Annotated in this window: 56 protein-coding genes (2 of these 56 only partly in view); 32 read left to right on the top strand and 24 right to left on the bottom strand. The window is 66.4% G+C overall.

Annotated elements, in window-relative coordinates:
* The 11 genes from Cocul_RS10500 to Cocul_RS10450 all read right to left on the bottom strand — a co-directional run.
* Positions 1 to 108: the start of a monovalent cation/H+ antiporter complex subunit F gene (locus Cocul_RS10500; protein WP_055123240.1), read on the bottom strand. 168 nt of this gene lie to the left of the window's left edge; only the first 108 of its 276 coding nucleotides appear in the window; the start codon lies at positions 106 to 108; the stop codon falls past the left edge of the window.
* Positions 109 to 112: 4 nt separating this feature from the next.
* Positions 113 to 622 carry a Na+/H+ antiporter subunit E gene (locus tag Cocul_RS10495; RefSeq protein ID WP_055123239.1) on the bottom strand — a complete coding sequence of 170 codons (510 nt, stop codon included), beginning with the start codon at positions 620 to 622 and terminating at the stop codon, positions 113 to 115.
* Positions 622 to 2364, bottom strand: coding sequence for a Na+/H+ antiporter subunit D (locus tag Cocul_RS10490; RefSeq protein ID WP_055123238.1), 1743 nt, complete (start codon positions 2362 to 2364; stop codon positions 622 to 624). Before Cocul_RS10490 ends, Cocul_RS10495 begins: the two co-directional genes overlap by 1 nt.
* A complete protein-coding gene (locus Cocul_RS10485; RefSeq protein WP_055123237.1) occupies positions 2357 to 2848 on the bottom strand; it encodes a Na(+)/H(+) antiporter subunit C in 492 nt (163 codons plus the stop codon). Before Cocul_RS10485 ends, Cocul_RS10490 begins: the two co-directional genes overlap by 8 nt.
* A 2-nt stretch (positions 2849 to 2850) precedes the next feature.
* Positions 2851 to 5790: a Na+/H+ antiporter subunit A gene (locus tag Cocul_RS10480; protein WP_055123236.1), complete on the bottom strand. Its 2940-nt coding sequence runs from the start codon at positions 5788 to 5790 to the stop codon at positions 2851 to 2853.
* A 255-nt stretch (positions 5791 to 6045) separates the two neighbouring features.
* Complete coding sequence (locus Cocul_RS10475; RefSeq protein WP_055123235.1) at positions 6046 to 6972, bottom strand: ABC transporter substrate-binding protein; 927 nt, start codon at positions 6970 to 6972, stop codon at positions 6046 to 6048.
* Positions 6969 to 7643 (bottom strand): ABC transporter permease, encoded by a 675-nt coding sequence (locus Cocul_RS10470; protein WP_055123234.1) that lies wholly within the window; start codon positions 7641 to 7643, stop codon positions 6969 to 6971. Before Cocul_RS10470 ends, Cocul_RS10475 begins: the two co-directional genes overlap by 4 nt.
* On the bottom strand, positions 7640 to 8290 hold the full coding sequence (locus Cocul_RS10465) for an ABC transporter permease (protein ID WP_055123233.1): 651 nt from the start codon (positions 8288 to 8290) through the stop codon (positions 7640 to 7642). The genes Cocul_RS10470 and Cocul_RS10465 overlap by 4 nt, the downstream gene beginning before the upstream one ends.
* Complete coding sequence (locus Cocul_RS10460; protein ID WP_055123232.1) at positions 8287 to 9099, bottom strand: ABC transporter ATP-binding protein; 813 nt, start codon at positions 9097 to 9099, stop codon at positions 8287 to 8289. Before Cocul_RS10460 ends, Cocul_RS10465 begins: the two co-directional genes overlap by 4 nt.
* Positions 9100 to 9141: 42 nt before the next feature.
* A complete protein-coding gene (locus Cocul_RS10455; protein WP_055123231.1) occupies positions 9142 to 9630 on the bottom strand; it encodes a hypothetical protein in 489 nt (162 codons plus the stop codon).
* Between the two features lie 207 nt (positions 9631 to 9837).
* Entirely contained in the window at positions 9838 to 11193 is a 1356-nt protein-coding gene (locus tag Cocul_RS10450) for a dipeptidase (RefSeq protein ID WP_055123230.1), read from the bottom strand.
* Between the two features lie 183 nt (positions 11194 to 11376).
* Between Cocul_RS10450 and groL the strand changes: the two genes are divergently transcribed.
* The 3 genes from groL to Cocul_RS10435 all read left to right on the top strand — a co-directional run bounded on the left by groL (position 11377) and on the right by Cocul_RS10435 (position 14990).
* Positions 11377 to 13020 carry a chaperonin GroEL gene (groL, locus tag Cocul_RS10445; protein WP_018117939.1) on the top strand — a complete coding sequence of 548 codons (1644 nt, stop codon included), beginning with the start codon at positions 11377 to 11379 and terminating at the stop codon, positions 13018 to 13020.
* A 163-nt stretch (positions 13021 to 13183) separates the two neighbouring features.
* Complete coding sequence (gene ppk2 / locus Cocul_RS10440; RefSeq protein ID WP_055123229.1) at positions 13184 to 14083, top strand: polyphosphate kinase 2; 900 nt, start codon at positions 13184 to 13186, stop codon at positions 14081 to 14083.
* Between the two features lie 469 nt (positions 14084 to 14552).
* Positions 14553 to 14990: a CAP domain-containing protein gene (locus Cocul_RS10435; RefSeq protein ID WP_055123228.1), complete on the top strand. Its 438-nt coding sequence runs from the start codon at positions 14553 to 14555 to the stop codon at positions 14988 to 14990.
* Between the two features lie 91 nt (positions 14991 to 15081).
* Here the strand turns inward: Cocul_RS10435 and Cocul_RS10430 are convergent, their stop codons facing one another.
* The 4 genes from Cocul_RS10430 to Cocul_RS10415 are packed head-to-tail and all read right to left on the bottom strand — an operon-like array spanning position 15082 to position 17600.
* Entirely contained in the window at positions 15082 to 16302 is a 1221-nt protein-coding gene (locus Cocul_RS10430) for a hypothetical protein (protein ID WP_055123227.1), read from the bottom strand.
* Positions 16303 to 16329: 27 nt separating this feature from the next.
* Positions 16330 to 16785, bottom strand: a complete 456-nt coding sequence (locus Cocul_RS10425; RefSeq protein WP_055123226.1) for a MarR family winged helix-turn-helix transcriptional regulator — start codon at positions 16783 to 16785, stop codon at positions 16330 to 16332.
* A 42-nt stretch (positions 16786 to 16827) separates the two neighbouring features.
* On the bottom strand, positions 16828 to 17124 hold the full coding sequence (locus Cocul_RS10420; protein WP_055123225.1) for a rhodanese-like domain-containing protein: 297 nt from the start codon (positions 17122 to 17124) through the stop codon (positions 16828 to 16830).
* Positions 17124 to 17600: an inorganic diphosphatase gene (locus Cocul_RS10415; protein ID WP_055123224.1), complete on the bottom strand. Its 477-nt coding sequence runs from the start codon at positions 17598 to 17600 to the stop codon at positions 17124 to 17126. Before Cocul_RS10415 ends, Cocul_RS10420 begins: the two co-directional genes overlap by 1 nt.
* A gap of 96 nt (positions 17601 to 17696) precedes the next feature.
* On the opposite strand from Cocul_RS10415, the gene dacB reads away from it, so the two are divergent.
* The 13 genes from dacB to lysS all read left to right on the top strand — a co-directional run bounded on the left by dacB (position 17697) and on the right by lysS (position 30187).
* Complete coding sequence (gene dacB / locus Cocul_RS10410; protein ID WP_055123223.1) at positions 17697 to 18980, top strand: D-alanyl-D-alanine carboxypeptidase/D-alanyl-D-alanine endopeptidase; 1284 nt, start codon at positions 17697 to 17699, stop codon at positions 18978 to 18980.
* A gap of 7 nt (positions 18981 to 18987) precedes the next feature.
* Entirely contained in the window at positions 18988 to 19965 is a 978-nt protein-coding gene (gene tilS, locus Cocul_RS10405) for a tRNA lysidine(34) synthetase TilS (RefSeq protein WP_069723627.1), read from the top strand.
* Positions 19955 to 20545 (top strand): hypoxanthine phosphoribosyltransferase, encoded by a 591-nt coding sequence (gene hpt / locus Cocul_RS10400; RefSeq protein WP_055123222.1) that lies wholly within the window; start codon positions 19955 to 19957, stop codon positions 20543 to 20545. Before tilS ends, hpt begins: the two co-directional genes overlap by 11 nt.
* A gap of 241 nt (positions 20546 to 20786) precedes the next feature.
* Positions 20787 to 23117 carry an ATP-dependent zinc metalloprotease FtsH gene (gene ftsH / locus Cocul_RS10395; RefSeq protein ID WP_055123221.1) on the top strand — a complete coding sequence of 777 codons (2331 nt, stop codon included), beginning with the start codon at positions 20787 to 20789 and terminating at the stop codon, positions 23115 to 23117.
* Positions 23098 to 23685: a GTP cyclohydrolase I FolE gene (gene folE / locus Cocul_RS10390; protein WP_069723626.1), complete on the top strand. Its 588-nt coding sequence runs from the start codon at positions 23098 to 23100 to the stop codon at positions 23683 to 23685. The genes ftsH and folE overlap by 20 nt, the downstream gene beginning before the upstream one ends.
* Positions 23686 to 23693: 8 nt before the next feature.
* Positions 23694 to 24608: a dihydropteroate synthase gene (folP, locus tag Cocul_RS10385; RefSeq protein ID WP_055123219.1), complete on the top strand. Its 915-nt coding sequence runs from the start codon at positions 23694 to 23696 to the stop codon at positions 24606 to 24608.
* Complete coding sequence (gene folB / locus Cocul_RS10380; RefSeq protein WP_055123218.1) at positions 24598 to 24990, top strand: dihydroneopterin aldolase; 393 nt, start codon at positions 24598 to 24600, stop codon at positions 24988 to 24990. Before folP ends, folB begins: the two co-directional genes overlap by 11 nt.
* The gene (folK, locus tag Cocul_RS10375) at positions 24987 to 25517 is read left to right on the top strand and encodes a 2-amino-4-hydroxy-6-hydroxymethyldihydropteridine diphosphokinase (protein WP_055123217.1); all 531 of its coding nucleotides are present in this window, start codon (positions 24987 to 24989) and stop codon (positions 25515 to 25517) included. The genes folB and folK overlap by 4 nt, the downstream gene beginning before the upstream one ends.
* Complete coding sequence (locus tag Cocul_RS10370; RefSeq protein ID WP_055123216.1) at positions 25514 to 25981, top strand: DUF3180 domain-containing protein; 468 nt, start codon at positions 25514 to 25516, stop codon at positions 25979 to 25981. The genes folK and Cocul_RS10370 overlap by 4 nt, the downstream gene beginning before the upstream one ends.
* A gap of 10 nt (positions 25982 to 25991) precedes the next feature.
* Positions 25992 to 26987: a DUF6779 domain-containing protein gene (locus Cocul_RS10365; protein WP_055123215.1), complete on the top strand. Its 996-nt coding sequence runs from the start codon at positions 25992 to 25994 to the stop codon at positions 26985 to 26987.
* A complete protein-coding gene (locus tag Cocul_RS10360; RefSeq protein WP_150114462.1) occupies positions 26984 to 27721 on the top strand; it encodes a 6PGD fold domain-containing protein in 738 nt (245 codons plus the stop codon). The genes Cocul_RS10365 and Cocul_RS10360 overlap by 4 nt, the downstream gene beginning before the upstream one ends.
* Complete coding sequence (locus tag Cocul_RS10355; RefSeq protein WP_055123213.1) at positions 27718 to 28623, top strand: pantoate--beta-alanine ligase; 906 nt, start codon at positions 27718 to 27720, stop codon at positions 28621 to 28623. Before Cocul_RS10360 ends, Cocul_RS10355 begins: the two co-directional genes overlap by 4 nt.
* A complete protein-coding gene (gene lysS / locus Cocul_RS10350; RefSeq protein WP_211257127.1) occupies positions 28610 to 30187 on the top strand; it encodes a lysine--tRNA ligase in 1578 nt (525 codons plus the stop codon). Before Cocul_RS10355 ends, lysS begins: the two co-directional genes overlap by 14 nt.
* Positions 30188 to 30268: 81 nt before the next feature.
* Here the strand turns inward: lysS and Cocul_RS10345 are convergent, their stop codons facing one another.
* Complete coding sequence (locus Cocul_RS10345; protein WP_055123211.1) at positions 30269 to 31318, bottom strand: ABC transporter permease; 1050 nt, start codon at positions 31316 to 31318, stop codon at positions 30269 to 30271.
* 99 nt (positions 31319 to 31417) lie between these two features.
* Here Cocul_RS10345 and Cocul_RS10340 point away from each other — a divergent pair, with 99 nt between their 5' ends.
* The 5 genes from Cocul_RS10340 to Cocul_RS12020 all read left to right on the top strand — a co-directional run bounded on the left by Cocul_RS10340 (position 31418) and on the right by Cocul_RS12020 (position 38500).
* The gene (locus tag Cocul_RS10340) at positions 31418 to 31993 is read left to right on the top strand and encodes a TetR/AcrR family transcriptional regulator (protein ID WP_055123210.1); all 576 of its coding nucleotides are present in this window, start codon (positions 31418 to 31420) and stop codon (positions 31991 to 31993) included.
* Between the two features lie 39 nt (positions 31994 to 32032).
* Positions 32033 to 33511, top strand: coding sequence for an MDR family MFS transporter (locus tag Cocul_RS10335; protein ID WP_055123209.1), 1479 nt, complete (start codon positions 32033 to 32035; stop codon positions 33509 to 33511).
* A gap of 295 nt (positions 33512 to 33806) precedes the next feature.
* The gene (locus tag Cocul_RS10330) at positions 33807 to 36419 is read left to right on the top strand and encodes an ATP-dependent Clp protease ATP-binding subunit (protein ID WP_055123208.1); all 2613 of its coding nucleotides are present in this window, start codon (positions 33807 to 33809) and stop codon (positions 36417 to 36419) included.
* Between the two features lie 33 nt (positions 36420 to 36452).
* On the top strand, positions 36453 to 38084 hold the full coding sequence (locus tag Cocul_RS10325; protein WP_055123207.1) for an ABC-ATPase domain-containing protein: 1632 nt from the start codon (positions 36453 to 36455) through the stop codon (positions 38082 to 38084).
* 242 nt (positions 38085 to 38326) lie between these two features.
* Positions 38327 to 38500, top strand: a complete 174-nt coding sequence (locus tag Cocul_RS12020; RefSeq protein ID WP_082422292.1) for a DUF4236 domain-containing protein — start codon at positions 38327 to 38329, stop codon at positions 38498 to 38500.
* A 106-nt stretch (positions 38501 to 38606) separates the two neighbouring features.
* Here Cocul_RS12020 and Cocul_RS10320 read toward each other — a convergent pair whose 3' ends face one another.
* On the bottom strand, positions 38607 to 39995 hold the full coding sequence (locus tag Cocul_RS10320) for an ATP-binding protein (RefSeq protein ID WP_055123206.1): 1389 nt from the start codon (positions 39993 to 39995) through the stop codon (positions 38607 to 38609).
* Between the two features lie 113 nt (positions 39996 to 40108).
* The gene (locus Cocul_RS10315; RefSeq protein WP_211257126.1) at positions 40109 to 40975 is read right to left on the bottom strand and encodes an HhH-GPD family protein; all 867 of its coding nucleotides are present in this window, start codon (positions 40973 to 40975) and stop codon (positions 40109 to 40111) included.
* A 56-nt stretch (positions 40976 to 41031) separates the two neighbouring features.
* Between Cocul_RS10315 and Cocul_RS10310 the strand changes: the two genes are divergently transcribed.
* Genes Cocul_RS10310 through Cocul_RS10300 form a run of 3 tightly spaced genes read left to right on the top strand, consistent with a single transcriptional unit; the run spans position 41032 to position 43157 of the window.
* Complete coding sequence (locus Cocul_RS10310) at positions 41032 to 41652, top strand: carbonic anhydrase (protein ID WP_055123204.1); 621 nt, start codon at positions 41032 to 41034, stop codon at positions 41650 to 41652.
* Positions 41653 to 41656: 4 nt separating this feature from the next.
* The gene (locus Cocul_RS10305; RefSeq protein ID WP_055123203.1) at positions 41657 to 42394 is read left to right on the top strand and encodes a YoaK family protein; all 738 of its coding nucleotides are present in this window, start codon (positions 41657 to 41659) and stop codon (positions 42392 to 42394) included.
* A 52-nt stretch (positions 42395 to 42446) separates the two neighbouring features.
* The gene (locus tag Cocul_RS10300; RefSeq protein ID WP_069723625.1) at positions 42447 to 43157 is read left to right on the top strand and encodes a DUF7974 family protein; all 711 of its coding nucleotides are present in this window, start codon (positions 42447 to 42449) and stop codon (positions 43155 to 43157) included.
* Between the two features lie 3 nt (positions 43158 to 43160).
* Here Cocul_RS10300 and radA read toward each other — a convergent pair whose 3' ends face one another.
* Together radA and Cocul_RS10290 are read right to left on the bottom strand one after the other, a co-directional pair.
* A complete protein-coding gene (gene radA / locus Cocul_RS10295) occupies positions 43161 to 44612 on the bottom strand; it encodes a DNA repair protein RadA (protein ID WP_055123202.1) in 1452 nt (483 codons plus the stop codon).
* A gap of 97 nt (positions 44613 to 44709) precedes the next feature.
* Entirely contained in the window at positions 44710 to 45306 is a 597-nt protein-coding gene (locus Cocul_RS10290) for a hypothetical protein (protein ID WP_055123201.1), read from the bottom strand.
* Between the two features lie 249 nt (positions 45307 to 45555).
* On the opposite strand from Cocul_RS10290, the gene Cocul_RS10285 reads away from it, so the two are divergent.
* From Cocul_RS10285 to rlmB, 8 genes are all read left to right on the top strand, one after another.
* Positions 45556 to 46149 carry a CarD family transcriptional regulator gene (locus tag Cocul_RS10285; RefSeq protein ID WP_055123200.1) on the top strand — a complete coding sequence of 198 codons (594 nt, stop codon included), beginning with the start codon at positions 45556 to 45558 and terminating at the stop codon, positions 46147 to 46149.
* On the top strand, positions 46133 to 46954 hold the full coding sequence (gene ispD, locus Cocul_RS10280) for a 2-C-methyl-D-erythritol 4-phosphate cytidylyltransferase (RefSeq protein WP_055123199.1): 822 nt from the start codon (positions 46133 to 46135) through the stop codon (positions 46952 to 46954). The genes Cocul_RS10285 and ispD overlap by 17 nt, the downstream gene beginning before the upstream one ends.
* On the top strand, positions 46954 to 47427 hold the full coding sequence (gene ispF, locus Cocul_RS10275) for a 2-C-methyl-D-erythritol 2,4-cyclodiphosphate synthase (protein ID WP_082422318.1): 474 nt from the start codon (positions 46954 to 46956) through the stop codon (positions 47425 to 47427). The genes ispD and ispF overlap by 1 nt, the downstream gene beginning before the upstream one ends.
* A 472-nt stretch (positions 47428 to 47899) precedes the next feature.
* Positions 47900 to 48682 (top strand): FadR/GntR family transcriptional regulator, encoded by a 783-nt coding sequence (locus Cocul_RS10270; RefSeq protein ID WP_245622221.1) that lies wholly within the window; start codon positions 47900 to 47902, stop codon positions 48680 to 48682.
* 21 nt (positions 48683 to 48703) lie between these two features.
* Positions 48704 to 49855 (top strand): N-acetylglucosamine-6-phosphate deacetylase, encoded by a 1152-nt coding sequence (locus tag Cocul_RS10265; protein WP_055123197.1) that lies wholly within the window; start codon positions 48704 to 48706, stop codon positions 49853 to 49855.
* Positions 49856 to 49951: 96 nt separating this feature from the next.
* Complete coding sequence (gene nagB / locus Cocul_RS10260; protein ID WP_055123196.1) at positions 49952 to 50728, top strand: glucosamine-6-phosphate deaminase; 777 nt, start codon at positions 49952 to 49954, stop codon at positions 50726 to 50728.
* A 25-nt stretch (positions 50729 to 50753) separates the two neighbouring features.
* Positions 50754 to 52142, top strand: a complete 1389-nt coding sequence (gene cysS, locus Cocul_RS10255) for a cysteine--tRNA ligase (protein ID WP_055123195.1) — start codon at positions 50754 to 50756, stop codon at positions 52140 to 52142.
* Between the two features lie 42 nt (positions 52143 to 52184).
* A complete protein-coding gene (rlmB, locus tag Cocul_RS10250; RefSeq protein ID WP_055123194.1) occupies positions 52185 to 53135 on the top strand; it encodes a 23S rRNA (guanosine(2251)-2'-O)-methyltransferase RlmB in 951 nt (316 codons plus the stop codon).
* Between the two features lie 161 nt (positions 53136 to 53296).
* Here rlmB and Cocul_RS10245 read toward each other — a convergent pair whose 3' ends face one another.
* From Cocul_RS10245 to Cocul_RS10230, 4 genes are all read right to left on the bottom strand, one after another.
* The gene (locus Cocul_RS10245) at positions 53297 to 54103 is read right to left on the bottom strand and encodes a CE1 family esterase (RefSeq protein ID WP_055123193.1); all 807 of its coding nucleotides are present in this window, start codon (positions 54101 to 54103) and stop codon (positions 53297 to 53299) included.
* Between the two features lie 11 nt (positions 54104 to 54114).
* A complete protein-coding gene (locus Cocul_RS10240; protein WP_055123192.1) occupies positions 54115 to 54963 on the bottom strand; it encodes a metal ABC transporter permease in 849 nt (282 codons plus the stop codon).
* Positions 54964 to 55671, bottom strand: coding sequence for a metal ABC transporter ATP-binding protein (locus Cocul_RS10235; RefSeq protein WP_055123191.1), 708 nt, complete (start codon positions 55669 to 55671; stop codon positions 54964 to 54966). It lies immediately after the preceding gene.
* A 70-nt stretch (positions 55672 to 55741) separates the two neighbouring features.
* A protein-coding gene (locus Cocul_RS10230) for a metal ABC transporter solute-binding protein, Zn/Mn family (protein ID WP_055123190.1) crosses the window boundary here: on the bottom strand, positions 55742 to 56153 show its 3' end. 464 nt of this gene lie beyond the right edge of the window; the window shows 412 of its 876 coding nt (coding positions 465–876); the start codon falls outside the window, past its right edge; the stop codon is at positions 55742 to 55744.

The following is a 56153-nucleotide window of genomic DNA, read 5'->3' as shown; positions in this document are numbered from 1 at the left end:
GTCGAGGGAATTGGGGCCGGCAAGAATACGCCAACTGGTCAGCAGGAACGAGGCGCAAAAGAGCGCCGCCGCTACCATGAGAATGGCCTGGTAAATGGTGGAATCCACGGGCTTATCTCCCCTCAAAAATGTCGATCATGCTTTGCTCCAGGGCGCGGATCTTGCGTAGTTCCCGCTCGATGGCCTCCGGGGTGGGGGCGTCCACCAGGTGTACCGTCCACATGCGGTTGGCGATGTCGATGTCGGTGATGCAGCCGCCGGGCTGAAGGTTGTACAAGATGGTGGCCAGGGTGAGAATCAACTCGCTATTCACGCGCATGGGTGCCTTCACGATGGCTGTTTTAGGCAGCGTCTGTGGACGCAGCGCGAGGGAGGCCACCTTGAAGCTTGCGGTGAACAGTTCCTTGAGCCAGTGGCTCAGAAAAACAAATAGCGCCTTCCATTCCACCGTGAGGTGGGCGATGGGCAGCCGGGGCAGCGGCAGGGTAAAGATCACGCCGAGGCCCACCAGGAGCCCCGCCGCCACGTTGGCCCAGGTGACCTCCCCCATGAGACCGCACCACAAGAGCGCGATCCACAGCAGGGTGAGGGGACGCATTCTGTTTCGTGCACCTTGGTACATTAGCGTTCCTCCTCGGAGGTGGGGGTGGTGGGGCGGGACGTCGTGCTCGGGGAGGAGGTGGAGGAGATGCGGCTTTCGTAGCTATCCTCCCCCTCGTCAAGCCGGACGGAGGGATCAAGGGTGCGGGTGGGGTCATCGGCGTGGGGGCCGAGCACCGCCGAGCGGTAAATGCTCACGTCTGAGGCGGATTCCGCCGCGCGCTGCGCCACCCCCACCAGCGGCCCGGCAAAGACGGTGAGCCCCAGGGAGGCCACCACCAACAGAGCGGTGGAGCCCACCATGCCCACGGGGATGCGGCCCACGTCATCGCGCTCGGTCATCTCCACCTCATCGGTGACGTCCGCCAGCGGGGCCGGGCGGGCCATAGCCAGGTGACCCTCGGGGGCGTCCTTGCGGTCGCGCCAGAAGCCCTTGGACCACACGATCACCATCACGTACAGGGTGAGCAGGGAGGTGGCCACCGCGCCGCCGATGAGCAACCAGGCCATGGCGTCGCCGCGTTCCGCGCCCGCCTGCATGAGCATGACCTTGCCGATGAACCCGGAAAACGGCGGGATACCGCCAAGGTTGATCGCCGGAATGAAATACAGGATGGCGATCAAAGGGGTGGTGTAGAGCAGGGAACCCAGGCGACGCAGCGAGGAGGTGCCCGCCTGGCGCTCGATGAGCCCCACCACGAGGAAGAGCGCGGTTTGCACCAGAATGTGATGCACGGCGTAAAAGATCGCCCCGGAAAGGCCGTGGGCGGTGCCCAGGGCCAGGCCAAAGATCATGTATCCGATGTGGCTGACCAGCGTAAAGGAGAGCAGGCGCTTAATATCGCTTTGCGCCATGGCGCCTAAAATACCCACGAACATGGTGGCCAGGGCCACGAAGAGCAGCATGGTATTGAGCGAGCCGTCGGTAAAGATCACCGTCTGGGCGCGGATGATGGAGTACACGCCCACCTTGGTGAGCAGGCCCGCGAACACGGCGGTGACCAGGGAGGGAGCCGTGGGGTAGGAATCCGGCAGCCAGGCATCAAGGGGGAACACCGCGGCCTTGATGCCAAAGGCCACCAGCAGCACCGCGAAGATCGCCGTGCGGGTACCCGAGGGCACGTCCTCCATGCGCATGCCGATCTGCGCCATGTTCAGCGTGCCCACGGAGGCGTACACCATCGCCAGGCCGAAGAGGAAGATCATGGAGGAGACCATGGAGACCATCACGTAGCCCACTCCCGCGCGCACGCGGGGGGCCGAGCTACCCAGGGTGAGTAGCACGTAGGAGGCCACCAGGAACACCTCGAAGCCCACGTAGAGATTGAAGAGGTCCCCGGCTAGGAAGGAGATGTTCACGCCCATGGAGAGCAGGAGGTAGGTGGGCACAAAGACGGCCACGGGGTCATCTTCGCCGCCGTCGCGCACGCCCTGGGCGATGGCGTACCATATCACCGCAAAGAGCACCAGGCCGGACACACTCAGCATGAGCGTGGACAGCCGATCGGCCACCAGCGTGATCCCCACCGGGGAATCCCAGCCGCCGATCTGGAGGGTCTGGGTGCCCTCTTGGTCAATCACCACCAGCATGAGCGCGGAGACGATGATGGTGCTCAGCAGGGCGAAGGAAGCCACGAAACGCTGCTGAATATTCATAAAGCGCGCTAGCACTAAGGCGAATGCTGCCGCCACCGCCGGGGCCAGGATCGGCACCGGGATCAGGTACGGCATGGCCGGGGCGAGGGAGGAGGCAAGGTCAGTCATTTTCCTCCCCCTTGACCGGAGACTCGAAGGAACGCGGGCCGAAGCTATCGCCGTCGGAGGTCATGCGCCCCGTGGCGGGGTCGTCGGAGGCATCGTGATCGGGGGCCGCCGAGGCCACGGTGGGGCGGGCCACGATGGCGGCGTCCTCGCTATCGTCCTCGATCACGTCCGCCGCGCGGTAGCGGTACTGGCGGTAGGCGAGGGTAAGAATGAAGGCCACCATCGCCATGGAGATCACGATGGCGGTGAGGATCATGGCCTGGGCCAGGGGATCGGCGATGTCCTCGCCGTGGATATCGGATTCCCGGCCCATGATGGGCGGGGAACCGGCCGAGCCTCCGGCCTGGAGGATCAGCAGGTTGGCCCCGTTACCGATGAGCATGAGGCCGAGCATCATCTTGGTCATGGCGCGATCAAGCACCAGGTACACCCCGGCGGAGATCAGCGTGCCTGCGGCAATGAGCAGGACGAGATTAGCAACCATTCTCAGCGATTCTCCTTTCCGGCAGTAGTTGCTTGACGACGCCGCTGCGCCTCGCGCGCCATCGAGCGGGCGCGGTCGCGGGCGCGCTGGCGGCGCGCGGCCTCGTCCTGGTCGATCTGTCCGCCCAGCGAGGTCAAGATGTGCATGATGAGGCCGATCACGATGAGGTACACGCCGGCGTCGAAGAGCAACGCGGACGGCAGGTGTATCTCCCCGATCAACGGCAGAGCGAAGTCCCAGACCTCCGTGGTCAGCGGCGGGCGGCCCAGGAACATAGGCCAGATGGCCGCGAGGGCGGAGAGGAAGAGGCCGGAGCCCAGGAGACGCCCGGCGTCGATAGGCAGGGCCTCCTCCAGCTCCGCACGGCCCCCGGCGAGGTAGCGCAGGCTCAGCGCCAGGGCGGCCACGAGCCCCCCGGCGAAGCCGCCACCGGGGGCGTTATGCCCGGCGAAGAAGAAATACATGGAGAGCACGATCATCGAGGGGAAGGAAACCCGCGTGATCACGTCCACCATCAGGGAACGGTTCTGGGCCTTCTCCGAGTCAATCTCCGCAGACAGCCAGCGCCGCCCCACGGCGCTAAGGGTGGGCCGCCGCGAGGCGCGGGAGAACGAGCGCGTGCCATAGATCAGGGAGGCCACGCCGGTGGCCGCGATGACCAGCACGGAAATCTCGCCCAGAGTGTCCCAGGCGCGAATGTCCACCAGCAGCACGTTCACCGCGTTCGCGCCGTGCCCGATCTCGTAAGCCAGATCGGGAATGTACTCGGCTATCGACGCCTCCTGCCGGGCGTTGATGGCAAAAAGCGCGATGACGGTGACAGAAAGGCCCACGGCGATGGACAGCCACGCGCGGTTGCGATTGCCCTTGGGGGTACCCCGCCACTCCGTGACGGTGGGCAACTTGCGTAGCACCAGCATGAACACCACCATCACGATGGTCTCCACCAGGACCTGCGTGAGCGCGAGGTCCGGTGCCCCGTGCAGGGCAAAGATCATGGCCAGGCTGTAGCCGGTGACCCCCACCATGATGACCCCGGAGAGTCGGTTATGAGTGAGCGTGGCCCCAATCGCCATGGCCACGATGATGAGCGCCAGCACCGCCTGCCACGGGTTCCCCCACAGCTCCATGCGAATATCGTTGCGCTCGCCCGCGATGAGGGCCGCCAGCGGAAGCAGCGTGAGCACCGCGAAGATGATCCCCAGGTTCACCATCAAGGAACCGCGTTGGGTGGAGGCCGTGAGCCGCAGGGACGCCCGGCGGAAGAACATCAGCACGGAATCATAGGCGACATCGGCGCTGCCCAAGGCAGGCTCCTCCGCCTGAAGGTAACGCAAAAGGTGACGCTGCCAGAACAGCAGGGCACCGGAGGCCACGATCACCGTGGAGAGCAGCAGCGGGACGCTCAGGCCGTGCCACAGCGCCAGATGCGCCACGTATTCGCCCGGCGCAACCGGGAAGGTCGCGTCCAGATAGGCATCAATGAAGCCGCCGATCAGCGGCGGATACACGCCCAGGGCGATAGTCAGCGCCATCAAGATGGTGGGAGCCAGATACAACTTGGGGCCGATGGCGTGCATGGTGGCCACCGGCTGCGAGACGCCGCCCCCCGTCGGGTGCTCCTGCGGCTTGGTGGCAAAGGCCCCGTACAGGAAGAAGCAGCTATACGTCATGGTGAGGATCGAGCCCAGCACCATGCCCACCAGCATGAGTCGCCCGGGCATGCCCACCAGCAGCTCCTCGTGCAAGATCGCCTCCAGGGCGGCCTCCTTGGCCACAAAGCCAAACAGCGGCGGGATGCCGGCCATAGAGGCCGCCGCCAGCGCCGCCACGCCGAAGATGTACGGCTGCTTGCGCCACAGACCGGAAAGCTCCTGCGTATTACGGGTGCCCGTGGTGTGGTCAATCGCGCCCACCACCATGAACAGGGTGGCCTTGAAGAGCGAGTGCGCGCAGGTCAACGCCAGCCCGGCCATCGTGGCCTCCCGGGAACCCACGGAGATGACCGCCATGAGGAACCCCAACTGAGACACCGTGCCGTAGGCCAGGATCAGCTTCAGGTCTTTTTGCCGCAGCGCCATCCACCCGGACATCAACATGGTGAAGATCCCCACCGGGATAATCACTAAATGCCAGGTTTGCACCACGTGCATATCCGGGGCCAGGCGCGCCACCAGATAAATGCCCGCCTTGACCATCGCCGCCGAGTGCAGGTATGCCGAGACCGGAGTGGGGGCGGCCATTGCCCCGGGCAGCCAGAAGTGCGTGGGCGCGATGGCAGACTTGGACAGGGCACCCGCCAGGATCAAGATGATGGCGACGGTGATGTGCGGCACCGCAGTGAGGTCGGGAACGCTGCCGAGATCGGAGAAGTACCACACCCCGCTCGCCTGGCCCAGCAGAATGAACCCCACCAGCATGGTCAGCCCACCCAGGGTGGTCACCATGAGGGCCTGGCCCGCGGCCCGCCGCGAGGAGGCCCGCTCCCCGTAATATCCCACCAGGAGGAAGGAGAGCACCGAGGTAATCTCCCAGAAGATGTACATCAGCAGGAAACTATCCGAGGTGACCAGCCCAAACATGGCCATGGAGAAGGCCACCATCTGCGCGCCAAACATGGACAGGCGGCGCGGGTTGGAATCAAAATACCCCCAGCAATACAGCAGCACCAGGGCGCCCACGCCCAGGATGATGAGGCTGAAAATACCGGCCAGGCCATCCAGCCGGAACACCAGGTTCATGTTCAGGGTGGACAGCCAACCGGTATGCGAGACAATCTCCTCACCCCGGCCCAGGGGGCCGGAGAGGAACTGTTGCAGCACCCACACGAAGCCAGCCAGGGGCGCAAGGGCGAGCAGCCCGAAGGCGGGACGGCCCAGGTATCTGATGAGCACGGGGGCTACCACCGCAGCGGCGGTGAGGACACCCAATAGGATCAACACGTGGTGGTCGCTCTCCTTTGTGAATAGAGCGGTCAGGACAAGCGGGCAGCCTCCCCTACGCCTTAACGGCACTGCCTGCGTAAACGCAAAGTCCAGTCCACGTCAATCCCCTCGAATACTGACGCGCGAGTGCGGTGAGGTAACCACGATCCAGTTTCCAGTGGCGTCTATGGGTGCGGCCAACAATAAAGAGTGTACCTATGAATACCCCGCAGCGGTAGCGAGTGGACTGCACTACATAACGTCGCGCAGCGGCTACTCGACGCCCCGGGACACCGACGGGTGTTCACCGAGCCACTCCCGCGCGATCCGCTCCGTGCGTTGCTGCTCCTGCACGCTCCGGGCGTTCAAGGCGATGAGGTCCGCGGTGGTGAGCGCGGCGCTCACGGAGTTGAGGACGCGCCGGGCGGATTCGTCGAGCCCTTCGTGGGCCACGGGCACGACGTGGGAGGGTAGGAGGAGGCCCAGGGGATCCTCCAGGGTAACTAGACCATTGGCCTCGATGGCGGGGTCCGCGCTGTAGATATTGGCCACCTGCACATCGCCGTCTTTCAGCGCCTTGAGGGTGAGGGGGCCGCCCGAGTCCTCGATGGGCGTAAAACGCACGTCCACCCCGTATTTTTCCGCCAGGCCCCGCGGGCCATAGGGGCGTGATTCCGCCTCGGAGGGGGCGCCGTAGCGCAGCGGGCCGGGCACCTGGGCGAGGTCATCCATGCCGGTGAGCCCCCACTCCTGGGCGAACTCGCGGGTCACGGTATAAGAATCCTGATCCGTGGCGGAGGACTGGTCCAGGACGATCACCCCCGCCGGTGCCCGCTGGCGCAGCTCCTCGTAGACCTCGGTGGAACCACCCGAGGGGGCTTCCGGCGCCCAGTATTGCAATAGATTGCCGGTATACTCCGGAATCAGGCTGATGCTGCCGGCCTCGATCTCCGGGAGATACACCTCGCGCTGCCCGATGCGGAACTGCCGATCCACCGTGAACCCCGCCTGCTCTAAGGCCTGAGCGTAGATCTCCGCGAGGATTTCGTTGGAGTAATAGTCCTGCGAGCCCACGACGATCGCGGAGGAAGCCGCGCCGGGGGAGGCAAGGGGATCCTCGCGCGTGCATCCGGTGAATCCCACGGCGAGGCCGAGGAACAGCGCGGTGATCGTGACTCGGGTCGAGGCATGGCGGATCATAGGTGGGCCTCCGTGGTAGGTAGGCGGCGCTGGGCACGCCGCTGAAGCGTGCCCAGAAGGAGATCGAGGGCGAGGGCCAGGACGATCACCAGCAGGGAGGCACCCAGCATGAGGGAATAATCCCTGGATTTCAATCCAGAGAAGAGGAAGCGCCCCAGGCCATAATCGGCGGTATAGGCCGCCAACGTGGCGGTGGATACCACCTGGAGAGTGGCGGAGCGAACCCCGCCGATGATGGTGGGAAGCGCCAGCGGCACCTCCACGCGGCTTATCACCTGAAGCGGAGACATGCCTATGGCTCGCGCGGAGGAAGCAACCGCAGGGTCAAGGGCCTGCACCCCCGAGTAGGCCCCGGCCAGGAGGGAGGGAATGGCCAGGATTACCAGGGCCAGGAACGGCGCCTGCACCCCGATGCCCAACCACAGCCCGAAGAGGGTGAGCACGCCCAGGGTGGGCACCGCCCGGGCGGCCCCGGTGAGTGCCCCGATCGTTCCGGCTCCTCGGCGGAGATGCCCGATGAGCACGCCCAGGGGGAGGGCGAGGAGCCCGGCGGTTGCCACCACGAGAAGGGTCAGCCAGAGGTGTTCCGCAAGACGGGTCATAATGCCTCCCTGGCCCGTCCACGCGCTAGCGCTGCCGAGCCAAGAAAAGGCCTCGTGGAGATACGTCATGCGAATACCTCCGCGCGCTGGTGCCGCCAGGGGGTGAGAAAACGGCCGAGGAGTTGCAGGGCGGCGTCGATAAGCAGGGCGAGGATCACCGTGGCGAGCACGCCGACGAGTACCTCCGCCGTGATGCTGCGCTGGAAGCCGTCCGTGATGAGGGTGCCCAGGCTGGGGATCCCCACGAGCGCCCCGATGGTCACCAGCCCGACGGTGGAGGAGGAGACCACCCGCAGCCCGGCGAGGATCACGGGCACGGCGAGAGGAATGTCTACCTGCCAGAAAAGGGACCGGCGGGAATAACCCGTGGCGATGGCCCCCTCGCGCACGCGGGCGTCCACGGAGGCGAAGGCGTCCGCCACGGAGCGCACGAGGAGGGCCACGCCGTACACCGTGAGCGCCAGGATCATCGTGACCGGCGAGCGCAGCGGAATCCCTACGACGAGCGGAATGACGATGAGCAGCGGGAGGGCCGGAATGGTGTACAACAAGGCGGCGGCATTGAGCAGCGGGCGGCCCAGGCGCGGTGAGGTAAAGGCCAGGCGGCCGAGGGGCAGGGCTATCAATAAGGAGAGGAAAAGGGGAGGCACACACAGCGCGAGGTGCGTGCCGGCGAGATCGAGGACGTCGATCCAGTTATTGCTCAGCCAGGTCATGCCTCAAGGACTCCCACGGGAATGCCCTGGGGATCGGTGACCACGCGGGAGCCTTCGACGTCGTGCACCGTGAGGCGGGTGTTGCTGGCGGCGGTGCCCAGGAACCTGCGCACGAAGTCCGAGCCGGGCCGGGCCAGAATCTCCGCGGGGCTGCCCTGCCGGACAATGCGGCCGGGTTTATCCAGGATCACCACGGTATTGCTCAGCCGCAGGGCCTCATCCATATCGTGCGTGACCAGGAGGATGGTCTTGTTCAGATCCGCCTGAAGGCGCAGCAGTTGTTCTTGGAGTTCCCGGCGCACGATGGGATCCACGGCCCCGAAGGGCTCGTCCATGAGCACGATGGCGGGATCCGCGGCGAGCGCGCGGGCCACTCCCACGCGCTGCTGTTGGCCGCCCGAGAGCTGATGCGGGTAGCGCCGGGATAAGGAGGGATCGAGCCCCATCTTCTCCATGAGCTCCTCCGCGCGGAGCCTGGCCTGGGGGCGGGGCACGCCGGTCAAGCGGGGAACCGCGGCGATATTATCCACCACCGTTTTATGGGGCAGCAGCCCGCCGGATTGCAGCACGTAACCGATGCCTCTGCGCAGTTGCACCGCGGGGCGCGAGCGGACGTCAGCACCGGAGACGAGAACCCGCCCGGCGGTGGGCTCGGCCATGCGATTGACCATGCGCAGCAGCGTGGTTTTCCCGGAACCGGAGGAACCCACGAGGGAGACGATGTGCCCGGTGGGGACGTGGAGGGAAAAGTCCTCCACCGCGAGGGAACCATCGGGATACCTCTTGCTTACCCGCTCAAACGTAATCATGGCGCCCTCCTCCGGCAGCGTTAAGGCATGAGACTACCAGTCCTATTCATGCAACCGGGCCGCGGCGCAGCCAAGGGCTTGGGCTAGCGACTGCTGCGCCGTGGCTCCCAGCCCCATGGCCCAGGCTGTGCGGCTGCCGTGGTGGCCCAGGATGAAGGTGGCGGTGGCCTCGAAGAGGGAGTGCTGGTGAAAACGCAGGATCTCCACCGGGCGGCCCTGCTCGGACAGGAACGCGGAGCAGGCGCTCGCCACGCCGGAGGCGATGAGGCTGTGGCGGGAGCGCCGCGGCGGCTGGGTTTTGGAGCGGTGGGTGACGTCGAGGGCGTAGCGGAACTCCCGGTAGGTGAGGCGCTCCTCCGAGAGGCCGGTGATGTGAAGCTCGGCCTCCGGGCTGTAGGTGGCGCGAAAGAGGTTCCAGCTCATTCCGGTGGCTTCCTCGCGCAGGCCGCGCGGCAGCGGGCGGAGTTGATAGCGCTGGTGGAAGGGATCACCAAGGAGGGTGGGCTGGGGGAGGGGAGAGGTGGTGTGCATCGAAGATCGGTCCTAATCCTGTGGGAGATGAGATAGGGGGTGGACCGACTCTCTTCAAGGTGCGGGTGGTTGTCACGACTACTCCCCCAGGTGCGGGGGTCAGTCCCTATCCCGCACTGGGGTACGTAGCCTTGGCTACTCGCTGAAGAGAGGCGACGATGCGAATCATGTGGGGCAGCTTACATCAGGGTGGAAGCATCGGCAAAGTTACTGTCCGTAGCGCAGCAGGAAGAGGGCTTCTGCTATGGCCACGTGCTCGATCTCCGTGGGGTCCACGGACTCATCGGCGGAATGAATGAGGCACTGCGGCTCCTCCACGCCAAACAACGCGATCTCCGCGCCGGGGTGGGCCTGGTGCAACTTGGTGGTCAGGGGAATGGAACCGCCCGAGCCCAGGGTGGCGGAGTGCTCGGTTCCGTAGGCCTCGGCCAGGCACTCGCGCAGCAGGCTCAGCGCCGGTGCCTGGACGTCGGTGGCGAAGCCGTCGTTGACGTCGTCGATCTCCACCTCGATCTGCGCGCCCCAGGGCGCGTGCTTGCGCAGGTGCTCGGCCACGGCCTCGGCGGTCTTGGCGGCGGGCATACCGGCGGGTACGCGCAGGTTGAGCTTTGCCTGGGCCACCGGGGCCACGGCGTTGACGGCCTCGCTCACGGGGGTGGAGGTCAGGCCCGTGATGCTGATGGCGGGGCGGGCCCAGAGGAAGTCCGCGGGGGCGTCGTTATTGCTGCCGGCCAGCCGCACGCCGTCGAGCACGCCAGCGTCCTTGCGGAAGTCCTCGGGGGAGTACGGTTCGCCCTCCCAGCGCGCGGAGGTGTCCACGCCTTCGATGACGGTGCGGCCCTCGACGTCGCGAAGCGAATCGAGGGTGCGCACGAGGGCGAAGGCGGCGTCGGGCGCGGCCCCGCCGAAGAGGCCCGAGTGGACGGGGGCCTCCAGGGTGCGCACGGTGACGGTGAGCTGGGCCCCGCCGCGCAGCGAGGTGGTCAGCGTGGGGGTACCCACGGCGGCATTGCCGGTATCGGCGATCATGATGGCGTCGGCCGCGAAGAGCTCGGGGCGTTCCTCGATGAGGGTATCCAGCCCCTCACCGCCCTTTTCCTCGGAGCCCTCCACCACCACGGTGAGGCCCACCTGCGTGCCGCCGCTGGCGGCCACGGCGCGCAGGGCCGCCAGGTGCATGACGAGGTTGCCCTTGCAGTCCGCCGCGCCGCGTCCGTACCAGCGTCCCGCGCGCTCGGTGAGGGTGCAGGGCTCGCTCGTCCAGGCGGCGGGATCGCCCGCGGGGACCACGTCGTGATGGCAGTACAGCAGCACGGTGGGCTGGCCCTCGGCGGGGGCGCGGGTGCCGATGAGCGCGGTGGAGCCGTCGGCGGTGGTGATGGATTCCACCTCTAGTCCGGCCTCGGTGAGGGCCTGGTGGACCCATCGGGCGGCCCCGGCGGCCTGGTCGGACAGGGAGGGATCGCCGTGGACGGAATGATAGGAAACGATCTCGCTGAGCTGCTGAAAGATGGTGGCGCGGTCATTCATAACCGCCTCGCGGACTGCGTGCGTATCAATCATGGAATCCAGCCTAACGCCCTTGCACTCGCGGGGGCAGACTGCTAAAACGGGATCTAGCACTTCGCGGCAGCGAGTGCCAGAAAATGAAGAGCGCATACCTGGGTGAGGGTGGAGCACACTGGCCACCCATGCCGTCGCGGGTGCCCTGGGCTGCGCTGACTAATTTATTAAGGAGTACGTCACATGTCCAAGATCATCGCTTTCGATGAAGAGGCTCGCCGCGGGCTGGAAAAGGGCCTGAACACGCTTGCCGACGCCGTGAAGGTCACCCTTGGCCCCAAGGGCCGCAACGTGGTGCTGGAGAAGTCTTGGGGCGCCCCGACGATCACCAACGACGGCGTGTCCATCGCCCGGGAGATCGAGCTGGAGGATCCTTACGAGAAGATCGGTGCCGAACTGGTCAAGGAAGTGGCCAAGAAGACCGATGACGTAGCGGGCGATGGCACCACCACCGCCACCGTCCTGGCGCAGGCCCTGGTCAAGGAGGGCCTGCGCAACGTGGCTGCGGGCTCGAACCCGATGGGCATTAAGCGCGGCATCGAAAAGGCCGTGGGGGCCGTCACGGAGAAGCTGCTCGCCGGCGCCAAGGAAGTAGAGACCGAGGAGCAGATCGCCGCCACCGCCGGCATCTCCGCCGCGGACCCGGAGATTGGCAAGCAGATCGCCAAGGCCATGTACGCCGTGGGCAACGGCCAGGTGAACAAGGACTCCGTGATTACCGTGGAGGAGTCCAATACCTTCGGCGTGGACCTGGAGGTCACCGAGGGCATGCGCTTTGATAAGGGCTATATCTCCGGCTACTTTGCCACCGACATGGAGCGCCAGGAGGCCGTGCTGGAGGACCCCTACATCCTGCTGGTTTCCTCCAAGATCTCCAACATCAAGGACCTGCTCCCGCTGCTGGAGAAGGTCATGCAGTCCGGCAAGCCGCTGCTGATCGTGGCCGAGGACGTGGAGGGCGAGGCCCTGTCCACCCTCGTGGTGAACAAGATTCGCGGCACCTTCAAGTCCGTGGCCGTGAAGGCACCGGGCTTTGGCGACCGCCGCAAGGCGCAGCTCCAGGACATCGCCATCCTCACCGGCGGCCAGGTCATCTCCGAGGAGGTGGGCCTCTCCCTGGAGACCGCCGACCTGCCGCTGCTGGGCACCGCCCGCAAGGTCGTGGTGACCAAGGACGAGACCACCATCGTGCAGGGGGCCGGTTCCTCCGAGCAGATCGAGGGCCGCGTGAAGCAGATCCGCGCCGAGATCGAGAACTCCGATTCCGACTATGACCGCGAGAAGCTTCAGGAGCGCCTGGCCAAGCTCGCCGGCGGTGTGGCCGTGCTCAAGGTGGGCGCCGCCACCGAGGTGGAACTCAAGGAGCGCAAGCACCGCATCGAGGACGCCGTGCGTAACGCCAAGGCCGCCGTGGACGAGGGCATCGTGGCCGGTGGCGGCGTGGCGCTGCTTCAGGCCGCCCACGTGCTCGACGGCGATCTTGACCTCTCCGGTGACGAGGCCACCGGCGTGAAGATCGTCCGCGAGGCACTGTCCGCCCCGCTGAAGCAGATCGCCTTCAACGCCGGCCTGGAGCCGGGCGTGGTGGCCGATAAGGTGGCCGGCCTGCCCGCGGGCGAGGGGCTTAACGCCGCGACCGGCGAGTACATCGACCTCATGGCCGCCGGTATCAACGACCCGGTGAAGGTGACCCGCTCTGCGCTGCAAAACGCGGCCTCCATCGCCGCTCTCTTCCTCACCACGGAGGCTGTGGTGGCGGATAAGCCGCAGCCGGCTTCCGCCGCGGCACCGGGTGCTGATGAGATGGCGGGCATGGGCGGCTTCTAAGCTCTTATCCGCTCATCGCACAGTTTGTTGCGGGGCCGGGGCGCGTGGGTATGCGTGCCTCGGCCCCGCGCTGCGTGTGATGACGGGGGAAGCGTGGGGTTGGGGCTATCGGGGGTGAATATTCATCTGAGCACAATGGTCTGGTACGGGTAAAATGAAAACTATGGCTGAGCGTACTGAGGATGACCTGCCCGTCATCGACCTGGCAAAGACCGAAGGCTACGTGGTGGATGATTCCGATGAGGATGATCCGGCACTGATCCGCCCCGATGGCACCCCCGTGGAGACCTGGCGCGAGAATTACCCCTACGACGAGCGCATGACGCGCGAGGACTATGACCACATCAAGCGCTCCCTCCAGATCGAGCTGCTGAAGTGGCAGAACTGGACGAAGGAAACGGGACAGCGCCACCTCATTCTCTTTGAAGGCCGCGACGCCGCCGGTAAGGGCGGCACCATCAAGCGCTTCAACGAGCACCTTAATCCGCGCGGTGCCCGCACCGTGGCCCTGGAGAAGCCGAGCCCCAGGGAATCGACCTCCTGGTATTTCCAGCGGTATATCCAGCACTTCCCGGCGGCAGGAGAGATAGTTTTCTTTGATCGCTCGTGGTACAACCGCTCCGGCGTGGAGCGAGTGATGGGCTTTTGCACCGAGTCGCAGCACGCGGAGTTCCTGCGCGAGGTGCCCATGCTGGAGAACATGCTGCTGGGCTCGGGCATCTCCTTGACTAAGTTCTGGTTCTCGGTGAGCAAGAAAGAGCAGCGCACCCGCTTTGCCATCCGGCAGGTGGACCCGGTGCGGCAGTGGAAGCTCTCCCCGATGGATCTGGCCTCCCTGGATAAGTGGGACGATTACACCAGGGCAAAGGAGGAGCAGTTCCGCTACACGGACACGGATGAGTCCCCGTGGATCACCATTAAGTCCAATGACAAGAAGCGCGCCCGCATCAACGCCATGCGGTACGTGTTGAGCAAGTTTGACTACACGGACAAGGACTATGAGCTGGTGGGGCAGCCCGACCCGAAGATCGTGATGCGGGGGCGCGATCAGATCGGTGACTAGCGGTTAGGGGCTTGGGCGGGGCGCGGAGTTCTGGTGAAAGGTTTTCACAGGAACTCCGCGATTTATTTTTAGGTAGAAGTAGAACATCGGACGTCATAGGGCATCGCCGCTGGTGAGCGATTTAAACAGGAAAATCCGTTTTTTAAAGGTCTATACCGGGATGGCCTGGAAAAGTGTGATGCAAATCATAAAAGTGCACCTTCGGACACTCTTTTGTTAATGAACCTTGATGCTTTTGGGAGGTTTGGCGGGTATGAGGAGTGTCACGAACCGCATTTTCGTCCGTATCGGGCGAGGTATCGTCCTTTCGGAGCATGGGGGAGGGCGGATTGCTATAGGGGTTTCCTATCCAAGATATTAGGTACCGTCTAGACAATTAAAGGTTCAGGTGGTGCCGGGTGGTGCCCCGGGTGGGGTTCCGCTAATCTCAGTCCCGAACTAATTGAGGGGACATAGGAAGGCATACATCATGGCTCCCAAGATTGTGGGTAAGAAGGCAATGGCAACGGGAACCGCCCTGGCTTCCCTCCTCATTGCCTTTTCCGCACAGACTGCTTACGCGCACGACTGCTCCGACGAGCACGTTATTAACATCGTGAAGCTCACCAACGAGGAGCGCGCGGCCAAGGGGCTGAAGTCCCTGGAGTGCGATGAAGAACTCACCCGTGAGTCCCACGAGTGGGCCGAGCACATGAGCAAGACCGGCGAGTTCGAGCACGCCGAGGGCGATTTCGCGGAGAACATCGCGTGGAACACCCGCAAGGCGAGCGCCGATGCCATCGTGCAGAACTGGGTGAAGTCCCCCGGCCACCGCGCCAATATCCTTGACTCCGGTGCCTCCATCATCGGCGTGGGCTGGAGCTACAGCGAGGAGAACGGCTCCTACACCGTGCAGCGCTTCTCCTAAGAAAGAACCAAAGCAAAGGGGCCTCCCGGTTATATCGGGAGGCCCCTTATTGTGTGGCTTCGCGCCGGGCTATGGCCGATTAGCGGGCCGATTAGCGCCGCCGGTGCCGAGGAGCCTCGCGGCGTACTGCGCTCAGGCACCACACGGCGGAGCACAGTGCGGCCACCACGATGAGGACATTGCGCAAGCTGGCGATGAGAACCACGCCAGTATGGGCTGGTGCGGCGAGGAACTCATCGAAGAACACCGGGTACACCAGGCTGGTGAGCACCGCGGCCCCGAGGAGGCAGGCAGCACACCAGCGCAGGGAGCGCGCGGAACCGCCGAGGGGAGCGGCATCGAGGGCAAGGATCACGGCGAGGAGCGGGCCCACCCAGAGCAGGTACTGCGGGGAAAAGACCTTGGCGCTCAGCAGGATCATCATGACGGTAAAAAGCCACAGCGCGCGGGTGGCCTCCGCGGAGTACTCGGCGGAGCGTAGGAACCGCCAGGCGGTGAAGCCCACGATCCCCAGCGCGGCCATCGCCATGAGCGCGGTGGAGGCATGCAGGCCCAGGGCAACGCCGGGGCCGAAGACCTCGTAGCTTTGCGACGCCGCGTAATGGATGCTCCACCGCTCGGAGTCGGTGAGGCGCAGCCAGAGGAAGGGCGTGGCGGTAATCGCCTCGGATTGTAGTCCTCGCTTGTCCTGGTAGGTGAGTGGGGACAAAACCCGCCACCAGCCCTGGGTGAGGGCGCTGGCGGCAGTCACCAGCGCGAGGGTTGCCCCAAACCACGCCAGCCGCGCCCAGGTGCCCGCGGAGCGCCAGTATCCCACCAGGCCAGCGGCCAAGGCCACGGGCCAGAGTTTCAAGGCGGTGGCCACCGCCACGAGGCCGGAGGAAAGACGCGGCGAGCGTCTCAGGGAAAGCGCGGCCGCCGCTACAGCGAGGCCGGGCAGAAGATCCAGGCGGCGGGTGAAGAGCGGGGCGAGGGCCAGGGCGAAGAGCAGCCAAAATCCCAGCGCCCACCAGGCGCGGCGGCGGGCTAATGCGTAGCACAGGAGCGCGTCCAGGCTGAGGAGCACCAGCATGAGACCCACGGCGAAGGCCTGCTCCTCCCCGCTCACCAGGCGATAGAGCAGGCGCAGCGGCGCGATGGAGGCGTCCGGGTACTCGCTCATGGCGCGCTCGCCGCGTGCCTCCGCCTCGATCCCCCGGAAGTAATAGGCCACGTCACCGCGAGGGACGGGCTGATGAACCGCATAGAGCAGGAGGAGCGCGCGGCTGCTCCACCACGCTAGGGCTGCGCGAAGAAAAGGGGAGGAAAGCACGGGGTGATCTTAACGGATCGCCACCCTTTACTCTTCTTCCACCGCGATGATGGATTTGGCCAGCTTGCGCAGGTGCTTGAGCTGCTTGGAGGTGGATTCATCCAGGGCGGCGTCCTCGCCCTGGGCCACCAGATCCGCCATGGAGGCCCGCGCCTTGCGCCCCTTCTTGGTGATCGCCACGATCTGGCGGCGGCGATCCTTAGGATCGCGTTCGCGGGCGGCCCAGCCGCGATTCTCCAGGGAATCCACCAGGCGCACCATGTCCGAGGCGTCGATCATCAGCATGCTGGAAAGATAGGACTGGCTGGCGGCGTCCCCGGAATCGAGGCAGGTAAGCACCCAGTATTCGCGCAGGGTGGCCTGGGTTTCTCCCAGGCGGCTTTCCACCTCATCGCGCGTGCGCCGCCGCAGCCGCTCCAACTGGAAGGACGGTGATTGCAGCAGCGCGGTGGGAATGGCGGAGTGATCCGTTTTGGAGGACATGCCACCATCATACGCAGGCCGCTGCGGCGGCAAATGATGGGATTAGTCCACCATCGGCAGGTTGTGCTCGCGCCAGGCCTCGGTGCCGCCCTCCACGTTCACCACGTGCTCCCCGCCACGGGCCTGCTCCAGGTACTCCGCACATTCGCGGGAGCCCCCGCCGAGCTTGCAGATCAGGTACACATCGTGCTCGGTGTCGATCTCCCCGATGCGGCCCACGAACTCGGACATGGGGATATTCACCGCGCCCTGGGCGTGGCCTGCGGCGTACTCATCGGGCTCGCGGACGTCGATAAGCTGGGCGTCGGCGGGCACCTCGGTGACGTTCACGCTGCGCATTAGTGCTTCCCCCGCTCGATGGCCTCGGCCAGGATCTTATCGGCCTCGTCCTTCCCGGCCCACCCGGAGCCGTGAACCTCCTTGCCCGGCTCCAGATCCTTGTAATGCACAAAGAAGTGCTCGATCTCGGCGCGGGTGAAGTTGGAGATGTCGTCGATGTCCTGGATGTGCTCGTAGCGCACGTCGTCGAGCACGCAGAGCAGCTTGTCATCGCCGCCGGCCTCGTCGGTCATCTTGAACACGCCGATGGGGCGGGCCTTGACGATCACGCCGGGGAGCACAGATTCCGGCAGCAGCACCAGGGCGTCCAAGGGATCGCCGTCCTCGCCCAGGGTGCCGTCGATGAAGCCGTAGTCCGCGGGGTAGGCCATCGGGGTGAACAGGTAGCGATCCAGGTACACCTTGCCCGTCTCGTGATCCATCTCGTACTTGTTCCGCGATCCCTTCGGGATTTCTACGGTTACTTCCACGCTCATCGCGTCTACTCCTTATCTATCTTTGCCTCATCGTCGTGCGTTGAACTCCCCCTATCCTAGCGGGGTGGCTAGGGTGATAACCGATGGTGATGCACGATGAGTAAAAAGGCATGGATAGCCACCGCCGCGGCGGTGGCCGTAATCGTGGCCGCGGTGGCGGGCACGGGGGTGGCGTACCAGGAAAAATACGCGGCCCTCGAACACGCCCCGGCCATGACGATCCCGGCCCCCACCCCGCTGCTGGAACCCGCCCAGGCCACGGGTGCCGTGGATAACGCGGCGCTTTCCCAGCGCTTGGCCCCCCTCGCGCAGGATGAGGCCCTGGCGGAGTTCGGCGTGCAGGTGACCGACGCCGTCACCGGGGAGACCGTGCTTGCGCAGAACGCCACCACCGCGCTGCGCCCCGCCTCCTCCACCAAGGTGCTCACCGCCGCCGCGGCCATCGCGGCGCTCGGCCACGACGATCGCATCACCACCCCCGTGGTGCGCGGGGAGTTGCCGAACACGGTGGTTATTAAGGCCGCCGGGGACGTATGGCTGAACGACGCCCGCCTCGACGACCTTGCGGACCAGATCCGCGCCGCCGTGCCGGAGGTGACCGGGGTGTTCATCGACACCTCCGCGTGGTCGGGGGAAACCATCCTGGAGGGCTGGGACCCCCAGGACATCGACGCCGGCTTCGTGGCCCCCCTGGAGCCCGCCATGCTCTATGGCGCGCGCCTCGGAGCCACCACGGGCGACGTCCCCCGCAGCCACACCCCCGCCCGCGACGTCGCCCAGGCATTAGCCCAGCGCCTGGACGTGACCACGGTGGGCGAGGCCACCGCCCCGGCTCAGGCCGAGCGGGTGGCCGAGACAGCCTCGCCCACCCTGGTGGAACGCATCTCCGCGATGATGGAGGATTCCGATAACGTCATGGCGGAGGCGATCGGCAGGGAGGTGGCCCTCCACCGGGGCTATCCGGCCGACGCCGCCGGGGCCACCCAGGCCACGCTCGGCGCCCTGGCCGAACACGGGCTGAGCACCACCGGCGTGGAGATCTTCGATAACTCCGGTCTCTCCGTGCGCAACCGCATCACGCCCGCGCTGCTTGACAGCATCCTCCACGAGGCCGCCACCGACTCCCTGCTGCGGTCCATCGTGGCCTCGCTGCCCGTGGCCGGGGGCACCGGAACCCTGGCGGAGCGCTACGGCGATCTACCCGGGCGGGGTTGGGTGCGAGCCAAGACCGGAACCCTGGACGAGACCTCGGCCCTGGCCGGGGTGGTCACCGCCACCACCGGGAGGGTGTACACCTTCGCCATGATCTCCAACGGCTCCGACGTGCTGGCCGCGCGGCAGGCGATGGACACCCTGGCCTCCGCGATCCGCGAGGGATAGCGGCACGATGGCGGCGCGGCGCATCGGGGCGGTGATCATTCCCCACGACCCCCCGCACTTCTTACCCGTGCTCCTGGCCATGCGTCGGCACGTCGCGGAGCACCTGGGGGGCGGGGCGGCAGAAAAGGCGGCCGACGTCGTTGTGGGCCTATCCGGCGGGGCCGATTCCACCGCGCTCCTCGCCGCCGCCCTGGTGGAGGGGCTGCGGGTACACGCCGTGGTGATAGACCACGGGTTGCAGCGTGATTCCGCCCTGGTGGCGGGCAGGGCGGCGTCGATAGCCGTGGCGATGGGCGCGAGCGCCAGCGTGCATCGAGTGAGGGTGGACGGCCCCGGGGGCATGGAGGCCGCCGCCCGCGCCGCGCGCTACGCCGCCCTGGAACGCGCGGCGCGGGGACGGCCCATCGTGGTGGGCCACACCCGCGAGGATCAGGCGGAGACCTACCTACTGGGCGCGTTGCGCGGCAACCCGGCGGGAATGAGGCCGGTGGCCGGGAACCTCCACCGGCCGCTGCTGGGGGTGCGGCGTGCCGATACCCAGGGTGCCTGTCGCGAACTGGGGATCGCGGCCTGGCAGGACCCGCACAACGACGACCCCGCCGTGCGCAGGGTGGCGCTGCGCCACCGGGTGATCCCCGAGATGGCGGAGACGCTGGGCATAGGCGATCCGGTGACGGCGCTGGCCCAGGCCGCCAGCCGTGCGGCGGAGGACGCGGCGGCGCTGGAGGAATGGGCGCGTCAAGCGGAGACGACCTCCGCGGCGGAATTGGCCTTACTGCCGCGCGCCGTGCGGTCGCGGATCATTGCCCGCATGGTGTTGGCCGCCGGCGGAAAGGTCACCGGGGCCTCCGTGGGTGCTGTGGACGCGCTGGTGACGGCCTGGCGCGGCCAGGGCCCGGTGTCCGTGGGGGCGGGGTTGGCTGTGACACGGGCAGATGGCAAACTTACGGTGACAAGGGAGAAAGGGGTGCGCGATGCACGATAAAGAGGATTTCAACGTTCCCGAGGGGCCCTATGGTTCCGACGTGGCCTCGGTGGTGGTCACGGAGGAGGAACTTCAGGCCCGCATTCAGGAAATGGCGGATATGGTCTCCGAGCGCTACCGCGACGAGGAGGAGGACCTGCTGCTGGTGGGTGTGCTCAAGGGAGCGGTGTTCTTTATGACGGACTTTGCCCGCCGCCTCAGTATTCCGGCCCAGATGGAATTCATGGCCGTGTCCTCCTACGGCAGTTCCACCACGTCCTCCGGGGTGGTGCGGATCCTCAAGGATCTTGACCGCGATATCAGCGGCCGCAATGTGCTCATCGTGGAGGACATCATTGATTCCGGCCTCACGCTGTCCTGGCTCATGCGCAACCTCAAGCACCGCAACCCCAAGTCCCTCGAGGTGGTGACGCTGCTGCGCAAGCCGGAGGTGCAGACCGCCCAGGTAGACCTGCTGGATGTGGGTTTTGACCTGCCCAATAAGTTCCTCATCGGGTACGGGCTGGATTACGCGGAGCGCTACCGCGACCTCCCGTACGTGGGCATTCTTAATCCCGAGGTCTACGCGCACGAGAAGTAGGGGGCTTCCCCTCGGGCGCTGCCGGGTGCGGTTCCACCGGACTGGGCACCTCCGGTGTCGGCCTGGGCGGGGTGCCTCCCCGGCGAAGGGAACGAAAAAGCGGCCTCCGGCGTTGTTCCGCATGAAAGAACCTGCGCCATGATCGCCGTTGCCCCGTACCGGGGCGAGCGGCGGCGGGGCAGGACAATGAGAAAGGGTTTGGGCCGAGGAACCACAAGAAACGACCCCTCGGCGTGCACACATGAAAAACAAGCGCATCCTTAGGTTTGGCGTTATCGCCGCCGTTATCTTGGTGACCTTCTTTGTCTTTTCCCTGCTCACGGACGATACCCGCGGCTATCAGCGGGTAGACACCTCCGTGGCGATGAAGCAGTTGAGCGATAAGAACGTCAGCGGCGCGCAGATCGACGACCGCGAGCAGCGCCTCCGCCTGACCCTCAAGGAGGGCATCGAGGTGGACTCCCGCGAGGGGGTCACCGAGATTCTCACCCAGTACCCTGCCCGCACCACCCCGGATATTTTCGAGGCGGTCAAGGCCTCCGAGGCCGAGGAATTTGACACCAGGGTCACCCAGGAGAGCTTCCTGATGTCCATGGTCAGCTTCCTGCTGCCCATGCTGCTGCTCTTTGGCCTGCTCATGTTCTTCCTCACCCGCATGCAGTCCGGCGGAATGTTCGGCATTGGCGCCTCCAAGGCCAAGCAGCTGACCAAGGACATGCCCACCAACACCTTCGCGGACGTGGCCGGGGCGGATGACGCGGTGGAGGAACTCCAGGAGATCAAGGACTTCCTGGAGGACCCCACCCGCTACTACGAGCTGGGGGCCAAGATCCCCCGCGGCGTGCTGCTCTACGGCCCGCCCGGCACGGGTAAAACGCTGCTGGCCCGCGCCGTGGCCGGCGAGGCCGGGGTGCCGTTCTACTCCATCTCTGGCTCGGACTTCGTGGAGATGTTCGTGGGCGTGGGTGCCTCGCGCGTGCGCGATCTGTTCAAGCAGGCCCGCGAGAGCTCGCCCTGCATCGTCTTTATCGACGAGATCGACGCCGTGGGCCGTCACCGTGGCAGCGGCATGGGCGGCGGCCACGACGAGCGCGAACAAACCCTCAATCAGTTGCTCGTGGAGATGGACGGCTTTGGCGACCGCGAGGGCGTCATCCTCATGGCCGCCACCAACCGCCCCGACGTGTTGGACCAGGCGCTGCTGCGCCCGGGCCGCTTTGACCGCCAGATCCCCGTGACCAACCCTGACCTCGCCGGGCGCGAACAGATCCTCAAGGTTCACGCCAAGGGCAAGCCCTTTGCCCCCGACGCCGACCTCAACGCCCTGGCCAAGCGTACTGCGGGCATGTCCGGCGCGGATCTGGCTAACGTGCTCAACGAGGCCGCGCTGCTCACCGCGCGCATCGGCGGCAACGTGATTACGGCTGACGCCCTGGAGGAGGCCACCGACCGCGTGATCGGCGGCCCGCGCCGCTCCACCACGGTGATCTCGGAGAAGGAGAAGAAGGTCACCGCCTATCACGAGGGCGGGCATACCCTCTCCGCCTGGGCGCTGAAGGACATCGAGCGCGTGTATAAGGTGACGATCCTGGCGCGCGGGCGCACCGGCGGCCACGCCATGACCGCCGCCGAGGACGATAAGGGCATGTACAACCGGGACGAGCTTTTTGCCCGCCTGGTGTTTGCCATGGGCGGCCGCTCCGCCGAGGAACTGGTGTTTGGGGAGCCCACCACGGGTGCTTCCGCGGATATTGAGCAGGCCACCAAGATCGCGCGGGCGATGGTCACGGAATACGGCATGTCTCCCACGCTGGGCACCGTGAAGTACGGCGCGGAGCAGGGCGATCCCTTCTCCGGGCGCGGCGGCGGTGGCACCCTGGACTATTCGCCCACGGTGGCCGCCACGATTGACGAGCAGGTGCATTATCTGATTGATAAGGCGCACCAGAAGTCCTATGAAATCCTCTCCCGGCACCGCGATGACCTGGATCGTCTGGCGGAGAAGCTGCTGGAAAAGGAGACCCTGCGCCGCCCCGACCTGGAGGCCCTGTTCGAGGGCATCGAGCCGGTCTCCGCGGGAGAGGTATTCCCGGAGGAGTCCGCGCGATTCCCCCTCCAGGAGGGCCGCACCCCGGTCAAGACGCCCACGGAGCTGGCGATCGAGCGCGGGGAGGAACCGCCCAAGCCGTTTAGCCTGCTCGAAGCAACCCGGGCCGCGCGCGCCAAGCGCCTGGCGGAAAAGGAAGAACGGGAAAAGAAGCAGGGTGGCTCCCAGGGGCCGCAGTCCACGCCGAGGTACGCGGGGACCCCGCCGCCAGCGGATTGGAAGGTTCCGGGGTGGCCGCCGAAGCCCGCCGAGCAGCAGGGAACCTCCCGCCCGGTGGGCGAGCCCGGCTCCCCTCAGGCGCCCGGATCCCCGCAGGCGGGCCGCGAGGGCCGCGGGGGCGAGGAAAAGGGGACGCAGATAGTCCCGCCGGAGGAGATGATCGGTTTCCACCTCCCGGAGCGCGAGCGCCCGGATCACGGGGAGGAATCCGACGAGCAACGGAAGGATCACGAGGGTGAGCGCTGACAACGCTTTTGACCAGGCGCGGGCCGAGGCCGCCGTGCGCGAGCTGCTCCTGGCGGTGGGGGAGGACCCAGACCGCGAGGGCCTGCGCGATACCCCCGCCCGGGTGGCGCGCGCCTACCGGGAGACCTTTGGTGGCCTGCACACCGATCCCGCCGAGGTGCTGGAAAAGGTGTTCCATGAGGATCACCAAGAACTAGTGCTGGTGCGCGATATTCCGGTGTACTCCACCTGTGAGCACCACTTGCTGCCCTTCCTGGGCAAGGCACACATCGGATACATTCCCAACAAGCAGGGCATGGTCACGGGCCTATCCAAGCTCGCCAGGCTGGTGGATCTGTATGCCCGCCGCCCGCAGGTGCAGGAGCGGCTGACCTCCCAGGTAGCGGACGCGCTGGTGGATAAACTCGATGCGCAGTCGGTGATCGTGGTGATCGAGTGCGAGCACCTGTGCATGGCCATGCGGGGTATCCGCAAGCCGGGTGCCACCACCACCACCTCGGCGGTACGCGGTGGCTTCCAGGCTTCCGCCGCCTCCCGCGCCGAGGTGCTGAGCCTGATTAAGGGATAGGGCCCACCATGCGCGTAGCCGATCTCACGGTGCCGGGGCGGTGCCTGGTCATGGGGATCCTCAACGTCACCGAGGATTCCTTTTCCGACGGTGGCCGCTACCTTGACCTAGACGCTGCTGTGGCGCACGCGCACCGGCTGGTGGCCGAGGGAGCGGACATGATCGACGTGGGCGGGGAATCCACGCGGCCCGGAGCCACCCGCGTGGACGCAGAGACGGAGCGCCGCCGCGTGGCCCCGGTGATCCGGGCCCTGGCACAGGAGGGGATCATCACCTCCGTGGACACCATGCGGGCGAGCACCGCCGAGGCCGCCGCCGAGGCCGGGGCCCGCATGATTAACGACGTCTCCGGGGGGCTGGCCGATGATCGCATGCTGGCGGTGATGTCCCAGGCGGAGATACCCGTGTGCCTCATGCACTGGAAAACGGTGCGCTTTGGCGACGCCTCCGGCCAAGCACACCACGAGGGCGGGGTGGTGGCCGATGTGCGCGCCACGCTTCATCGCCTCGTGGAACGCACCCTGGCGGCGGGGGTGGACGCGGGAAACATCGTGCTCGACCCGGGACTGGGCTTTGCCAAGTCGGCGGAGGATAATTGGGCGCTGCTCGGGGCGCTACCGGAGTTCATCGCGGGGGAGTTTCCCCTGCTGGTGGGGGCCTCGCGCAAGCGCTTTCTCACGGAGATTCGCGCGGCGCGCGGCCTCAGCGCCACCCCCGTGGACGCGGACCCCGCCACCGCGGCGGTGACCGCGCTGTCCGCCCAGCTCGGGGCCTGGGGCGTGCGGGTGCACGAGGTGGGGGTCTCGCGCGACGCCGTGGACGTGGCCGCGCGCTGGAACACGGCGGCGAATGAGGCCTCGGCGGAGGGCGCGCCATCGTGCGGGGAAGCACAAGGAGACAAAGGAGAGCGGCATGGCGGATAGGATCGTGCTCACCGGCCTTGCCGGTTACGGCTATCACGGGGTATTCCCCGAGGAAAAACGTGAGGGCCAGGAGTTTCTGGTGGACGTCACCTGCTGGGCGGATCTGCGTCCGGCGGCGGCCCACGATGACCTCGCGCTTACCCTGAACTATGCCGAGCTGGCGGAGCTAGCTCACGGGGTACTCACTGGGCCCCCGCGCGACCTCATCGAGACGGTGGCGGCGGAGATCGCGGACGAGGCGATGGTGAGGTTTCCGATCCTCCACGCCGTGGAGGTCACCGTGCACAAGCCCCAGGCCCCCATTCCCCTTGCGTTTGGGGACGTCGCCGTGGTGGCGCGGCGCTCCCGCAAGCACGCACCCGCAGTCAGGGAGCAGCGATGACTAAGCCGCAGACGACGACGCGCGCGGTGCTATCCGTGGGCTCCAACATGGAGGATCGCTGGGCGCTGTTGCGCACGGTGGCCCGCGATTTCTCCGAACAAATCGTGGCGGCCTCCCGGGTATATTCCACCCCGCCGTGGGGCGTGGAGGATCAAGAGGAGTTCCTCAACGCCGTGCTGATCGTGGAGGTGGCGGAGGAACCACTGGAGTTGCTGCGCCGCTGCCAGAGGCTAGAGGAGGCCGCGCAGCGGGTGCGGGTGCGCAAGTGGGGGCCGCGCACCCTGGACGTGGATGTGATTCAGGTGTACCGGGGAGGCCGGGAGGTCACCTCCGAGGACCCCGTTCTCAGCCTGCCGCACCCCTGGGCGCACCGCCGAGCCTTCGTGCTCGTTCCTTGGGCGGAGGCCGATCCCGAGGCACACCTTAAGGGGAAGCCCCTGGGGCATTGGCTCAGCGTCCTACCCACGGGCGAGGCGGAGCAGATCGTTCCCCTGGGTTTTCTCGACGGCGAGGGGAGCGGGCGATGAAAAAGACCTCCGTGAAAATCCTGGTTGCCGTGGGGGCCTTTGTGGCCGCCCTGGCGGCGATCGCCACCTGGCGGTTTTATGGTGCGCTGATCCATATCCCCGTGACGGTCTCCATCACCCTATGGGTGATGACGGTGGTGTGCCTGTACCTGGCGGCCAAGGTGCGCTCCAGGCGCAAGGAGGGGCGCATCGGCATGGATCGCAGCCAACTCAACCCGGTGATGGCGGCGCAGTTCCTGGTGGTGGGTAAGGCTTCCGCGTGGACGGGGGCGCTCATCGGCGGAGCCTACGTGGGCATGGGCATCTACGTGGTGCCCAGGGCCGGGGAACTCGCGGCGGCGGGCCAGGACGTGCCCGGCGTGGTGGCCTCGGCCTTGGGCGGGGTGGCCTTGGCCGCCGCCGGGGTGTTCTTGGAACGCAGTTGTGAGGTGTCGCCACCCTCTGGCCCGGAGGGCGTTAGGTAAGTTAGACGGCATGAGTACGCCGCAGTCGGACCGGAACCCGGAGCCCACCTCGCGCCGCGCCGCCTCCCACGGGGCTAAGAGGCGCCGCCACCACGGTAAGGCCGAGTCCGCGGGCTCCACGGGTACCGATGCGACCCAGGTTCTCCTGGTGGTACTGGTGATTCTGGCGCTGGCGGCCAGCGTGGTCATGCAACTCACCGATTCCAGCGCAGCCCTGAAACTGGCCCTCTTGGCGGCGCTATGGGCCGCCATCATCGGCTTCTTTCTGGTTAGCCGGTATCGCCGCCAGGTGCAACGCTCCCGCGAGCAGCTGGATTACGAGCAGCGCCTCCATCGTTCCGAGTTGCGCGAGGCGCAGGCCCGCGCGGAGACCGCGAACGCCCAGGCTCAGCAGAGCGGGGGCCTGAGCGATGAGGACATTGCGATCCTCAGCGAGATTCGCGCCGGGCTCGACGAGGTACGCAGCAAACTGGAGGATTTGCAGGGGCACGTTTTTGAGTACGAGCCCGCGGCCCTGCGCGCGCAGGCCTGGCGGCTTCAGGAATTAGAGGAAAGCGCGGAGGCCTCCGTCCCGGCGTTTAGCGCGCCGGAAAAAACCGGCCACATCTCCGGTGCGCCCTCCCTGGACGCGGTGGCGGGCAGGCTCGGACATTCCGATCAGCGCGAGGAACCCGCGCGCTCTATCTCCCCGGAGTTGGCGCACCTGCTGGAATCCGGGGAAGGCGTGTACCGGGGCAGCCACCGCGCCGGTGAGCCCGGGGGCGCGGAGCCCACACATGAGGAGGAGCCCCGGGGCCGCCACGAGGCAGCCCCTCTGCGACCCAGTGCGGAAGACACCGCGGAGATCAAGGCCGTGTCCTCGGAGGAAACGGAGCCCGGGGTGGGGGGCGTCGATAGCCCGGAGGAACGGGCGGAGACGCGGCGCGGGCGGCGTCGCGCGGACGGTCGATCCGGGGGCCTCTCTGTGGCGGAACTCATGGCCAACATGAACCGGGGTGAGAAGTGACGCCCCCTCGGATGAGGGTGGGGGTGTGGCGCGGGCGCGGCGTAACCGATTACGCCAACCAGGTCGTGCGGAGGATCGCGGCTGGCCTGCGCGACGCGGGACACACGGTGACCCCGCTGAGCCACCCTGCGGAGGAAGAAGAAATAGCACTCGCGCAGGCGATTCTGCTGGGGGTGGGGTCAGCCGAACTGCCGGAGGCGGTGGCGCAGGTGTCGCCGCACCTCCGGCCGCACCACATCGTGCTCCACGTGCTGCCCGGGGAGACACTGGCGGCGCTGGCCCCCGCGCGGAGCACCGGGGCGGTGGTTGGCAGCCTGGTGCCCCTGTGGAGCGGGCGCTGGGCGGTGGAATACACCGATGAACTCGGCCAGGCGATACTGGAATTATTGGCCGGGGAGCTTAGCGGCGTGGCGGTACCGGTATCACAGGAGAAGCGGGCCGCCCTGGCCACGGCGCTGAGCTGGCACCGCTTTTCCCAGGACACCCTTGAGGAAGCGGACCGCGCGATGCGCGCAGCCTTCGCGGGGACTATCGTATCCACAGAGATGAATCTTGAGGAGCGCAATAACCGCACTACCGCGGTGCTTGCCGATGCCCCCGACCTCGCCCGCCAGTTTTCGGGCATCGTCGATCCCGGGCGGGCGCGGATTTTCGCTCAACTCGCTCGCCGGGCGGCGGAGCGGGACGGAAGAGAAGAAGTGGAGTTGTGGGCAATGCAGGAGGAAACGCCATGACGTTCCGAAGGGGCGAGGCCACCGAGGTGGATTCCGCGGAGCGGGTAGCCACGATCGCGCGGGCGTTCCGAAAGACGGGAAAGCCGGTGGTGTTGGTGCCCCTGGGTTCGGCCATTCATGCCGGGCACATCTCCCTGGTGCGCGCGGCGCGCCGGGTGCCGGGCGCGGTGGTGATCGTGGCGGTCTCGGGGGAGGTGGATCGTTCCCGGTTGGCGGTGCTGGATACGGACGTGCTCTATCGGTACTCCGAGCGGGATCTGCACCCGCATGGAGTGCGCACCGTGGCCTACCCGAGGGACTGGGGCCTGGAGTTCGTGGATGACCTGGCCATTGACCTCACCCGCATCGTGATCCTGGCGCAGATTACCCAGGCCACGGACGTGATGGTGGGGGAGAAGGATTACGAGTTGGCGGTGTGCGTGCAGACCGCCATGACGGATTTCCACATGGGGGTGCGGGTGCACGGGGTGCCCACGGTACGCATGCCCAACGGGCTGGCGGTATCCCTGCGCAATGCCCGGGTGCCGGAGAAGGATCGCACCAAGGCCCTGGCCCTGTCCGCCGCGCTAACGGCGGGGGCACACGCCGCCGAGGGCGGGATTCAGGCGGTGCTGGACGCTGCGCGTGGAGTGCTGGACGCCGCGAAGGTCACCCCGGAGTATTTGGAATTGCGCTCGATGGGGATGGGCGCGCCCCCGGAGAAGGGCGACGCCCGCCTGCTGGTGGCGGCCAAGTTCGGCCGGGTGCGGCTGCTCGATAACGTGGGTGTGCCGGTGGGCATCGGTTTCCGCAATATCGAGGCGCACGCGGAGGAGCAGGAGGGGCCCTCGGGGCGTCACGCGCGCCAGGGCCACGCCCAGGATGTGCTATCGGCTACCCTTGACAAGCGTGACGAACGCTAAGGACACCAAGGATCAGGTTGAGCTTCCCGAGCAGCTGAGGATTCGCCGGGAAAAGCGCGCGCGGCTGCTGGAACAGGGGGTGGAGCCGTACCCGGTGGAGGTGGATCGCACCACCTCTATCCGCGATCTCCGCGCGAAGTACCGGGTGAACAAGGATGCCGATGCTCCGGCGCTGGAGGGCACCGACGCCACGGTGCTCAACCCCGGCGATGAGACCGAGGAGATCGTGGCCGTGGTGGGGCGCCTGATGTTCATGCGCAATACCGGAAAGCTGTGCTTTGCCACCTTGCAGGAGGGCGATGGCACCACGATCCAGGCCATGCTCTCCCTGGCCGAGGTGGGAAAGGCCAGCCTGGATTCGTGGAAGACGGACGCTGACCTTGGCGATTTCGTCTCCGTGCGCGGCCGGGTGGTGGCCTCCAAGCGCGGGGAGTTGTCCGTGATGGCGAGCGGCTGGGCGATGGTGTCCAAGGCGCTGCGCCCCCTGCCCGTTTCCTTTGCCGAGATGGCGGAGGATACCCGCGTGCGCCAGCGCTACACGGATCTGATTATGCGGGAGCAGGCGCGCACTAACGCCCTGACCCGCGTGAAGGTCATGCGGGCGCTGCGCCGATTCCTGGAGGGGCAGGGCTTCCTGGAGGTGGAGACGCCGATGTTGCAGACCCTCCACGGTGGGGCGGCGGCCCGCCCCTTTATCACCCACTCCAACGCCCTGGACATTGATCTTTACCTGCGCATCGCCCCGGAGTTGTACCTGAAGCGCTGCGTGGTGGGTGGCATGGAGCGCGTTTTTGAGGTGAACCGCAACTTCCGCAACGAGGGCGTGGATTCCTCGCACAGCCCGGAGTTCGGGATGCTGGAGACCTACCAGGCCTACGGCACCTATGAGGACGGCGCGCGCCTGACCCGGGAACTGATCCAGGCCGTGGCGATGGAGGTCTTTGGCTCCACCACGGTGACCCTGGCCGATGGTTCCGAGTATGACCTGGGCGGGCAGTGGCGCGAGATGGAGATGTATCCCTCCCTCAACGAGGCACTGTCCCGCAAGCACCCCGGTCAGCCGGAGGTGACCGTTGATTCCACGGTGCCGGAGCTTCAGGCCCTAGCCGAGGCGATTGGGTTGGACTGGCCCGCGAAGGGCGGCTGGGGGCACGGCAAGTTCGTGGAGGAGATCTGGGAGCACCTGTGCGCCGATCAGCTCGATGGGCCGGTGTTTGTGAAGAACTTCCCGGTGGAGACCTCCCCGCTCACCCGCGATCACCGCTCCCAGCCGCGCGTGACGGAGAAGTGGGATCTCTACGTGCGGGGCTTCGAGCTGGCCACGGGCTATTCCGAGCTGGTGGATCCGGTGATTCAGCGCGAGCGCTTTGAGGATCAGGCCCGTCTGGCCGCGGGCGGCGATGATGAGGCGATGGTGCTCGATGAGGACTTCCTCGCCGCGATGGAGCAGGGAATGCCGCCCACCTCGGGCACGGGCATGGGCATTGATCGCCTGCTCATGGCGCTCACGGGCCTGGGGATTCGGGAAACGGTGCTCTTCCCCATGGTCAAGCCGGAGGCATAAGGCGCCCGCTTATCGACGCCCTCCCTCCCGCAGGTTGTGCTGTGCACCTGCGGGAGGGAGGGCGTCGTTAGTGATAGGTCCTTACTTTTGCGCGGGCTTGCGGGTGGCGGCGAGGCAGAGCAGGCCGAACACCGCCCAGGCGCTCAGGACAATCCAATCGGCGGAGGTGTTGGCGGAGGGGAAGTAGCTGAGGCTTCGCAGCAGATCCTGGGTGGCGCCGGGGACGAACAGGCGGCCGATCGCGTCGAAGTGCCAGGGGAGGAACTCCAGCGGCAGGGTGGAGCCGGAGATCGGGTTGCCGATGAACATGGTGGTCACCGCGCCGAGGCCGATGCCGGGGAAGCCGATCAGGCTGTGCAGGCCCACGAGGAGGCTGGCGGTGGCGGCGATGCTCAGAGCCAGGGCACCCCAGATGGCGAAGCTGGCCGTGGGCAGGAAGCCGAACCAGGTGTGCAGCACGAACAGGAGCACGGAGGCGGCGATGGTGGCGTAGGCGAGGACGGTGAAGAGCCGCTGCCAGGCCCCGCGCACGCTCACGGAGATGAGGACGCCGCCGATGATGCCGCCCAGGGTGAGGGGGAGCGCGGCGATGGCCAGGCCGCTGCCCTGCGGGTCACTTTCGGGGAGTTCTACCACGGGGGTGATGGTGGGGCCCTCAAGGGATTGCTGCGTGAGTTGGCTCAGGGCCTGCGGATCGGTCACCTGGCCGCTGCTCAGCGCGGCCGCTACCTGCTGCTTTTGCATGGTGGTGCCGGCGGTGCTGAGCATGGTGGCCACGGAGTTATTGGCCGCCGGGGAGGTGAGCACCTCTAGCTTCTCGCCCGGGGAGGCGGGGAGGATGAACGCGCCGTAGGACTCGCGCTTCTCGATCTTTTCCTGGGCCTCTTCCCGGGTGTCCACGCGGCTGAACTCGAAGGGGGATTCGGTGGCTTGTTGGCTCATGGCGTCCGTCATGGCCGTGTAAGCGGGCTCGCTGGCCACCACGTCCACGGGGAGATCCTTGGGCGTGGAGGTGTAGGAGGGCCAGGCGAAGGCCAGAAGGGCGAGGGTGACGGCTGCGGTGGCAGCGAGGCTGATGAGGAGGGCCTTGGGCCAGGAGGTCTTTTCCTGGCTGGTCTGGGTGGCGGACATGTCCCGCTCCTTTCCTAAAAGGAATGTTTGTTCTGTTTTAGATGATGCACCCTCCCGGCTGACTTTTAAAACCGAACGTTCATTTTTTATGGTAGGCCTATGCCGAAGATCAGTGAAGAACGCCGCCAGCAGCAACGGCAGCGCATTATCGACGCCACCATGACCGTCCTCCAGGAACGGGGCTTCGCCCGCAGCTCCATGTCCCAGATCATTGCAGCCTCGGGCATGTCCGCCGGGGCCATTTATGGTTATTTCCCCAGCAAGGAAGAGCTTTTTCGGGAGGTCGCGCGGCAGGTGCTGGGAAAGCGCCTGGGTGGGCTTGCGCAGTCGCCCTCCGGCGAGGTGCCGCCCCCCGAGGAGGCCCTGTCCGCCTTCTTTGAACAATTGCGTGAGGGCAAGCCGGGCTCCAAGATGATCGTGCAGATGTGGGGCGAGGCCGTCAACGATGAGTCCATGCGGGCCATCGCTCAGCAGGTCTTGACGGAGGCGAAGGGGGCGGTGGAGGAGTACCTGGTGGCCTGGTTTACCCAGGAGGGGGAGGGTGATCCGGTGCGCAGGGCGCGGGAAACCGTGGGGCCCGTGCTGGCCCTGGGGCAGGGGGCCGTGCTGCAATCCGCCCTCCTGGGTGGGCCCGCTTTTCGAGTAGAAGAAGGGCTGCGCATGATGCTAAAGTGACGGGTCTGCTTGCTAGAAAATAGTGGAAAGGCCTGCTTAATGCCCTATAATGAGCCTTCCGCGCCTCGAAATTCTTCTTCTGAGGACGTGAAGATCCCCGGTTCCGTGATCGTCGTCTTGGTGGTGCTTGTCTTTGCCGCCATGATGATGTTCCTCAATGAAACGATCCTCTCGGTGGCCCTCCCGGCCATCATGGCGGACTTTGGCATCGAAGCGGAGGAGGCCCAGTGGCTCACCACCGGCTTCATGCTCACGATGGCCATCGTGATCCCCACCACCGGCTACCTGTTGCAGCGATGGAGCACCCGCACCATCTTCCTGGCCGCTCTGGCCTCCTTCCTCACCGGTACGGTGGTGGCGGCCTCGGCCCCGGTCTTTGGCGTGCTGCTGGCCGGGCGCGTCTTGCAGGCGGTGGGCACGGCGCTCATCATGCCGCTGCTGATGACCGTGGCGATGACCGTGGTGCCCGCGCAGCGGCGCGGCACCGTGATGGGCACCATCTCCATCGTGATGGCCGTGGCCCCGGCGCTGGGCCCCACGGTTTCCGGCCTGATCCTGGAGTCCTATACCTGGCACTGGCTCTTCTGGGTGATGGTGCCGCTGGTGGCGGTGGTGCTGGTGTGCGGCCTGATCTTCCTGCGCAACATCGGAGAGACGGCCACCACGCCCCTGGACGTGTTTTCCGTGCTGCTCTCCGCCGTGGCCTTTGGTTCCCTGATCTACGCCCTGAGTTCCCTGGGCGAGCTTTTTGATCCGCAGAGCACCCTGCGCGGCCGGGTCATCACCCTGGCCGTGGTGGGTATCGCTGCGCTCGTGGCCTTCGTGCTGCGCCAGCGCGCTCTGATTCCCTCGGGGCGGGCGCTGCTGGACCTGCGCGTTTTCACCCTGCGTGACTTCACCATCCCGGTGTCCGTCCTGCTCATGGTCTTTGGCGCGCTGCTGGGCGCGGTGACCATCTTGCCTTTGTATCTCCAAACGTCTCTGGACTTCTCGGAGCGCACCACCGGGCTGATTTTGCTGCCCGGCGGCCTGCTCAACGGCCTGCTTTCCCCGTTTGTGGGTCGCATCTTTGACCGCGTGGGCCCGCGCCCGCTGCTCTTCCCCGGCCTGCTGCTGCTGGTGGGCTCCCTGGCGGCGATGTCCACCCTCGATGAGAGCAGCACCCTGCTCACCGTCATGATTATGCACATGTGCTTCTCCGTTTCCCTGGGCCTTTCCATCACGCCGTTGATGACCACCGCCCTGGGGTCCCTGCCCGCACACCTGTATGGCCACGGTTCCGCCTCGCTGAACACGGTGCAGCAGCTGGCCGGCGCGATGGGAACCGCGCTGCTGATTATGATGCTGGGCCGGGGTACCAAGACCGCGATGGCTAGCGGTGAGACCGTGGAGGTTGCCACCGCCCACGGCACCCACTGGGCGTTCCTGCTGGGCACGGGTTTTGCCGTGGTGGCCCTGGTGCTCTCCTTCTTTGTGCGGCGGGTACCCACTTCCGCGCAGGGGGCGTCCGCCCACTAGGCCAGCCGTAGGCTGGAGTGTCGGGAGGCCATGCGGGGCATGGCCTCCCTTTTTGCCGTTTTCCTTGTGGCCTAGTTTCCCTGTGGCCTAGCGCGGTGGTGCTGGGGGCGTCGATAGTGGTGGCGGGGCGGGCTGGAGGTGCTGTTCGCTACCGGCGTACAGCGCCGTGACCTGCGCGAAGGTCGATTTTGTGGGGGATTGGGCAGGGGTGGGGAGCGCGGGCGCATTTTTTCGTCCCACCCGGGCGTTAGAGTAGGTGAAACAATAACGAACGATGAAGTGAGGGATTACCACAATGTTCGAGAGGTTTACCGATCGCGCGCGCCGCGTCATCGTGCTGGCGCAGGAAGAAGCGCGCATGCTTAACCACAATTACATCGGTACCGAGCATATTTTGCTCGGCCTCATTCACGAGGGCGAGGGCGTGGCCGCCAAGGCCCTGGAATCCATGGGCATCTCCCTCGACGATGTTCGCCGAGAGGTCGAGGAGATTATCGGTCACGGCTCCCAGCCGCACACGGGCCACATTCCCTTTACCCCCCGCGCCAAGAAGGTGCTGGAGCTTTCCCTGCGCGAGGGCCTCCAGATGGGGCACAAGTACATCGGCACGGAGTTCCTGCTGCTGGGCCTGATCCGCGAGGGCGAGGGCGTGGCCGCCCAGGTGCTGGTGAAGCTCGGAGCGGATCTGCCGCGCGTGCGCCAACAGGTGATCCAGCTGCTCTCCGGGTACGAGGGCGGCCAGGGCACGAACCCGGAGAGCAACCAGCCTCCCCAGGGCGGCCCCGTGGGTGCGGGTGCCGCCGCCGGGCCCGGTGGCGGCGGACGCGGCGGCTCCTCCGGTGACCGCTCCAATTCCCTCGTCTTAGATCAGTTTGGCCGCAACCTCACCCAGGCCGCCAAGGACGGCAAGCTTGACCCGGTGGTGGGGCGCGAGAAGGAAATCGAGCGCGTGATGCAGGTGCTCAGCCGCCGCACCAAGAACAACCCGGTGCTCATTGGCGAGCCCGGCGTGGGCAAGACCGCCGTGGTGGAGGGCCTGGCCCTGGACATCGTCAACGGCAAGGTGCCGGAGACCCTCAAGGACAAGCAGCTCTACTCCCTGGATCTGGGTTCCCTGGTGGCCGGTTCCCGTTACCGCGGCGACTTCGAGGAGCGCCTGAAGAAGGTGCTCAAGGAGATCAACCAGCGCGGCGACATCATCTTGTTCATCGACGAGATTCACACCCTGGTGGGTGCCGGTGCCGCCGAGGGGGCTATCGACGCCGCCTCGCTGCTCAAGCCCAAGCTGGCGCGCGGCGAACTCCAGACCATCGGTGCCACCACCCTCGATGAGTACCGCAAGCACATCGAGAAGGACGCCGCCCTGGAGCGCCGCTTCCAGCCGGTGCAGGTTCCCGAGCCCTCCGTGGAACTCTCCGTGGAGATCCTCAAGGGCCTGCGGGATCGCTACGAGGCGCACCACCGCGTCTCCATCACCGACTCCGCCCTGGAGGCCGCCGTGCGGCTTTCCGATCGCTACATCAACGACCGCTACTTGCCCGATAAGGCCGTGGACCTCATCGACGAGGCCGGCGCCCGCATGCGCATCAAGCGCATGACCGCGCCGGAGGGCCTGCGCGAGGTGGACGAGCGGATCGCCGCCGTGCGCCGGGAAAAGGAAGCCGCGATCGATGCCCAGGACTTTGAAAAGGCCGCCGGCCTGCGCGATCAGGAGCGCAAGCTGGGCGAGGAGCGCGCGGAGAAGGAAAAGCAGTGGCGCGACGGCGACCTTGAGGACATCGCCGAGGTGGGCGAGGAGCAGATCGCTGAGGTGCTGGGCAACTGGACGGGCATCCCGGTGTTCAAGCTCACCGAGGAGGAGTCCACGCGCCTGCTGAACATGGAGGCGGAACTGCACAAGCGGATCATCGGCCAGGATGACGCCGTGAAGTCCGTGGCGCGCGCCATTCGCCGCACCCGCGCGGGCCTCAAGGACCCCAAGCGCCCCTCCGGTTCCTTCATCTTCGCCGGCCCCTCCGGCGTGGGCAAGACGGAACTTTCCAAGGCGCTCGCGGAATTCCTCTTTGGCGAGGAGGACGCCCTCATTCAGATCGACATGGGCGAGTTCCATGATCGTTTCACCGCCTCGCGCCTCTTCGGTGCTCCCCCCGGATACGTGGGCTACGAGGAGGGCGGCCAGCTCACCGAGAAGGTGCGCCGCAAGCCGTTCTCCGTGGTGCTCTTCGATGAGATCGAAAAGGCCCACAAGGAGATCTACAACACCCTGCTTCAGGTGCTGGAGGAGGGGCGGCTTACCGACGGCCAGGGCCGCGTGGTGGACTTCAAGAACACCGTGCTGATCTTCACCTCCAACCTGGGCACCCAGGACATCTCCAAGGCCGTGGGCATGGGCTTCACCGGCTCCTCGGAGAACGACGAGGCCGCCCAGTACCAACGCATGAAGAACAAGGTGCACGACGAGCTGAAGAAGCACTTCAAACCCGAGTTCCTCAACCGCATTGATGACACGGTGGTGTTCCACCAGCTCACCCAGGATCAGATCGTGCAGATGGTGGAACTGCTCATCGGCCGCGTGGAAAAGATGCTCCAGGCCAAGGACATGGGCATCGAACTCACGGAGAAGGCCAAGAGCCTGCTGGCCAAGCGCGGCTTCGATCCCGTGCTGGGAGCCCGCCCGCTGCGCCGCACCATTCAGCGCGAGATCGAGGACGCCATGAGCGAGAAGATCCTCTTTGGCGAGCTAGGCGCCGGGGAGATCGTCACCGTGGACGTGGAGGGCTGGGACGGCGATTCCAAGGAGACCCAGGACGCCAAGTTCACCTTCACCCCGCGCCCCAAGCCGCTGCCCGAGGACGCCTTTGAGGAACGGGAGGAGGAGGTGCGCGAGGTCACGCAGGACTCCGAGTAGCGTGGCGGCGCCTCCCTGGTAAACAGGGAGGCGATGAAAAACCGCAACGACCTACACCGTGATCTCACCCGCCTCGACGGCAAGCCCTACGGGGCTTATCGCGATCTGACGGGAACCACCTATGACCTGGGCCGGGGGATCGAGTTCACCCTCGATCGCGCCCAGGTCGATCCGTACGCGCCGCCCTCGCTGGCCCACCTGCGCCTACCGCTGAGCCTCGGGCAATACCGGGGGCGCGGCGAGCGGGTGGCCGCCGCCGATTACCTCACCCGCGTGTTTGACCGGGCCGCCCGGGGAAGCCGGGATATCCAGATTGGGCGCATCGGACAGCAAATCCTGGAGCGCACCACCGCCGAGGCGCACGAGGATCACGCCCTGGTGCGCTTCACCGTGGCGCTGCCCGCCGCAGGCCGGAGGATCAAGGGCCGCCTGGCCGCCACGATCCTCACCGAGGCCCTGCCCGGCGTGGCGGAGAAACTGCTGCGGGTGGACACCCAGGAGTTAGACCGCCACGTCAGCCTGCACCGGGATCAGGAGTGGCTGCGCGCCCAACTCCCGGAGATGGGCCTGGTGGCCTTCGTGGGGGAGGGAGCCGTGCTGCCGCGCCGCTCCGGGGACAGCGATGAGCCACTGGACGGCGCGGTGCCCTTTGCCTCCCCGCCCACCCTGCGCCGCGAGGTCACCCTGCCCAGCGGGCGCACGCTCACCGGCATGGGAATCCCCGAGGGCGTGACTGTGATCGTGGGCGGCGGCTACCACGGAAAGTCCACCCTGCTGCGCGCCGTCGAGCGCGGCGTGTACCCCCACATCGAGGGCGACGGCCGGGAATGGGTGATTACCCGCCCGGCGGCGGTCTCCGTGCGCGCCGAGGACGGCCGTGCGGTCAGCGGCGCGGATATCTCCGCCTTCATCAACAACCTTCCCTCCGGGGAGGACACCACCGCCTTTTCCACCACCAACGCCTCCGGCTCCACCTCCCAAGCCGCCAACCTGGTGGAGGCCATCGAGGCGGGGGCGGACGCGCTCTTCATCGACGAGGACACCTCCGCCACCAACTTCATGATCCGCGACGAACGCATGCGCGCCCTCATCAGCGCCGACCGCGAGCCGATCACCCCCTTCGTGGATACCGTGCGCGCCCTCTACCGCGACGCCGGGGTCTCCACCGTGCTGGTGGCCGGGGGCTCCGGGGCGTTCTTCCCCGTGGCCGATCACGTGATCGGCCTCGACGCCTACCGGGTCTCCGACGTCACCGAGCGGGCGCACGACCTCGGCGGCGAGGCACCATCGACGTCGATAAGGTTCCGCCCCGGTGCCCCGCGCGTGCCCGTGGAGTTGAGCGCCCCCGGCAAGCGCAAACCCGCCGCCGCCAAGGGCCGTGCCCTCATCAGATACGGCAAGGCCACCATCGACCTCGGCCCCGCCGAACAACTAGTGGATCAAGCCCAGACCACCGGCATCGCCCACGCGATTGACCTGCTGGAGCGTCGCCTGGGCTCGGGGGAATCGCTGCGGGAGGCCGTAGAGCAGATCGCGGCGCTTATCGACGCCCAGGGCCTCGACGCCCTCTCCCCGCACCGGGGTCACCCGGGGTTATATGCCCGGCCCCGGGTTCACGAGATCATGGCGGCGGTGAATAGGTATAGGGAGTTGGAGGTGGAGTGATTTTTCCTCGTCGCTGTGTGACTGGTGTGAATCCCACGGGTCACCAAGCGAAATGCAAGTATCTTTTGCTGCCGCTGTGTGACTGATGAGGTTCACAACCGTCACACAGCGCATTGCGGTCACCTTTCTCTGCCACTGTGTGACTCCTGAGCATCACTGTGTTCCCACACCCGGTGGGGTGTGTACCAGACCTCGGTAGGATTGCCCGCAGTACTTAGTTAAGAGGAGAGGAACCAACAGCGATGGGTCTGCAGTACCGCAAGAGGAAAAAGACGGGCAAGAACAGTTGGATCAACGTCTCCGGCTCGGGGGCCTCGGCCTCCACCAAGATCGGGCCGATCACGGTGAATAGCCGTGGTGGCTTTTGGGTGAACCTGCCCGGTGGCCTGAACTTCCGGGGCCGGTGGAAGAAGTAGAAGAGCTACTTGAAAATTTTTCCAGTAGTTTCAAGTAGCTGGAAAACCCACAGGTGAACCACCATTTCTACTGGAAAGCCAGCTTTCCAGTAGCTTTCTAGTAACCCTAGAGGGCGTCCTTGATGGCCCACGTGGCGCGAGGATCGCGGGGTGATTGCCCCTGCCACGTAATGTATCCGGCGTTTCGCAAGGCGGTGAGGGCATTGCGGGTGGAGGGCCTGCTCATATTAACCATTGTGGCGATGTCGCCCGTGCCGAGTGGCGTGTCTGCTCGTTGTAAAGCGGTCAGCACGGCTGCTGCTCCGGTGGGAAGGGTTGCGAGGTGCTGTTCGCTTACCCTTCGGGTAGTGCCTAGCCGGAGGGTGACCGTGCCGTTGGTCTGGCTGTAAGCGGGATCGGTGAAGCCTACGGCGCGCATTTCTGAGAAAATGCGGCGAATCCCCTCGCCGAGTTCCTGTCCGATGCGAAGTTCGGAGGCCATGCGCGCGATGGTGGGGTTGCGGGCAAAGCGGCTAATGCTTTCCGGGTGGCGTGGGTCTGCAAGGCCGGGAAAGCGTCCGGGATTGGTGATCTCTATGCGGTCGGGGTAGATCTCAAAGCGGATATGGTTTCCGATGAGGCTGTACGAGCGGTGGATTACGGCGTTGACCAGCCCTTCTAGCCATGCGTCGGTGGGGACTACGGGTTCTTTGATGAATTTCCCCTCGTGTCCTAGCCGGGAGGTGTGGGGGAGTAGAGAGAGGATGTACTTCCTCGCCTCCTCGATCTGGGAGGGGATGGTGCCGGTGAAATGACGATCCGCCTCAAGCAGTTGATTGCGCCCGTAGTGGCGATCCTTTTCCGCCCACTTCAGCACCCGTATCGTGGCGTGCGGGAAGAACTCTTGGGGGTCCTTGCCGAGCATGAGGATGGCTCCGACGGTTGCGTTGTCTGCTCGGGTGAGCAGATGGCGTGCTCGCAGTGCATTGTCGGGGCTGCTTGATCCAATGGTGCTGGCGTATTTCTGCAAGAGGGTAGGGTCAATGTCATTTACGCTTGTATCTGCTACCGGGGTGGAGTCGTGGGTGCGCTCGCCCTTGGAGTAGGCCAGTTCTTGGATTTCCTCAATCTTCTTGAGTTGCTTGGTCTCATCGCCCACGCGCAGCCAACATTCGCCGTTGGTGAGGTAATGCACCCGGGGGCTGGGTGACACCTTGAGCAGAATCACTTGTGCAGGCTTACCGTCTGGGGTGGTTCCGCTGAGGCGGGTGGAACGCACTTCCACTGTGGGATCGGTGAAATCCAGGGTGGCTTGGCGCATGGCGTTGTCTTGATCTGGGGTGGGAGTTCCTTGGAGTTTGCGGTCGCGGATTCCCCAGGCGATGATCCCTCCCTCGGCGTTGGCAAGGCCGACGAGCGCTTTTGCGAGGTCCTTTGGCTTGATCTCGAAAGACTTTCGATCAAACCACTGGTCCTCCGCGCGGGTCGTGACCTGGTCAAGAGACATGTCTTTCATGCCCTCAAATCCTACTTGAAAATTTTTCAAGTAGTTTCAAGTAGCTGGAAAACCCGCAGGTGAACCACCATTTCTACTGGAAAGCTTGCTTTCCAGTAGCTTTCTAGTACCCCTCAGCGCGGCAACCGGAACGTGCCGTCGTCAAGCTGCTCCGCGAGGCCGTCGTCAAGCAAGCCGAATAGCGCGCGGGAGCGTTGGGCGGCGTCGGGCCAGGCGACGTCGATCTGCGCCTGGGTGACGGATTCCGAGCCGCGCAGCAGGGCCATGATGGTGCCCCGGGCGTGGCGGTCGGTGCCGGTGTACTTTTGCACGCGGCGGCGTTTCTTTTCTTCCGCGCTGGGTTGCGGGCTGCCTGCCGCCACCCAGGCGCAGCGCGCTTGTAGTGGGCAGATCGTGCAGGAGGGGGAGGAGGCGGTGCACACGAGCGCGCCTAATTCCATGAGTCCCACGGAGAAGGTGGGGCCGTCTTGTTCGGGCAGGAGCGCGCCTACCTGGGCGAGTTCCTTTTTGGAGGCGGTGCCGGCGAGGTAGCGCCCTTCGATGGCGCGGCGGTACACCCGGCGCACGTTGGTGTCCACCACCGGCACGTTGCGCCCGTAGTGGAAGCAGGCCACGGCGCGGGCGGTGTATTCCCCGATGCCGGGCAGGCTCAGTAGGTCCTCGACCTCGTCGGGAACCTGCCCGTGGAAGCGGCGGGTGATTTCCGCGGCGCATTCGTGGAGCCGTAGCGCGCGGCGGGGGTAGCCCAGGCGGCCCCAGGCGCGCAGTACCTCGTCGCGGCCTGCTCGGGCGAAGTCGGCTGGGGTGGGCCAGCGCTCCCGCCATTGCTCCCAGATGGGCTCCACGCGCGCCACCGGGGTTTGTTGGCTCATCACCTCGGAGAGCAGCACCTCCCAGGCCGTGGTGCCGGGAGCCCGCCAGGGGAGATCGCGGGCGTGGGTGCGGTACCAGGCGATGACGTCGTGTTGGAGGGTGGTCACCACCGCAGTATAAGGGGGCGGTATGAGGGGCGAAGTTATGTAAGATTATTCACATTATGACTTTGTATCCTCACGCCTCCCCGCAGTCCGTGTGGGAGGCCCTTCAGGCAGGCAACAAGCGCTTTTGTGCGGCGCAGGAAAAGAACCCCCACCGTGACGATCACCGCCGCGAGACGCTGCGCACGGGGCAGAACCCGGCAGCTGTGGTGTTGGCGTGTTCCGATTCTCGCGTGCCCGTGGAGCTGATCTTTGACGTGGGGTTTGGTGATCTCTTTGTGATCCGCACGGCGGGCGAGATCACCGACCCCGCCGTGCTGGCCTCCTTGGAATACGCCGTGGACGGGTTGGGCGTGCCGCTGATCGTGGTGATGGGGCACGAGAGCTGCGGCGCGGTGGCGGCGGCCACCGACGCCCTGGATAACGGCGAGATTCCCGATGGCTGGCAGCGCATCCTGGTGGAGCGCGTGACGCCCTCGATCCTGGCGGCGCGCCGGGAGGATCGCCACAGCAAGAGCGATTACGAGCGGATTCATGTCACGGAGACCATCGGACAGCTCATGCACCGCCTCCCGCACCTGCCGGAGCACATCGAGCGCGGGGAGATTGGCGTGGTGGGCCTGCGCTATATGCTTGCCGACGGCCACGTGGAAACCGTGGCCACGCATGGGGTGAGTTGATGCCATGAAGCGGAGAGAAGTGTGGCGAGAGATCCTCGACGGCACCTATGACTACATGGCCCCGTATTACAACCTTCGGGAGTTTTTCTTAGGGGTCATGCTCGCCAGCCTGGCGGGAGCAACGGGGGCGGCGGCCTGGCTGTATTCCTCCGGGTGGTATGTCACCTTCATGACCGGCAATACCGAGCGCATGGTGCTGGAACCCATCCACGGCAGCACGGGAGCGGGCCTGGCCGCGCTGAGCGCCGTGGTGGTCTTTGTCATCGGCGCCTTGACCGCCACCCTGGCGCGCATTTACCTGTGGTCGCACGCCCGCCACGGCGCGATGGTGGTCACCACCATCGCCATCATCCTGGCCTTTCTCTCCGACCTCTGGGCGGGCAACCATGAAAGCGGGTTGACCCCCACCCCCATCTTGTTCCTGGCCTTTGGCCTCGGCGCGCTCAACACCTCGATCAGCAGGCGCGGCCAAGTGGTCATGCCGCTGTCCTATGTCACGGGCACGCTGGTCAAGATCGGCCAGGGCATCGCCCTGCACATCGCGGGCAAACAAAAGTGGATGTGGTTCCCGCAACTGGCTACGTACCTGGGTTTTGTGTTCGGCGCTGCGGTGGGCGGGGCCACCTTTTACCATCAGGGGGTGGAAAACGCGCTCTTCCTGCTTTGCCTGGGGGCGATGGCCATGACGGCGGTGACGTGGCGGATGGATCATTCCTCCCTCATGCGCAAGGACGGGCATTAAAACGGCGTGGTTTTCCCTCGGCTCGGGGCTCAACCGCATAGAGTGGGAAGGCGTGAGCACGCAACAACCAGGTCGCCTTCCCCAAGAGATCTACGTGCGACGCCGCGTGGCCGCCGCCGTGATCGTCCTCGTGGTAGCCATCGCCCTGATCTGGGCCGCCGTGGCCCTGGGCGGCGGTGGCGAGGAAGAACAACAACCCGCGCCCACCAGCGCCGCCCCGGCGGCCGCTTCGAGCGAGAAGCCGAGCGACGCGGCCGAGACCTCCGGGCAGGAAGAATCCTCGGCGGAGAAAACGGGGGAGACCACCGAGCAGGAGCGTGAGAGCGAGGAACCCAGCGCGGCCCCCAGCACCGTGGCGGCGGCGGAGAAGCGCACCTGTGAACTCAATGATCTCCAGATCACGGCCGCCACCTCGCAGTCCACCTACCGCCAGGGGGAGAAGCCCACCTTCTATATGACGGTCAAGAACCCCACCGGGGCGGATTGCGAGGTTGACCTGGATAGGGAAACCCTGCGCTTTGAGGTGTACTCCATGGCGGATAACTCCCGAGTATGGGCAGACGTGGACTGCAATCCCTCGGAGGGCTCCGGCCAGCGTTCCTTCCCCAAGGGGGAGGAACGGCACTTTGAGTCGGTGTGGTCGCGCACCACGTCCGCGCCCAAGCAGTGCGAGGCCCGCACCCCCGTGGAACCGGGTTCCTATTACCTGCACGCGGTGATCGGCAAACACGCCTCCCCGGCGCAGCCGTTTAACCTCGCCTGAGCTTTATTTCCCCTCTTTCTGTTTCAGCCCCGCCGCCGCGATGGCCTCCGCCACCGTGGAAGCGGGGCTCACCTTTATCCCCGGTACCGCGATCTTCTCTCCGGCGGGTACCACCGCCCGGGCATAACCCAACCGGGCGGCCTCCTGAAGGCGACGCTCCAGGGAAAGGACGCGGCGCAGTTCCCCGGCCAGGCCCACCTCACCGATGAACACGGTGCGGGCGGGCAGCGGTTTTTCCGCGATGGTGGACACGGTGGCCATCGCCACGGCGAGGTCCGTGGCGGGTTCCCCGATCCTCATGCCGCCCACGGTGGCCACGTACACGTCCTTGGTGTGGGTGTTGATCTGGGCGCGGGCGGTGAGCACCGCCAGCACCATGGGCACGCGGGTGGAGTCCAGGCCGGTGACCACCCGGCGGGGGTTCTTGGCCGGGGAGTCCACCGCCAGGGATTGAACCTCCGCCAGGATGGGGCGCACGCCGTCCATCGCTACGGTCACGGCGGAGCCGTCCGGGGTGTGATCCCGGTGGGAGAGAAATAGGCCAGAAGGGTCGGGTACCTCGCGGATTCCCCCGGCGGTCTGTTCAAAGCAGCCCACCTCGTCCGTGGCCCCAAAGCGGTTCTTGATGCCGCGCAGCATGCGCAGGCTGGAATGGCGATCCCCCTCGAAGTTCAGCACCACGTCCACCAGGTGTTCCAGCACGCGCGGCCCGGCCACGTTGCCGTCCTTGGTCACGTGCCCCACCAGCAGGATGGGAATCCCGGTGGTCTTGGCCAGGGTGGTCAGCGCGGCGGTCACCGCGCGGGATTGCGCCACGCCCCCGGCCACGCCCTCCACGCCGTCGGCCTGCATGGTTTGCACGGAGTCCACGATGAGCAGGGAGGGCTTGACCTGGTGAACGTGCCCGAACACCACGTCCAGGTTGGGTTCTGCCGCCAGGTAGAGGGTATCGCGCACCGCCCCGGTGCGCTCGGCGCGCAGCCGCACCTGCCCCACGGACTCCTCGGCGGTGACGTAGAGGGCGGTGCGGGTTTTCTGCTCGGCCCCGGCTTCCGTGGGTTGTGCGGCCCAGCGGGCGGCCACCTCTAACAGCAGGGTGGATTTTCCCACGCCGGGTTCCCCGGCCATGAGCACCACGGAGCCGGGCACGATCCCGCTGCCCAGCACGCGATCTAGCTCCCCGATCCCGGTGGGAATGGTGCGCGTGGTATTTGCGCTGATGGTGGTCATGGGGGCGGCGGGGGAGGTGGGCGTGAGGCCGGTAGCAGCGCCGTGCTTGCCGGAGCCCCCGCCGAGCGAGCCCCCACGCCCCCTCGCTGCCCCGGCCGCGCTGAGCGGCGGGGCGGATTCTTGCATGGAGCCCCAAGCCCCGCATTCTGGGCAGCGGCCCAGCCACTTGGGGGAGGAATATCCGCACTCGGTGCAGGTGTGGATGCTGCGCGGTTTTTTCGCCATGCCCTAGAACCATAGAGGATGGCCGGGACACCGCCCCCTCGGTGCCGTTTTCCTGTTCGAACGAGCGGGGGTGCGTCGATAAGCCCCCGCTTCAGCCCTAGTGTTCCTCGTGTGCCTTGCCGTTTTCGCCGTAGCGGTCGAAGTCGCGGGTCACGGTGCCGGAGTCCAGGTTCGGGGCGGAGATGGTGGCGGTGACGGGGATCGTGCCGTTATCGAAGGTGAACTGCACCTCGGCGTTGCCTCCGGGAGCGAAGTTATCGTTCTCCAGGGAGGTGGCGGTGTAGTCGATGCAGCCGGCGTCCACGTCCTTGTTGAGATCCGCGATTCCCGCTGCGGAGTCCGCCACTAGGCTGCACCCGGGGTTGATGTCCGGGGTCTGATCCACGCGCACCGGCTTGCCGTTGACGCTCACGGATTGCAGGCGATGCGCGGTGGTTCCTGTGTCCTGGTTGATGGCGGTGAACTTGAGGGCGGCCTCGCCGGAATCGGCCACGATCACGGTGACATCGCGCAGGGCCACGGCCTCGTCCTCGCTGTGGGCGGTGGCGCCATCGACGGCGGCAACCTGATCCGAGGTCTGCGTCACCTGGCCTGCGGAGCAGGAAGCCAGCAGGAGCGCGGAAAGTGCGGCTGCGGAGATGACACCGCCGCGCCGGGCGGCGGACTTCAGGGGCTTCACGGGATTGTCCTCCATGCGATCTTGCGGAAAAACACAGTTAATACACTCCACCCTAGCCGTTCTCACAGGCCTGTCCTAGTTGAGTGAGGTAGGCAGGGGGTATCCATTGGGCGGAGGAATGGGCCGGTATCCGCGAGGCGGGCGTGGTAGGATGATGAATCTGTTATGCCCTCGCCAGGGAGCCCGTCCAACCTCGGGGATCGCTCGGCGCTGGGGCCGCAACTGTGCTCGCGTTTTACCTCAGTGGATCTCAAGGAGTGGGGAATGGATTTCAAGGTCGGGGACGTCGTTGTTTACCCGCACCACGGTGCCGCCGTCATCGAGAACATCGAGCAGCGCGAGATCGGCGGAGAAACGCTAGAGTACCTCGTTTTGAAGATCAATCAATCCGACCTGGTGGTGCGCGTGCCCATCAAGAACGCCGAGCTGGTGGGCGTGCGCGACGTGGTGGGCGATGAGGGCCTGCGCATGGTCTTTGGCATGTTGCGCGAGACGGACGTGGAAGAGGCCGGTAACTGGTCTCGCCGCTACAAGGCCAATCAGGAGCGCCTGGCCTCGGGCGACGTGAACAAGGTGGCCGAGGTGGTGCGCGATCTGTGGCGGCGCGATCAGGATCGCGGCCTCTCGGCGGGTGAGAAGCGCATGCTGGCCAAGGCTCGGCAGATCCTGGTGGGGGAGATCGCCCTGGCCGATACCGAGGATAAGGATAAGGCCGATGCCTTCCTGAACGAGGTGGACGAGGCAATCAAGCGCCACAAGGAGGCCGCCGGCATCTCCACCACGGACGCCGAGGTCAAGGCCGATGACCTTGACGTGAACCTGGATGACCTCAACTTTGACGATGAGGACGAGGACTAACACCGGCCGCGGCCGCCGGGTCACCGCCCTGATCGCGGCCGCAGGCAAGGGAACGCGCTTGGGGGCCGCTATACCCAAGGCCTTTGTCACCCTGCGCCGCCGCTCCCTGGTGGAGCGTTCCACCACGGCGATGATTACCTCCGGCGTGGTGGATGAGATCATCGTGCTCATTAGCCCGGACATGGAAGCCTATGCGGCCGATCTGCTGGATCGCCGGGGCCTGCTGCGCAACGGCGAGGTGCCCGTGCGGCTGGTGCACGGGGGTGGTGAGCGGGCGGATTCCGTATGGCAGGGCCTCCAGGCCATTGATGACTCCGAGGGCGTGGTGCTCATTCATGATTCCGCCCGCGCGCTCACCCCGCCGGGCCTGGTGGCCAGGGTTACCCGCTCCGTGCTGGCCGGAAACGTGGGCGTGATCCCCGTGTTGCCGGTGGCCGATACCATCAAGCGGATCGATGCCCCGGAGGGCTCGACGGTGGCGGAAACCCCCTCGCGGGCGCTGCTGCGCGCCGTGCAGACCCCCCAGGGTTTTGATCTGGCCACGCTGCGGGAGGCTAATCGCGCGTACTTTGCGGAGGATGATCCCGGCTTCGTGGCCACCGACGATGCCTCGTTGCTGGAATGGCGGGGGCACCCGGTGACCTGCGTTCCCGGCGACCCGATGGCGTTCAAGGTGACCACGCCGCTGGACATGATGCTGGCCCGCACCATCGTGGACGAGGCGGAGCCCACGGTCTTTGACGTCCCGGGCTGCGGTGCTTCTGAGGAAGCGCCTGAAGAAACTAGGACAGGAGACGGATCGTGATTCTTCCCCGCGTGGGTATTGGAACGGACGCGCACCGGATCGAGCCGGGCAAGCCGTGTTATATCGCGGGGTTGTTCTTCCCGGAGGCGGAGGGCTGCGAGGGCCATTCCGATGGGGACGTGGTGAGCCACGCTCTCGTGGACGCCCTGCTTTCGGCCGCCGGTCTGGGGGACATCGGTATCCTCGTGGGGGTGGGGCGGCCGGAGTATGCGGGAGCCTCGGGGGTGCGGATCCTGAGCGAGGCCGTGGCGGAGATAGGGCGCGCCGGGTACGTGGTGGGCAACGCCGCGGTGCAGATGGTGGGGCAGACGCCGAAGATGGGGCCGCGCCGGGAGGAGGCGCAGCGGGTACTCTCCGAGGCGGTGGGTGCCCCGGTATCCGTGTCCGCTACCACCACCGATCACCTGGGTTTTACCGGGCGCGGGGAGGGTCGCGCCGCCGTGGCTACGGCGGTGGTATGGGAAAAACCTTAAGATGCTACGGTGATTCTCTGTGTGCTTAGGCGCGGGAAGTGAAAATAAATTGTTGCACAATCTTGCAAAGAGGGGTTTATCGGTGCGCTTAGGGCTCGGAGGCGGGGCGGCAATATAACCACGTTCTGGCTGTCGGACGCGGCGAAGCCGCAGTGACCACATCTTTATTATTCATCCCGCCCGGGTGTGCTTTGTGTTGGTTGGCGCGAGGCGGAGTCGGCTTCCAGCGCTGTGACCTGCGGTTATCCCGGTGGCTGGGGCGTTTTATTGCGGGCCCTTTCTCCTGGTATCCGTGGCGTCTCTTCCGTGGGTGGCCTCGGATTCAGGGGGGGGGGCATTTCCTAGCAAAGGTGGTGCTTATTTACTTCTTCCGTTATGCTTAACGTATAGCGTCAGACATCTGATTAGGCGGCCCCTGCGGCTCACCACCCATGAGCCCGGTGCCGCGCGTAAGCGAAAGAGTGTTGAGCATATGCCCCTGACCCTGCATGCCAGGACTCCTTCCGCCGCCTTGACGGCGATGGAAGGTATTAAGGAATATATCCGTTCCAATCAGCTCGCCCCGGGCGACGTGTTGCCCTCCGAGGCGACGCTGTGCGAACAGCTCGGTTATTCCCGCTCTTCCATCCGCGAGGCCATGCGCATCCTGTCCACCCTGGACATCGTGGAGGTGCGCCACGGCTACGGCACCTACGTCTCCCAGATTTCTTTGGAGCCGCTGGTCAATGGGCTGATCTTCCGCACGGTGTTGGAGGCGGAGCGAAGCTTTGATGGCCTGCTCTCCCTCGTGGACGCCCGCGAGGCGCTGGACATCTCCCTGGGGCGTCAGCTCATTGACGCCCTGGACGAGGAGACGGAGGCCAAGCTGCGCGACCTGGCGGAGACGATGAGCCAGGAACGCGAGGGGGACGAGCCCTTCACCGCGCGCGACCAGGAGTTCCATAATCAGCTCATGGCCAAGGTATCCAACCCCTTGATCCAGGAGCTCACCGAGGTGTTCAGCCGCGTGCACGCGGCGGTGGCACCCGCCCTGGGGCTCGATGGCAGCGAGAACACGCAGCGCACCGTGGAGGCGCACCTGCGCATCCTCGACGCCCTGCACGAGGGCGACGTACTGGCCTATGAGGAGGCCGTGCGCCAGCACTACGCCCCGCTGCGCGTGATGATTCAGAAGCAGGCCAAGGAACGGGGCTTTACCGACGCCGCCGAAGGCACCGAAGGCTCGGGAGAGGGCGCCGAGAAGGCAGAAAATTAGGGGTGGGGCTAGAGTGCGATCATGGCTGAGATCAGCGGTCGCATTATTACCGCCCAGAGGGAATACCCGCACGCGCGCCTGACCTGGGAGCGCGGGATCATCACGGGCATCACGGAACTCCCCGGCCCCGCCCCCCGGGAGGCGGCGATGGTGATCCCCGGCCTGGTGGATCTGCATAATCACGGGGGCTTTCGGGGGGCCTTTCCCACCGGCAGCGCGGAGGAGTGCCTGCGCGCGGTGCGTTTTCACCGCGCCCACGGCACCACCACCATGCTGGCCAGCTTGGTTTCCGGCACCGAGCAAGAACTGAGCCGCCAGGTGGGCGTGCTGCGGGAACTGGTGGAGCAGGGGGAAATACACGGCCTCCATCTGGAGGGGCCGTTTCTTAACACCGCGCGCTGCGGGGCGCAGGCCCCCAGCCGTATCCAACCGGGGAACCCGGACATGCTGCGGCGATGGATCGCGGCGTCGAAAAGCACGATCCGGCAGGTGACCTTCGCCCCGGAGACCGCGCGGGCGCGGGAGCTGATAGACGTGTGCGCGGAGCACGGGATCGTCGCCTCGCTGGGGCACACGGACGCGAGTGCGGCGCAGGTGAGGGCAATCCTGGGCTATGCCCGGGAGCGAGGCGTGACCGTCACGGCCACGCACCTGTTCAACGGTATGCCGCCGCTGCATCATCGGGCGCCGGGCCCCGCGGCGGCACTGATCGAGGCCGCCGCGCGGGAGGAGGCCTGGGTGGAACTGATCGCGGACGGGGTGCACCTGCACGACGCCACCGTGAATATGGTGACGGCCGCCGCCCCCGCCCGCGCCCTGGCGGTGACGGATGCGATGGAGGCGGCCGGAATGCCGGACGGCGATTACCAGCTGGGGCCGCTGCGGGTGAGCGTGCGCGAGGCGGTGGCGCGCCTGCGCACCGAGGGCGGCGAGCCGGGCGCGATCGCGGGGGGAACGAGCACCCTGGCCCAGCAATTTTGGAACTATCACCGCCGCCACGGCGCGGTGGCGGCGGTGCGCCTGACTTCCACCCACGCGGCACGGGTGTTGGGGTTGGAGGGGAGCGCCGGGGATTTGCGTCCGGGTATGCCCGCGACGTTTGTGTCCTTGGGCGCGCAGGGGAAGGTGACGGGGGTGTGGCTCGCGGGCGAGCGCAGCGGCGGCGCGAACTAGCGCGGGAGGAAGCCGGAGAAGCGGGAAAAGCGGCCCGGGGCAAATAGCGGTAAGAATGATGGGCAGGAAGAGGAACCGAGGATAAGGAGCGGGATCATGGAAATCCTCATCAGGGACACCCCGCAGGAGGTGGCCGCGCAGGCCGCCACGATCATCGCCGGATACGTGCGCGAGGGCTCCACCCTGGGGCTTTCCACCGGCTCGACGCCGCTGGCCACCTACCGCGAGCTGATCCGCCGCCACCGGGAGGAGGGCTTAAGCTTTGCCCAGGCGCAGATGTTCCTGCTCGACGAATACATTGGCCTGCCCTATGACCACCCGCAGAGCTATCACGCCACGATCCGCCGCGAGTTCACCGCGCACATTGACGTACACGATGAGCACGTGCATTCCCCCGCGGGCATGGCGGAGGATCTGATCCGCGCCACCGCGGATTACGAGCGCGATATTGAGGCCGCGGGCGGAGTGGATCTGCAACTGCTGGGGGTGGGCACCAACGGGCACATCGGCTTCAACGAGCCGGGAAGTTCCCTCAACTCGCTCACCCGAATCAAGACCCTGCACCCGCAGACGGTGGCGGATAACTCCCGCTTCTTCGACTCCCCGGAGCAGGTGCCGCACCAGGTGATTACCCAGGGTTTGGGCACCATTCAGCGCGCCCGCCACCTCCTTCTGCTGGCCACCGGGCAGCGCAAGGCCGAGGCCGTGCAACGCCTGGTGGAGGGGCCGCTTGCGGCGGCCTGCCCGGCGTCGATACTGCAATGGCACCGCCACGCCACGGTGCTGGTGGACGCGGAGGCGGCCTCGCTGCTTCACGACGCCCCCTACTACCGCTACGTGGAGGAGCACAAGCCCTCCTGGCAACGCTATTAACCTGCGGGGAGTTACACTAAGAGGCGTGACTTTCAGCCTCTATGACACCGGTACCCGCAGCCTGCGGGAGTTCACCCCCCTGCGCGAAGGCAAGGCCAGCGTGTACCTGTGTGGGGCCACCCCCCAGTCTCAGCCGCACATCGGGCACGTGCGCTCCGGCGTGGCCTTTGACATCCTGCGCCGCTGGCTGAGCGCCCAGGGATACGATGTTGCCTTTGTCCGCAACGTCACCGACATTGATGACAAGATCCTCACCAAGGCCGCCGAGAACGGCCGCCCCTGGTGGGAATGGGTGAGCACCCACGAACGCGAGTTCACCTGGGCCTATAACACCCTGGGCGTGTTGCCGCCCTCCGTGGAGCCGCGCGCCACCGGGCACGTCACCCAGATGGTGGAGTACATGCGGCGGCTTATCGACGCCGGCTATGCCTACCCCGCCGAGGGCTCCGTGTACTTCGACGTGGCGGCCTGGGTGGCCGCCGAGGGATCGGATTATGGTGCGCTCTCCGGCAACCGCGTGGAGGACATGGAACAGGGCGAAACGGACTGCCGAGGCAAGCGCGGTGCCCGCGACTTCGCCCTGTGGAAGGCCGCCAAACCCGGCGAACCCGCCTGGCCTACCCCCTGGGGGGCGGGCCGCCCCGGCTGGCACCTGGAATGCTCCGCGATGGCCACCTACTACCTGGGCGGGGAGTTTGATATTCACTGCGGCGGGCTGGACCTCCAATTCCCCCATCACGAAAACGAGGCCGCGCAGTCCCATGCCGCAGGCGACGGCTTCGCCCAGTACTGGCTGCACAACCACTGGGTGACCATGGCGGGGGAGAAGATGTCCAAGTCCCTGGGCAACGTGCTCTCCGTGCCGCACATCCTCACCCTGGTGCGCCCCGTGGAACTGCGCTACTACCTGGGCAGCGCCCATTACCGCAGCGTGCTGGAGTACTCCGAGGCCGCCCTGCACGAGGCCGCCGCCGGATACCGCCGCATAGAGGATTTCCTGCGCCGCCTGGGCGAGGTACCCCTGGGCACCCGGCCGGAGGCCTTCGACGCCGCCATGAACGAGGACCTCGCCGTGCCCCGCGCCCTCGCGGAGATTCACACCGCCGTGCGCGCCGGGAACTCCGCCCTGGCGGCAGGAGAGGAGGAACGCGCCCGCGAGATCGGCTCCCAGGTGCGCGCCATGACGAGCGTTTTGGGCGTGGACCCTTATGACTGGGCCGAGGACACCGGCACCGGCGAGGCCGCGCACGGGGCATTGGATATTCTGGTGCGAGCAGAACTAGAGAGGCGAGCCCAGGCCCGCGCGGAAAAGAACTGGGCCGTGGCCGACGAGGTGCGTGATCGCCTCGCCGCCGCAGGCATCGAGGTCACCGACACCCCCGAGGGCGCGCAGTGGGCGCTCAAGGAACGCTGAGACCGGAAACACCGGAAACAAGGAAAGCACACGGAGGAATACATGCCCGGAAACGATAAGCGGCGCGGTGCCCTGCGCAAGACCAACAAAAAGGGAGCCACCAAGGGCTCCGGCGGGCAGCGCCGCCGGGGCCTGCGCGGCAAGGGCCCCACGCCCAAGGCCGAGGACCGCGTGTACCACGCCGCTCATCAGCGGAAACTAGAGCGCGAGCGCCGCAACTCCGGGCGGCACACCAAGAATAAGGACACCGTGGAACTGGTGGTGGGGCGCAACCCCGTGGTGGAATGCCTGCGCGCCAAGGTTCCCGCCACCGGGCTGCTGGTGGCCATAGGCACCGGGCACGATGATCGCCTCTCCGAGGCCGTGGCCATCGCCAACGCCCGGGGCATCTCCGTGGTGGAGGTGCAGCGCCAGGAACTAGACAACCTCACCGGCAACACCCTCCACCAGGGCATCGGGCTGCAAATCCCGCCCTACGAATACACCACCGTCCATGACCTCATCGGCGGCATCGCGGAAACCGGCAAGCCCGGCATGGTGGTGATCCTGGATAACATCACCGACCCCCGCAACCTGGGCGCGGTGATCCGCTCCACGGCGGCCTTTGGCGGGCACGGCGTGATTATCCCCGAGCGGCGCTCGGCCTCCGTCACGGCGGTCACCTGGCGCACCTCGGCCGGAACCGCCGCGCGCCTGCCGGTGGCGCGCGCCACCAACCTCAACCGCACCATCGAGGAGTTCAAGCGCTCCGGGTATCAGATCGTGGGCCTGGAGGCGGGTGGGCAGCACACCCTGGATACCTACGACGGCGGCACGGACCCCGTGGTGATCGTGATCGGCTCCGAGGGCAAGGGGCTCTCCCGCCTGGTGCGGGAGAACTGCGACGTGCTGATGTCCATTCCGATGGAACCCTGGGTGGAATCCCTCAACGCCTCCGTGGCGGCGGGGGCGGTGCTCTCCGAGTTTGCGCGGCAGCGGCGGGTGGCGGGGTAAAGTTTTAAATTGAGCGTTCGTGTAGGCGGGCGCACCATCCCCCACAGCCCCGGGCCGAGCGCTCGGGGCTGTTGTTATGCGCGATGGGTGAGAACGCGGCGCACCCCAGGCATCGGCATCCGGCGAGTAATCCTGGGGGCCACTTCCATTCCCCTCCTGGTTTACCCTATCCCAAAGAACCCCGCTGCGACCTCGGCGGCGATCACCTCCGTAGTGCTGGGCCCCAGGGATTGGGCAAACTCCTTGTTCGAGGGCACCACGTGGCCCACCCCGTGCAGCGTCCACAACTGCACCGCCGGGTGGCCGCTCGCCCAGGTGCTCACCTCCACGTTGGGGCTGGGCCGGGATACCTCCGGCTGGCCGGTGTGCCCGTTGAGCCCGGCCCACCACGCGGCCCCGCCGGGTGCGGACATCATCTCCCCGCGCGCGGCCCCCTCTAACGCCACGCGCCCGCCCGCGTAGGGCGTGATGGGGTCGGCTGTGCCGTGCATGAAGAGCACCGGCGTGGGCTGGTAAGAGCCTGGGGAAACCAGCAGGTTATCCTCGGCTGGGGGAGTGGCGGCAAAGATCGCGGCGGCGTCGAGCACGCCGGGGGCCTCCAGGAGGAAGCGCATGGTCATGTGCCCGCCGTTGGAGTATCCGCAGGCAAAGGCTCGCGCGGGGGAGAACCCGGAGATGAGCGCGTGGAGGAAAGCTACGTCGTCGATGGCTTCGTGGCGGCATTGCTCGTCAAGTTCGCGGCGGGCGTCGTTAAAGTGGTGCCCCACGCCGTCGGGATATACCAGGATCGCGTTGGTGCGCCGCGTCACCTCGTCAAAGGTGTGGCCGGTGAAGCGGGTGGAGATGCGCCCCGATTGGCGGGAGCCGTGCAGGTAGAGCAGGAGATCGGGGTGCTCGTTGGGGTGGGGCGGCAGCACCACGTGGTAGCGCCGGGTGCGTCCCTGGACGTCGAGGGTGCGGGTTTCCATGCCCGCCCATTCTATTGCCGGGCGCGCACCTCATCGCGGCGCACCGCTCGGCCGCGCCACCAGCCGATGCCCCGGCACAGCAGGTAGATAAGGAAGCTCAGGCTGGTCACAAACACGGAGACCGGCAGCCCCGGGGCCAGGGACAGAACCAGGCCACCCACGGCGGAGATCTCCGCGAAGATGACAGAGAGAAGCACCGCGCGCAGGGGCGAGGCGGTGACCTGCACGGCCGCCGCGCCGGGGGTGATGAGTAGCGCCATGACCAGCAGCGCGCCCACGATCTGTACCGATTGCGCGGCGGCCAGGCCCACCAGCACGGCAAAGCACACGGAGATCAGGCGCACCGGAACCCCGGAGGCGGCGGCCATGAGGGGATCGGCGCTGGCGAAGAGCAGGGGCCGCCACCACAGCGCTACGGCCCCCACCACCAGCGCGGTGACGGCGGCCAGCCACCACAGGGAGGCGGAGGAGACCCCCACGATCTGCCCGGTGAGCAGGGTGAGGGCGGTGGAGGAGTTGCCGGGGTAGAGGTGAATGAACAGTACCGAGAGGCCCAGGCCAAAGCTCATCACCACGCCGATGGCGCTATCTTGTTGGCCGCGCAGCCCCAGCACCGCCAGCACGATCGCCGCCGCGATGGAGCCCACCACCGCGCCCAGGCCGATGTTGAGGCCCGCGAGCAGCGCGGCCGAGGCGCCCATGAGTGCGAGTTCGCTGGTGGCATGAACGGAGAAGGACATCTGCCGCACCACGATCAGCGGGGCGATCACCCCGGAGAGCAGCCCCAGCAGCGCCGCGGCGATGAGAGCCTGCTGCACGAAGTCCACGCCGAGCAGGTAGAGGGTATCCGCCACGAACATCTACAGCACCACCAGTCGATCGTTCACGCGCACCACGTCCACGGGGGAACCGTAGAGCGCGCTGAGGGTTTCGGAGCGCATGACCTCGTCCACGGTGCCCACCCGGTGCCCGTGCGGGGCGAGGTAGAGCACGCGGTCGGTGACCCCCAGCACGGGGTTGATGCTGTGGGTGACAAAGACGATGGCGGCGTCACGGGAGCGTCGATAAGCATCAAGCCGCGCCACCGTGGCCGCCTGGGCGGCGGGGTCGAGGCTGAGCAGGGGTTCGTCGGCAAGCACCAGCGCCGGTTCCGTGGCCAGCGCCTGGGCCTGGCGCACCAGCTGCTGCTGCCCCCCGGAGAGCAGCCCCACGCGGTGCTCCGCGATTCCGGTGGCACCCACGGCGGCCAGCGCCTTATCGACATCCCCCCTGCGCGGCGCGCGCCCGCGCAGCACCCCGTGGCGCAGCGCCAGGGAAACCAGGTCGCGGGCGCGCAGCGGAAGATCGGCCGGGAACATGCGCTGTTGGGGGATATAGCCGATGCGATCGGTGGCGCGAATCTCTCCCGCGCTGAGCGGACGGGTGCCCATGATCGCGCTGAGCAGCGTGGACTTGCCGACGCCGTTGGGGCCGAGCACCGTGAGGAACTCGCCGGGGCGCAGGCGGAAGTCCACGCCCTCCCATAGCGGGGAGAGCGTGGCGCGGGAGAAAACGAGGGGACTAGACAACGAGCATCACCGGGATCATCACGATCATGGACACGGGGGAAACGGCACGGCGGCGCGGCGCGCCATCGTGCTAAATAGATTCAAAATTATTGATCGCCTGGGTAAGGAAATCAATGCTACCTTGCCCCTCCGCCGGCGTTTCCGATACCTCCACCACCGTTATTCCCTTATCCTCGGCGGCCTGGCGAATGCGCTTGGTCATGTCCGTGGCGGTTTGCGGGTTATACACCAAGGCATCAATTCCGCCGGACTCGATGAGCTCCAGGAACTCCGCGAGGTCGGCGGCGGCGGGCTCGCTCTCGGCCAGGGTGGCGTGCCGGTAGCCCTGGGGGGTGACCTCCTCCAGGGGGGAATCCTCGATGAGGTAATCCGCGATGGGCTCCGTCTGAGCCAACCGTGCCTGGGGGAGGGCGGCCAGGCGTTCCTTGAGCCGGGCGAGATTCTCCTTGGTGGCGGTGGCGTCTGCGTCGGGAACGCGATCG

It is taken from the genome of Corynebacterium oculi, from assembly GCF_001412105.1.
Lineage (GTDB): Bacteria > Actinomycetota > Actinomycetes > Mycobacteriales > Mycobacteriaceae > Corynebacterium > Corynebacterium oculi.
Note: the sequence above shows the minus strand (reverse complement) of the source record. Positions and strands in the feature narration are given on the sequence as shown.

Coding starts and splice junctions, on each gene's coding strand:
- Cocul_RS10330 (WP_055123208.1), top strand. CDS start 33,807: ATGTTCGAGAGGTTTACCGATCGCGCGCGCCGCGTCATCGTGCTGGCG.
- Cocul_RS10355 (WP_055123213.1), top strand. CDS start 27,718: ATGACGTTCCGAAGGGGCGAGGCCACCGAGGTGGATTCCGCGGAGCGG.
- Cocul_RS10460 (WP_055123232.1), bottom strand. CDS start 9,099: ATGATTACGTTTGAGCGGGTAAGCAAGAGGTATCCCGATGGTTCCCTC.
- Cocul_RS10285 (WP_055123200.1), top strand. CDS start 45,556: ATGGATTTCAAGGTCGGGGACGTCGTTGTTTACCCGCACCACGGTGCC.
- Cocul_RS10435 (WP_055123228.1), top strand. CDS start 14,553: ATGGCTCCCAAGATTGTGGGTAAGAAGGCAATGGCAACGGGAACCGCC.
- Cocul_RS10290 (WP_055123201.1), bottom strand. CDS start 45,306: ATGGAGGACAATCCCGTGAAGCCCCTGAAGTCCGCCGCCCGGCGCGGC.
- folP (WP_055123219.1), top strand. CDS start 23,694: ATGCGCGTAGCCGATCTCACGGTGCCGGGGCGGTGCCTGGTCATGGGG.
- Cocul_RS10470 (WP_055123234.1), bottom strand. CDS start 7,643: ATGACGTATCTCCACGAGGCCTTTTCTTGGCTCGGCAGCGCTAGCGCG.
- Cocul_RS12020 (WP_082422292.1), top strand. CDS start 38,327: ATGGGTCTGCAGTACCGCAAGAGGAAAAAGACGGGCAAGAACAGTTGG.
- hpt (WP_055123222.1), top strand. CDS start 19,955: ATGCACGATAAAGAGGATTTCAACGTTCCCGAGGGGCCCTATGGTTCC.
- Cocul_RS10335 (WP_055123209.1), top strand. CDS start 32,033: ATGCCCTATAATGAGCCTTCCGCGCCTCGAAATTCTTCTTCTGAGGAC.
- Cocul_RS10245 (WP_055123193.1), bottom strand. CDS start 54,103: ATGGAAACCCGCACCCTCGACGTCCAGGGACGCACCCGGCGCTACCAC.
- Cocul_RS10270 (WP_245622221.1), top strand. CDS start 47,900: ATGCCCCTGACCCTGCATGCCAGGACTCCTTCCGCCGCCTTGACGGCG.
- ispD (WP_055123199.1), top strand. CDS start 46,133: ATGAGGACGAGGACTAACACCGGCCGCGGCCGCCGGGTCACCGCCCTG.
- Cocul_RS10370 (WP_055123216.1), top strand. CDS start 25,514: ATGAAAAAGACCTCCGTGAAAATCCTGGTTGCCGTGGGGGCCTTTGTG.
- Cocul_RS10450 (WP_055123230.1), bottom strand. CDS start 11,193: ATGATTGATACGCACGCAGTCCGCGAGGCGGTTATGAATGACCGCGCC.
- Cocul_RS10305 (WP_055123203.1), top strand. CDS start 41,657: ATGAAGCGGAGAGAAGTGTGGCGAGAGATCCTCGACGGCACCTATGAC.
- Cocul_RS10475 (WP_055123235.1), bottom strand. CDS start 6,972: ATGATCCGCCATGCCTCGACCCGAGTCACGATCACCGCGCTGTTCCTC.
- Cocul_RS10415 (WP_055123224.1), bottom strand. CDS start 17,600: ATGAGCGTGGAAGTAACCGTAGAAATCCCGAAGGGATCGCGGAACAAG.
- nagB (WP_055123196.1), top strand. CDS start 49,952: ATGGAAATCCTCATCAGGGACACCCCGCAGGAGGTGGCCGCGCAGGCC.
- Cocul_RS10495 (WP_055123239.1), bottom strand. CDS start 622: ATGTACCAAGGTGCACGAAACAGAATGCGTCCCCTCACCCTGCTGTGG.
- dacB (WP_055123223.1), top strand. CDS start 17,697: ATGAGTAAAAAGGCATGGATAGCCACCGCCGCGGCGGTGGCCGTAATC.
- rlmB (WP_055123194.1), top strand. CDS start 52,185: ATGCCCGGAAACGATAAGCGGCGCGGTGCCCTGCGCAAGACCAACAAA.
- ftsH (WP_055123221.1), top strand. CDS start 20,787: ATGAAAAACAAGCGCATCCTTAGGTTTGGCGTTATCGCCGCCGTTATC.
- Cocul_RS10320 (WP_055123206.1), bottom strand. CDS start 39,995: ATGAAAGACATGTCTCTTGACCAGGTCACGACCCGCGCGGAGGACCAG.
- Cocul_RS10345 (WP_055123211.1), bottom strand. CDS start 31,318: ATGTCCGCCACCCAGACCAGCCAGGAAAAGACCTCCTGGCCCAAGGCC.
- groL (WP_018117939.1), top strand. CDS start 11,377: ATGTCCAAGATCATCGCTTTCGATGAAGAGGCTCGCCGCGGGCTGGAA.
- folK (WP_055123217.1), top strand. CDS start 24,987: ATGACTAAGCCGCAGACGACGACGCGCGCGGTGCTATCCGTGGGCTCC.
- Cocul_RS10455 (WP_055123231.1), bottom strand. CDS start 9,630: ATGCACACCACCTCTCCCCTCCCCCAGCCCACCCTCCTTGGTGATCCC.
- Cocul_RS10490 (WP_055123238.1), bottom strand. CDS start 2,364: ATGACTGACCTTGCCTCCTCCCTCGCCCCGGCCATGCCGTACCTGATC.
- Cocul_RS10420 (WP_055123225.1), bottom strand. CDS start 17,124: ATGCGCAGCGTGAACGTCACCGAGGTGCCCGCCGACGCCCAGCTTATC.
- Cocul_RS10340 (WP_055123210.1), top strand. CDS start 31,418: ATGCCGAAGATCAGTGAAGAACGCCGCCAGCAGCAACGGCAGCGCATT.
- folB (WP_055123218.1), top strand. CDS start 24,598: ATGGCGGATAGGATCGTGCTCACCGGCCTTGCCGGTTACGGCTATCAC.
- Cocul_RS10365 (WP_055123215.1), top strand. CDS start 25,992: ATGAGTACGCCGCAGTCGGACCGGAACCCGGAGCCCACCTCGCGCCGC.
- radA (WP_055123202.1), bottom strand. CDS start 44,612: ATGGCGAAAAAACCGCGCAGCATCCACACCTGCACCGAGTGCGGATAT.
- tilS (WP_069723627.1), top strand. CDS start 18,988: ATGGCGGCGCGGCGCATCGGGGCGGTGATCATTCCCCACGACCCCCCG.
- ppk2 (WP_055123229.1), top strand. CDS start 13,184: ATGGCTGAGCGTACTGAGGATGACCTGCCCGTCATCGACCTGGCAAAG.
- Cocul_RS10485 (WP_055123237.1), bottom strand. CDS start 2,848: ATGGTTGCTAATCTCGTCCTGCTCATTGCCGCAGGCACGCTGATCTCC.
- Cocul_RS10465 (WP_055123233.1), bottom strand. CDS start 8,290: ATGACCTGGCTGAGCAATAACTGGATCGACGTCCTCGATCTCGCCGGC.
- Cocul_RS10310 (WP_055123204.1), top strand. CDS start 41,032: ATGACTTTGTATCCTCACGCCTCCCCGCAGTCCGTGTGGGAGGCCCTT.
- Cocul_RS10240 (WP_055123192.1), bottom strand. CDS start 54,963: ATGTTCGTGGCGGATACCCTCTACCTGCTCGGCGTGGACTTCGTGCAG.
- Cocul_RS10425 (WP_055123226.1), bottom strand. CDS start 16,785: ATGTCCTCCAAAACGGATCACTCCGCCATTCCCACCGCGCTGCTGCAA.
- Cocul_RS10325 (WP_055123207.1), top strand. CDS start 36,453: ATGAAAAACCGCAACGACCTACACCGTGATCTCACCCGCCTCGACGGC.
- Cocul_RS10265 (WP_055123197.1), top strand. CDS start 48,704: ATGGCTGAGATCAGCGGTCGCATTATTACCGCCCAGAGGGAATACCCG.